This window comes from Pedobacter sp. HDW13 (assembly GCF_011303555.1).
Lineage (GTDB): Bacteria > Bacteroidota > Bacteroidia > Sphingobacteriales > Sphingobacteriaceae > Pedobacter.
In genome coordinates, this window is record NZ_CP049868.1 from 2,249,190 (window position 1) to 2,306,860 (window position 57,671).

45 protein-coding genes and 1 pseudogene (2 of these 46 cut by a window edge) are annotated in these 57,671 nt (G+C 38.8%); 22 read left to right on the forward strand and 24 right to left on the reverse strand.

Features of this window, described 5'->3' with window-relative positions; all coding sequences use genetic code 11:
* The 4 genes from G7074_RS09445 to G7074_RS27905 form a co-directional block, all read right to left on the reverse strand.
* Positions 1-627 carry the 5' portion of a zinc ribbon domain-containing protein gene (locus G7074_RS09445; protein WP_124558966.1) on the reverse strand. The gene continues 117 nt to the left of window position 1, outside the view, so the window shows 627 of its 744 coding nt (coding positions 1-627); the start codon lies at positions 625-627; its stop codon lies off the left edge, out of view.
* On the reverse strand, positions 627-1,724 hold the full coding sequence (locus tag G7074_RS09450) for a Nif3-like dinuclear metal center hexameric protein (protein WP_124558965.1): 1,098 nt from the start codon (positions 1,722-1,724) through the stop codon (positions 627-629). The genes G7074_RS09445 and G7074_RS09450 overlap by 1 nt, the downstream gene beginning before the upstream one ends.
* Positions 1,725-1,801: 77 nt before the next feature.
* Positions 1,802-2,182 carry a TM2 domain-containing protein gene (locus G7074_RS09455; RefSeq protein WP_039474059.1) on the reverse strand — a complete coding sequence of 127 codons (381 nt, stop codon included), beginning with the start codon at positions 2,180-2,182 and terminating at the stop codon, positions 1,802-1,804.
* 5 nt (positions 2,183-2,187) lie between these two features.
* Positions 2,188-2,343 (reverse strand): DUF2752 domain-containing protein, encoded by a 156-nt coding sequence (locus G7074_RS27905; protein ID WP_370526645.1) that lies wholly within the window; start codon positions 2,341-2,343, stop codon positions 2,188-2,190.
* A 376-nt stretch (positions 2,344-2,719) separates the two neighbouring features.
* Between G7074_RS27905 and mfd the strand changes: the two are divergent.
* Together mfd and G7074_RS09470 are read left to right on the forward strand one after the other, a co-directional pair.
* A pseudogene (gene mfd, locus G7074_RS09465) lies at positions 2,720-6,057 on the forward strand (transcription-repair coupling factor).
* Positions 6,058-6,117: 60 nt separating this feature from the next.
* Positions 6,118-6,336, forward strand: a complete 219-nt coding sequence (locus G7074_RS09470) for a DUF3820 family protein (RefSeq protein WP_124558962.1) — start codon at positions 6,118-6,120, stop codon at positions 6,334-6,336.
* A gap of 303 nt (positions 6,337-6,639) precedes the next feature.
* Here G7074_RS09470 and G7074_RS09475 read toward each other — a convergent pair whose 3' ends face one another.
* Together G7074_RS09475 and G7074_RS09480 are read right to left on the reverse strand one after the other, a co-directional pair.
* Entirely contained in the window at positions 6,640-7,356 is a 717-nt protein-coding gene (locus G7074_RS09475) for a DsbA family oxidoreductase (RefSeq protein ID WP_124558961.1), read from the reverse strand.
* 98 nt (positions 7,357-7,454) lie between these two features.
* Positions 7,455-10,136, reverse strand: a complete 2,682-nt coding sequence (locus G7074_RS09480; RefSeq protein WP_124558960.1) for a M14 metallopeptidase family protein — start codon at positions 10,134-10,136, stop codon at positions 7,455-7,457.
* A 199-nt stretch (positions 10,137-10,335) separates the two neighbouring features.
* On the opposite strand from G7074_RS09480, the gene G7074_RS09485 reads away from it, so the two are divergent.
* The gene (locus tag G7074_RS09485; protein ID WP_124558959.1) at positions 10,336-10,722 is read left to right on the forward strand and encodes an acyl-CoA thioesterase; all 387 of its coding nucleotides are present in this window, start codon (positions 10,336-10,338) and stop codon (positions 10,720-10,722) included.
* Between the two features lie 73 nt (positions 10,723-10,795).
* Positions 10,796-11,464 (forward strand): class I SAM-dependent methyltransferase, encoded by a 669-nt coding sequence (locus tag G7074_RS09490; RefSeq protein WP_166208118.1) that lies wholly within the window; start codon positions 10,796-10,798, stop codon positions 11,462-11,464.
* Between the two features lie 55 nt (positions 11,465-11,519).
* On the opposite strand, the gene G7074_RS09495 is transcribed toward G7074_RS09490, so the two are convergent.
* Genes G7074_RS09495 through G7074_RS09505 form a run of 3 tightly spaced genes read right to left on the reverse strand, consistent with a single transcriptional unit; the run spans position 11,520 to position 13,490 of the window.
* Complete coding sequence (locus G7074_RS09495) at positions 11,520-12,329, reverse strand: phosphatidate cytidylyltransferase (protein ID WP_124558957.1); 810 nt, start codon at positions 12,327-12,329, stop codon at positions 11,520-11,522.
* 47 nt (positions 12,330-12,376) lie between these two features.
* Entirely contained in the window at positions 12,377-12,583 is a 207-nt protein-coding gene (locus G7074_RS09500) for a putative signal transducing protein (protein WP_158673996.1), read from the reverse strand.
* Positions 12,564-13,490, reverse strand: a complete 927-nt coding sequence (locus G7074_RS09505) for a CPBP family intramembrane glutamic endopeptidase (RefSeq protein ID WP_124558955.1) — start codon at positions 13,488-13,490, stop codon at positions 12,564-12,566. Before G7074_RS09505 ends, G7074_RS09500 begins: the two co-directional genes overlap by 20 nt.
* 43 nt (positions 13,491-13,533) lie before the next feature.
* On the opposite strand from G7074_RS09505, the gene dusB reads away from it, so the two are divergent.
* A complete protein-coding gene (gene dusB / locus G7074_RS09510) occupies positions 13,534-14,541 on the forward strand; it encodes a tRNA dihydrouridine synthase DusB (protein ID WP_124558954.1) in 1,008 nt (335 codons plus the stop codon).
* A gap of 34 nt (positions 14,542-14,575) precedes the next feature.
* Positions 14,576-14,962: a Co2+/Mg2+ efflux protein ApaG gene (apaG, locus tag G7074_RS09515; protein ID WP_124558953.1), complete on the forward strand. Its 387-nt coding sequence runs from the start codon at positions 14,576-14,578 to the stop codon at positions 14,960-14,962.
* Positions 14,963-15,363: 401 nt separating this feature from the next.
* On the opposite strand, the gene G7074_RS09520 is transcribed toward apaG, so the two are convergent.
* Positions 15,364-16,059, reverse strand: a complete 696-nt coding sequence (locus tag G7074_RS09520) for a zinc metallopeptidase (protein ID WP_124559022.1) — start codon at positions 16,057-16,059, stop codon at positions 15,364-15,366.
* Positions 16,060-16,142: 83 nt separating this feature from the next.
* Here G7074_RS09520 and G7074_RS09525 point away from each other — a divergent pair, with 83 nt between their 5' ends.
* Complete coding sequence (locus G7074_RS09525; RefSeq protein ID WP_166208121.1) at positions 16,143-17,279, forward strand: FAD-binding oxidoreductase; 1,137 nt, start codon at positions 16,143-16,145, stop codon at positions 17,277-17,279.
* Here G7074_RS09525 and G7074_RS09530 read toward each other — a convergent pair.
* Both G7074_RS09530 and purU read right to left on the reverse strand, forming a co-directional pair.
* Complete coding sequence (locus tag G7074_RS09530; protein ID WP_124558951.1) at positions 17,274-18,113, reverse strand: tetratricopeptide repeat protein; 840 nt, start codon at positions 18,111-18,113, stop codon at positions 17,274-17,276. The genes G7074_RS09525 and G7074_RS09530 overlap by 6 nt on opposite strands.
* Before the next feature lie 165 nt (positions 18,114-18,278).
* Positions 18,279-19,118 (reverse strand): formyltetrahydrofolate deformylase, encoded by an 840-nt coding sequence (gene purU, locus G7074_RS09535; protein WP_124558950.1) that lies wholly within the window; start codon positions 19,116-19,118, stop codon positions 18,279-18,281.
* 189 nt (positions 19,119-19,307) lie between these two features.
* On the opposite strand from purU, the gene rmuC reads away from it, so the two are divergent.
* Complete coding sequence (gene rmuC / locus G7074_RS09540) at positions 19,308-20,681, forward strand: DNA recombination protein RmuC (RefSeq protein ID WP_166208124.1); 1,374 nt, start codon at positions 19,308-19,310, stop codon at positions 20,679-20,681.
* 266 nt (positions 20,682-20,947) lie between these two features.
* Here the strand turns inward: rmuC and G7074_RS09545 are convergent, their stop codons facing one another.
* The 4 genes from G7074_RS09545 to nadA all read right to left on the reverse strand — a co-directional run bounded on the left by G7074_RS09545 (position 20,948) and on the right by nadA (position 24,831).
* On the reverse strand, positions 20,948-21,388 hold the full coding sequence (locus tag G7074_RS09545; protein ID WP_124558948.1) for a hypothetical protein: 441 nt from the start codon (positions 21,386-21,388) through the stop codon (positions 20,948-20,950).
* Between the two features lie 21 nt (positions 21,389-21,409).
* Positions 21,410-22,447: a thiamine-phosphate kinase gene (gene thiL / locus G7074_RS09550; RefSeq protein WP_166208127.1), complete on the reverse strand. Its 1,038-nt coding sequence runs from the start codon at positions 22,445-22,447 to the stop codon at positions 21,410-21,412.
* Positions 22,448-22,541: 94 nt separating this feature from the next.
* Entirely contained in the window at positions 22,542-23,780 is a 1,239-nt protein-coding gene (locus tag G7074_RS09555) for a dicarboxylate/amino acid:cation symporter (protein WP_166208130.1), read from the reverse strand.
* A 52-nt stretch (positions 23,781-23,832) separates the two neighbouring features.
* Positions 23,833-24,831: a quinolinate synthase NadA gene (gene nadA / locus G7074_RS09560; RefSeq protein WP_124558945.1), complete on the reverse strand. Its 999-nt coding sequence runs from the start codon at positions 24,829-24,831 to the stop codon at positions 23,833-23,835.
* Positions 24,832-25,281: 450 nt separating this feature from the next.
* On the opposite strand from nadA, the gene nadB reads away from it, so the two are divergent.
* Together nadB and G7074_RS09570 are read left to right on the forward strand one after the other, a co-directional pair.
* Positions 25,282-26,868, forward strand: a complete 1,587-nt coding sequence (gene nadB, locus G7074_RS09565; protein ID WP_124558944.1) for an L-aspartate oxidase — start codon at positions 25,282-25,284, stop codon at positions 26,866-26,868.
* A 59-nt stretch (positions 26,869-26,927) separates the two neighbouring features.
* Entirely contained in the window at positions 26,928-27,440 is a 513-nt protein-coding gene (locus tag G7074_RS09570; RefSeq protein ID WP_124558943.1) for a gamma carbonic anhydrase family protein, read from the forward strand.
* A 106-nt stretch (positions 27,441-27,546) separates the two neighbouring features.
* Here G7074_RS09570 and G7074_RS09575 read toward each other — a convergent pair whose 3' ends face one another.
* From G7074_RS09575 to G7074_RS09595, 5 genes are all read right to left on the reverse strand, one after another.
* The gene (locus tag G7074_RS09575) at positions 27,547-29,193 is read right to left on the reverse strand and encodes an Ig-like domain-containing protein (protein WP_124558942.1); all 1,647 of its coding nucleotides are present in this window, start codon (positions 29,191-29,193) and stop codon (positions 27,547-27,549) included.
* 121 nt (positions 29,194-29,314) lie between these two features.
* Positions 29,315-31,177 carry a tRNA uridine-5-carboxymethylaminomethyl(34) synthesis enzyme MnmG gene (mnmG, locus tag G7074_RS09580; protein WP_166208133.1) on the reverse strand — a complete coding sequence of 621 codons (1,863 nt, stop codon included), beginning with the start codon at positions 31,175-31,177 and terminating at the stop codon, positions 29,315-29,317.
* A 145-nt stretch (positions 31,178-31,322) separates the two neighbouring features.
* Positions 31,323-33,185 (reverse strand): ABC-F family ATP-binding cassette domain-containing protein, encoded by a 1,863-nt coding sequence (locus G7074_RS09585; protein ID WP_124558940.1) that lies wholly within the window; start codon positions 33,183-33,185, stop codon positions 31,323-31,325.
* Between the two features lie 840 nt (positions 33,186-34,025).
* The gene (gene ybeY, locus G7074_RS09590) at positions 34,026-34,463 is read right to left on the reverse strand and encodes an rRNA maturation RNase YbeY (protein WP_166208136.1); all 438 of its coding nucleotides are present in this window, start codon (positions 34,461-34,463) and stop codon (positions 34,026-34,028) included.
* Between the two features lie 153 nt (positions 34,464-34,616).
* Positions 34,617-37,934 carry a DUF4175 family protein gene (locus tag G7074_RS09595; RefSeq protein ID WP_166208139.1) on the reverse strand — a complete coding sequence of 1,106 codons (3,318 nt, stop codon included), beginning with the start codon at positions 37,932-37,934 and terminating at the stop codon, positions 34,617-34,619.
* Positions 37,935-38,206: 272 nt separating this feature from the next.
* On the opposite strand from G7074_RS09595, the gene G7074_RS09600 reads away from it, so the two are divergent.
* From G7074_RS09600 to G7074_RS09640, 10 genes are all read left to right on the forward strand, one after another.
* The gene (locus G7074_RS09600) at positions 38,207-39,712 is read left to right on the forward strand and encodes a family 16 glycosylhydrolase (protein ID WP_124558937.1); all 1,506 of its coding nucleotides are present in this window, start codon (positions 38,207-38,209) and stop codon (positions 39,710-39,712) included.
* A 277-nt stretch (positions 39,713-39,989) separates the two neighbouring features.
* Positions 39,990-42,359: a phosphocholine-specific phospholipase C gene (locus G7074_RS09605; protein WP_166208142.1), complete on the forward strand. Its 2,370-nt coding sequence runs from the start codon at positions 39,990-39,992 to the stop codon at positions 42,357-42,359.
* Positions 42,360-42,466: 107 nt separating this feature from the next.
* Positions 42,467-45,331: a two-component regulator propeller domain-containing protein gene (locus G7074_RS09610; protein WP_166208145.1), complete on the forward strand. Its 2,865-nt coding sequence runs from the start codon at positions 42,467-42,469 to the stop codon at positions 45,329-45,331.
* A 34-nt stretch (positions 45,332-45,365) separates the two neighbouring features.
* The gene (locus G7074_RS27115) at positions 45,366-45,680 is read left to right on the forward strand and encodes a response regulator transcription factor (RefSeq protein WP_240916515.1); all 315 of its coding nucleotides are present in this window, start codon (positions 45,366-45,368) and stop codon (positions 45,678-45,680) included.
* 65 nt (positions 45,681-45,745) lie between these two features.
* Positions 45,746-45,991 (forward strand): response regulator transcription factor, encoded by a 246-nt coding sequence (locus G7074_RS27120; protein WP_240916516.1) that lies wholly within the window; start codon positions 45,746-45,748, stop codon positions 45,989-45,991.
* A gap of 105 nt (positions 45,992-46,096) precedes the next feature.
* Entirely contained in the window at positions 46,097-46,462 is a 366-nt protein-coding gene (locus tag G7074_RS09620) for a VOC family protein (RefSeq protein ID WP_166208148.1), read from the forward strand.
* A 3-nt stretch (positions 46,463-46,465) separates the two neighbouring features.
* On the forward strand, positions 46,466-47,332 hold the full coding sequence (locus G7074_RS09625; RefSeq protein ID WP_124558932.1) for a helix-turn-helix transcriptional regulator: 867 nt from the start codon (positions 46,466-46,468) through the stop codon (positions 47,330-47,332).
* Positions 47,333-47,625: 293 nt separating this feature from the next.
* Positions 47,626-50,802, forward strand: a complete 3,177-nt coding sequence (locus G7074_RS09630) for a SusC/RagA family TonB-linked outer membrane protein (protein ID WP_124558931.1) — start codon at positions 47,626-47,628, stop codon at positions 50,800-50,802.
* Between the two features lie 11 nt (positions 50,803-50,813).
* Positions 50,814-52,322, forward strand: coding sequence for a RagB/SusD family nutrient uptake outer membrane protein (locus tag G7074_RS09635; RefSeq protein ID WP_124558930.1), 1,509 nt, complete (start codon positions 50,814-50,816; stop codon positions 52,320-52,322).
* A gap of 162 nt (positions 52,323-52,484) precedes the next feature.
* A complete protein-coding gene (locus tag G7074_RS09640) occupies positions 52,485-52,943 on the forward strand; it encodes a hypothetical protein (protein ID WP_166208151.1) in 459 nt (152 codons plus the stop codon).
* A gap of 76 nt (positions 52,944-53,019) precedes the next feature.
* Here G7074_RS09640 and G7074_RS09645 read toward each other — a convergent pair whose 3' ends face one another.
* The 3 genes from G7074_RS09645 to G7074_RS09655 all read right to left on the reverse strand — a co-directional run bounded on the left by G7074_RS09645 (position 53,020) and on the right by G7074_RS09655 (position 56,405).
* Positions 53,020-53,583 carry a DUF2911 domain-containing protein gene (locus G7074_RS09645; protein ID WP_124558928.1) on the reverse strand — a complete coding sequence of 188 codons (564 nt, stop codon included), beginning with the start codon at positions 53,581-53,583 and terminating at the stop codon, positions 53,020-53,022.
* A gap of 68 nt (positions 53,584-53,651) precedes the next feature.
* The gene (locus G7074_RS09650; RefSeq protein ID WP_124558927.1) at positions 53,652-53,837 is read right to left on the reverse strand and encodes a hypothetical protein; all 186 of its coding nucleotides are present in this window, start codon (positions 53,835-53,837) and stop codon (positions 53,652-53,654) included.
* Between the two features lie 72 nt (positions 53,838-53,909).
* A complete protein-coding gene (locus tag G7074_RS09655; RefSeq protein ID WP_166208154.1) occupies positions 53,910-56,405 on the reverse strand; it encodes a glycoside hydrolase family 9 protein in 2,496 nt (831 codons plus the stop codon).
* Positions 56,406-56,523: 118 nt separating this feature from the next.
* On the opposite strand from G7074_RS09655, the gene G7074_RS09660 reads away from it, so the two are divergent.
* Entirely contained in the window at positions 56,524-57,153 is a 630-nt protein-coding gene (locus G7074_RS09660; RefSeq protein ID WP_124558925.1) for a TetR/AcrR family transcriptional regulator, read from the forward strand.
* Positions 57,150-57,671, forward strand: the 5' end (the start) of a protein-coding gene (locus tag G7074_RS09665; protein WP_124558924.1) for a TolC family protein. The gene runs 798 nt beyond the window's last position; only the first 522 of its 1,320 coding nucleotides appear in the window; the start codon lies at positions 57,150-57,152; its stop codon lies beyond the right edge, outside the window. The genes G7074_RS09660 and G7074_RS09665 overlap by 4 nt, the downstream gene beginning before the upstream one ends.

Sequence of the window (57,671 nt, forward strand, 5' to 3'; positions counted from 1 at the left end):
GTTGAAACAACCTGAGCAAGAATCGCGATCGATAGTTACTACTGCCAAACCGTTAACCGCATTTTTGCGTAAACGTTTGTATGCAACCAGTAAACGTTCCTCAATTTGAGGCTCTGCTTTATCTGCTTTTTTCTGTAAATCCTGCTCTTCTTTTTCAGTTTCTGCAGTAATTACATCAAGTTCTGCTTTTTTAGTTTCTAAATCTTTCTTTCTGCCATCTAACTCGCCTTTAGCTGCTTCGTAGATTTCAGTTTTAGAGTTAATTTCGAAACCGTGTTCTTTAATTTTCTTTTCAGATACCTGAATATCTAAACCCTGAATCTCAATTTCTTTGGTTAAAGCATCGTATTCACGGTTGTTTTTAACTTCTTTTAATTGAGAATCGTATCTTTTGATTGCAGCTTGTGCATCTTTGATGGTATTTTTACGGGTTACGATCGAATCCTCAAGATCATCAAGTTCGCCTTTAATTTTTGAAATTCTGGTTTCTAATCCTAAAACGTCATCCTCAAGATCTGCAACTTCCATTGGTAATTCGCCACGTACCTGACGGATTTTATCAATTTTTGTGTGGATATTTTGTAATTCGTATAAAGCCTTTAGCTTTTGTTCTACGGTTTGTTCCATTAAAACAAGTAATTTATGGGGTTTGTATTTTGCTCCGTTAAACGGATTGCAAAGTTAGTAAATTTTTTTTGAATAATTTCAAGCAATAAATTTGAGGTAAATTGTTCAGTTTCAAAGTGTCCGATGTCGGCAATGATCAATTTTTCCTCTGCATCAAAAAACTCGTGGTATTTGAAATCTGCAGTAATAAAAGCATCGGCTCCGGTGGCAATTGCTTCTCTTAAAAGGAAGCTACCCGAACCGCCACAAACCGCTACCTTTTTGATCCTTTTGTTGATTACTTCGGTATGCCGAACTACACGTGCCTGCATCCTGTCTTTAACTAGGTGCAGAAAATCGTAACCATCCATATCATATTCCAGCCAGCCCACCATACCTGAACCAACCAGCTGGTGTTTGTTTTCCAACTTATAAATATCGTAGGCGACTTCCTCATACGGATGGTTTTCGAACAAAGCCACCAATATTTTCCGTTCGGCCTGGGCCGGGTAAACCATTTCGATACGTACTTCTGCCTCGCGATGGCGAATGCTTCTTTCGCCTACAAAGGGATCTGATTCCTCATTGCCCTTAAAAGTACCAAAACCATCAGCATTAAAACTGCATTCGCTGTAATTGCCAATATTACCCGCTCCAGCATAAAACAAAGCCGAACGCAATTGCTCTGCCTGTGCTTGCGGGCAATAGGTAACCAGCTTTTTTAACAAGCCGGCTTTGGGCGAAAGCACCTTGGTACCAGTTAAGCCTAAACGCTCACAAATACGGGCGTTTACGCCGGTATGGATACTATCTAAATTGGTGTGAATAGCATAAAGTGCAATATTATTCTTGATGGCCTTAAGTACAACACGCTCTACATAGTTTTTACCATTCAGCTTTTTTAAGCCTTTAAAAACAATTGGATGATGGGTAATAATGAGGTTGCAACCTACAGAAATGGCCTCATCTACAATCTTTTCTACACAATCTAATGCAACTAGGGCAGCTCTGATTTCCATATTCGGATCGCCAACAATTAAGCCCGAATTATCGTAATCTTCCTGATAATTGAGAGGGGCAATGCTTTCTAAATAATTGGTTATTTCGGCTAATTTCATGTGTTAAATATAAAAAAAAATTATAGCCCGGGATTTAAATCCCGGGCTATAATGTAGAAACTAATATCAGATTTTTATTAAACCTTAGGCGCAAATCCGCCACCCATTCTTACCATCTGTAAACTTTCGAAAACCATTTTCTGGTTGTGCTCAAAGGCAAGGGTTTTATGGTTTACCACATCGATTATCGAACCGATGAAACAAAGACCTGCAGTTAAAAGATACAAGATACCCATACCAATCTGACCGATAATGAATCTTTGCAATCCCGGTACAGCGAAGAGTCCGATCAAACAGAAAATTAACATATCTGATGGATTTTTTCTTTTGCTGCTGTAAATCATTAAGAAATTGCGCAACTGTTGCTCGTCTAAACCTGTAGTTGCCTGTTGTAAGTATGAGTATTCATCTGGTGTTATACCTGGTAACGACATCAGAGGTGATTGAAATATATCCATGGTGTTTATCTGTTTGAGGTTAAAATTTTAAATGTTTTTATCTTTTTTGCTAGTATATAAATTCTGTAAAGTATAATTAAAAGTGCCGGAAACCCGAACCAATGTTCAGCAAAGCTTTCAGTAAATTCGCCATGAAAAATATGACTTATCGACCTGCCAATCCCACATCCCGGACACCAGCCCCGTAGCCTAAATTAGCCAGCGGGCAAAGTGTGAAGTGATGTTCGTGGCTATTTGCTGTTGCCAATAACACTAATGCTATTACCCAGAAAACAAGTTCTAATGGAAAGCGCTTAATGTTGCCCATTGTTTCACTTTTTATATAAATTAGAGGCTATACCACTGCCTTTGTTACATCAATTTACCCTTAATCGACGAATGGGGGATATATTTCGACCAAACTTGTGATACTATCTAACAATGCGTAGTTATTTATTTTCAAAATTGATTTTTGTATGCTACCCCGGCCAAAAATAGTTAAAAAAACCTTTACACAAATTACAGGTTAATATTAAAAGATAAGCTTATTTTTGTGCCTTGAACATTCGCGATTTAATAAACAGATACAAAACCGACGATAGGGTAACTCAATTTACCAAAACGTTGAACAGCACCAAATACCCGAAAGTACAATTAAAGGGACTGGTGGGTTCGGCCGATGCTATTGTTGCCCTTTCCTCTTATTTTTTATTACACAAGCCGCTGCTCTTCGTTTTACCCGACAGGGAGGAGGCCGCCTATTTTCAGTCTGACCTTGAAAGTGTGCTGGATAAGCAGGTTTTGCTGTTTCCGTCATCGTACCGCAAATCATTCGATTTTACACAGGTTGACACTGCTAATGTACTTGCGCGCGCCGAGGTTTTAAACGAACTGAACCATGACTCGGAATATGGCAAAATAGTTGTTTCGTATCCCGAGGCCATTGCCGAAAAAGTTATTGACCGCTCTGCGCTTGAAAAAAACACCCTCGAAATTAGCATCGGCGCCAAGCTGGGCATTGATTTTATCAATGAGTTTTTAATTGATTACGATTTCGACAGAGCGGATTTTGTGTATGAACCCGGCCAGTTTTCAATCCGCGGTGGTATTGTAGATATTTTTTCGTTCTCTTCTGATCTGCCTTTCCGGATTGAGTTTTTTGGCGATGAAGTAGAAAGTATCCGCAGTTTCGAAATCGAGAGCCAGCTTTCTGTAGCAGATGTTAAATCGCTAACCATTGTACCCAACGTACAGGCCAAATTCTTAACTGAAAGCAATATCAGTATTCTCGATTACATTGATCAGGATACCCAACTCTGGTTTAAAGATGTAGAATTCACACTCGATATTGTAAAAGCAGGTTTTAAAAAGGCGGTTGAGCTTTGGAAAGCTCTACCTGCAGCCGATAAAAGTCAAAATCCCGAGTGGATTGATCCGAAATTTGCTTTTACTGATGAAAAGCTATTGGGAGATCACCTTCACGATTTTCCGCTGATTGAGTTTGGAAAGCAATTTTTCTACAAAACCGACGATCGTTTTGAGTTCGAAACCAAGCCACAACCTTCATTCAATAAAGATTTTAATCTGCTTATCCATAACCTTAAGGAGAATGAAAAAGCCGGTATTGTTAACTTTATCTTTACCGATTCGCCAAAGCAGATAGAGCGTTTGTATGCCATTTTAGAAGATATTGATAAAACGGCCAAGTTTACGCCAATCAACAGCATGCTGCGCGAGGGCTTTGTAGATCCGCAAATCCAGACTGCTTTTTATACCGATCACCAGATTTTCGATCGTTACTACAAATACAAGCTTAAAAAAGGCTATCAAAAAAGTCAGGCCATTACCCTGAAAGATTTGAGGGAACTTAAATCAGGCGATTATGTTACACACATCGACCACGGTATTGGAAAATACGCCGGATTGGAAAAAGTAGAGGTTAACGGTAAAACCCAGGAGATGATCCGTTTAATTTATGCCGATAACGATCTGCTTTATGTAAACATCAACTCGCTGAACCGCATTGCCAAATACAGCGGCAAAGAAAGCGGTGTACCCAAGATGAACAAACTGGGTACCGATGCCTGGGATAAGCTAAAAAAAACTACTAAAAAAAAAGTTAAAGATATTGCCCGCGACCTGATTAAGCTTTATGCCTTGCGTAAAACACAGGCCGGAACGGCATTTTCTCCCGATAGTTACCTGCAAACTGAACTTGAGGCTTCCTTTATTTACGAAGATACCCCGATCAGCTAAAAGCTACGCAGGATGTGAAAAAGGATATGGAAGCGCCACACCCAATGGATCGCCTGGTTTGTGGCGACGTGGGCTTTGGCAAAACCGAAATTGCAGTTCGTGCAGCATTTAAAGCCGTTGCCGAAGGCAAACAGGCCGCCATTCTGGTACCTACAACCATTTTAGCCTTACAGCATTACAAAACCTTTTCTTCGCGTTTAAAAGATTTTCCGGTTACGGTTGATTACATTAACCGTTTTAAAACCAATAGACAGATAAAAGATACGCTTGCAGAAGCAGCAGCCGGAAAAGTTGATATTTTAATTGGTACACACCGTTTGCTGAGTAAAGATGTCAAATTTAAGGATCTGGGCATCATGATTATTGATGAGGAGCAAAAGTTTGGGGTGAGTGCAAAGGAGCGATTAAAAGCTGTGCGTGTAAATGTTGATACCCTGACTTTAACAGCAACACCTATCCCAAGGACTTTGCACTTCTCGTTAATGGGAGCGCGTGATTTATCGATTATCAGCACACCACCACCTAACCGCCAGCCGGTAAGCACCGAATTGCACGTTTTTAACGATAAGCTGATTCAGGAAGCTGTACAATTCGAATTAGACCGTGGAGGTCAGGTTTTCTTTATTCACAACCGGGTAAACGACCTGATGCAACTGGGTGGACTGATTCAGAAACTGGTGCCTAAAGCACGCATAGGTATTGCCCATGGTCAGTTAGATGGCGATGCATTGGAAGATGTAATGCTCGATTTCATTAACGGCGAAAAAGATGTTCTGGTAGCTACGACTATTATCGAAGCTGGTTTGGATATCCCCAACGCCAATACCATTATCATTAACCACGCCCACATGTTTGGGCTGAGTGATTTACACCAAATGCGTGGTAGGGTAGGTCGAAGCAATAAAAAAGCTTTTTGTTATTTATTGTCACCACCATTATCTACGCTCACTTCTGAAGCCCGGAAGCGTTTAAGTGCCATTGAAGAGTTTTCTGATCTGGGCAGTGGATTTAACGTGGCCATGCGCGATTTGGATATCAGGGGTAGTGGAAACTTACTGGGCGCCGAACAAAGTGGTTTCATTGCTGAAATCGGGTTCGAAATGTACCATAAAATTTTGGATGAAGCCATTCAGGAGCTTAAAGAAGCAGAATTTAAGGGTTTATTTGAGAATGAACCTGAGCGACCTTTTGTTGGTTTTACGCAGGTTGATACCGATTTAGAGCTCTACATTCCGGATGCCTACATCACCAATATAACTGAGCGATACAATTTATACACCGAACTTTCTAAGCTCGATAACGAAAACGATTTGGCCATCTTTGAAAAGCATTTAGCCGATCGCTTTGGCCCAGTTCCACCGCAGGTTAAAACCATGCTTAGCGTAGTACGTTTACAATGGTTCGGCAAAAAACTGGGCTTCGAGAAAATCAGTTTCAAGAAAAACAGTTTAAGGGGCTATTTCTTAAGTGATAAGCAATCGAAGTATTTTGATTCGAATACCTTCACCAAAATTTTAACGTTTGCCCAAAACCACCCGCGAATGTGCAATTTAAAAGAGGTTAAAAATACGCTGCGAATTGCTTTTGATAACATTAGCAATGTTGAAGAAGCAATAGAGGTTTTAGCGCTTATCGATTAAAAAACGTTAATTTGATCAACACATTGACTGAATTAACGTTTTTCCTAATTTTATATTTAAATGTTAGACCCAACCCTTTTACTCGATTTAGTGAAAATGCAGATGCCTTATGGAAAATATAAGGGTTACCTGATCTGCAATATCCCCGAAAGTTATTTGCTATGGTATAAGGATAAAGGATTTCCGAAAGGGAAGCTGGGCGACTTAATGGCTACGATGTTCGAAATACGGGTTAATGGATTGGAATATTTATTAACCCCGTTGAAAAATAAACGGTAACACCAGCCTGGTAGGTCGTCATCCTGAGCATAGTCGAAGGATCTGACTCTCTCAAAGTTACCGTCATTTCGAGCGGAGTGTAAAGCAGTCTAGAACCACGAAGCTGTTTAGGCTCAGATCCTCTCTCACTCTTTTTCACTTAAGTATTTCTAATTTATCTCTTTTTCGATTGAAAACAAACATAGGAGTGCTCAGCGAAGCTAAATCTGTCTCGGGATAGATCTCTCCATCCCACTGCGTTCCAGTCGAGATGACGAGTATGATATTTGTTCCCGCAGACCAGCTTAATCTGAGGGAACAAAGTTATATCTCACAACCGTTTTCATCACAAATGGCGTCGCCGGTTTTATTTAAAGAGGTAAGCTTTGTTTTAGGTTGTGCTTCTTTCCATTCTTTAAAACTTTGTGTCAAAGCCTCGGTAAAAGCCTGTATGGGTTGCGCACCCGAAACTCCATATTTTCTGTCCATTACAAAATAGGGAACTCCACGAATGCCCAGGTTTTGGCTTTCATAAATATCGTAACGCACTGCCTCAGCAAACTGATCACCAGCCAAAACTGCTTCAGCTTCTGCTTTATCTAAACCGATTTCTATTGCAACATCAACCAAAACACTGGTTTCTCCTATATTTTTCGCTTTCACAAAATGTGCTTCAAACAGTTTTTCTTCAGCCAGGTCCTGCAGGTTATGCTTTGCCGCCAAATGAATTAAACGGTGCGCATTAAAGGTATTGGCAGGTATGTTGGTATCAAAATCGATAGTTAAACCTGCATTTGCAGCCATATCAACAACTTGTTTGGTCATTTGCCTGGCTTGCTCAACAGGCATTCCCTTACTACGCGAGAGGTAATCGTAAACCGTTTCGTTGTTGGTATTGTGGTATTCAGGATTAAGCTGATAACTTTTCCAATCTACTTCAATTTCATTTTTAAAAGGCAGCGTTTCGATAGCTTGCTCAAAATGCCTTTTTCCGATATAGCAAAACGGACACATTACATCCGACCAGATTTCTACTTTCATGATACAAAATTAGGGCGATTATATTTGCCCAGGGTAAGCTGAAAGTCAAAAGCCACTATCTTTTAGGATAGTGGCCTTTGAACCGTGTGTAATGATTATTATTGATATAACTGATTAAATATCAATTTAAATGTACCGTGTGTTTGTGCCCTGAATGCAATCTCAGGTCCAAAGGCAAACAGTTTTCCTTTACCCACTTTGGCTTCAAAAGCGGTTACCCCGTCCTGCAGGTAGGCCTGTCCCCAGGCCCAACCACTCCGCAAAGGCGTAGCATTTTCGAACCACATTAAGGGTTTAATTTTTCCTGATGCAATGGCATCGCCGGTTAATTTAAAAACTGGACTATTATCAAAATAAACATCTGCTTCTTTTTCCATTCCCCAGGTACATGGCAAACTGGTGTCAACTGCTACATTTAAAACACTGCCCGGAACATAATATTTTTCGGCAGGTAACCTTTTTTCTTCCCCATTAACAATTTCCATCATCGCATTGCGTACAGGTAATTTTAAATGATAAGCCAGATTGGTGCTACTGCCAATGGTAACGATATTTCCTCCTGCTTCTAAAAATTTTTTCAACTCTGGGATCGATTTATCAGCACTTATCCTGCCTAAGCGGTTTCTATATTCCTGCGGAACTTCTTCCATTTTAGGCGCGAAAGACCGGCCACCACCTTGAACAGAAGGAATGGCACCTCCAACAAAAATAATCGCATCGTATTTAGATTTTAAATTGCCTGCATCAATATCTTGCGGGTAAATTACTGTGGCATTGAAATGGTACTGCTCCATCATCCACCTTACCCACCCCGATGCCATAGAACCGCCGTAGGTGTCCCAAAGGGCAATCCGCGATGCCGAAATTTTAACTTTATCTTTTGGCACTGCTGCCGTTTTTAGTTTAACATTAGCCTTTTCTAAAACCTGTTTCCCAGCCGATGAAACATAGAAATCGCCATTTTCGGTCGAACGAAATACTTCAACCTTGTTTTTTAACAGGTCGTTTACTGCCATGTAAGAATCGTTTTGTGCCGCACTCAATACATAGCCAGCACCATTCGGAAACTTATTTTCGGCCTTTAACAAAGTACCGTAAGGGTTTTTCTCAAATGGTCCTGAAAAATCATCCAGAATGCGATCGAACTTAACATCCATCAAGTAAGCCAAAGTCCATCCAGCTGCATCGTAAGGAGGAATCGGCGCACCGCCTTCATATTTAAAATCGTTAGGGTGATCTTGCGGCTCAAACATATCAAGCACATGCGGGCGAAAAGCCTGATCGGTTTTAACCACATAACTGCCCGCAGGGTAATTTTTACCAGCTACCGTAAATCCTGCCGTTGCCTTTTGTACCACAATGCCCGTTCTGATCAGCGCATTTAAAAATTTTATAGCCGAATTAAAATCAGGCTGATCTGCAGAAACAATATAACCACGCGGGTCGCGGTTTGCAGGTGCTTTCATCACGGTATCGAAAGCTTTAATACTAAGTTGCCTAGAGCCGAAGTCGGCATCACCCGTGGCTGCGCTTTCTTTATCTTTTTTGGCTGCATTATTAATCGCTTCGATTTTCTTTGGCGAAAACGACCAGGTGTCTTTTTTACCCCGTTCAATAGAGTTTCTGCCCATTTGGTAAATATTAAACAACAGCTCATCACGATAACGCTGTGCATAGTTTAAAACCGCATAGTTTAACGATACAGAATAATCGATTGAGTTTTTAAAATACCATTTTCTAGGGGTAACAGGGTTCGGAGAATCGCTATTAGGCAATAAGCGTGATGGAACCAAAGGAATTTCTGATGGAGTAGGGTTGCCCACAATCTCGGTCAGTAAGCCAATCATATTATGAAAATAGGTTGTTGTTCTTAAACCACCGTTGTACCAGGTAGAAAAAACGGAACCACCACGCTGGGTATAACCGGGCTTATTTTCTACGTTCATCCGGGTATGCATGGCTGCGCCTACAGCATCCAAACTGGTTAACAAAGTTGGGTCGAATACATAATTGAAAGGATCGCGGTAGGGTGGGCCTGCAACGACCGTTCCTGCCGGGCCTGCCTGATGGTGGTTGTACATAATTTGCGGAATCCATTCAACAAAAAGCTGTCGACCTATATTTTGGGTTTCTTTTAGGTTTAACATAAAGAAATCGCGATTATTATCGTGCCCTGCGTACTTTTCATACAAAACCGGCAAACCCGAAGTTGTTCTCTTGCTCTGATCCTTTTCACGCATGTACCAGTTACTCATCAGCTCTTGTCCATCTGGGTTGGCATGTGTAAATAAAATGATCACATTATCGAGGATACGTAAGGTTTCCGGATCAGTTCTCGAAGCAAATTCATATGCTGTTTGAATTAACTGATGCGCTCCCACCACTTCATTGGCGTGCAAACCGCCATCAATCCAAACCACAGCTTTTCCTTCGGCGGCTAATGCTTTAGCCTGTTCTGTCGTAATTTCGGCATGTGCCAGCTGTTGCGAAATTTCTTTATAGCGATCTAACTTCTTCAAATTTTCGGGCGAAGAAACAATCAGCATGTACTGGCTTCTTCCTTCTTCGGTTTGGCCAATATCAACCAGTTTAACTCGTTTGGAGGTTTCGGCCAGTTTTTTAAAGTAAGCCGAAGTTTGGGTATAATTGGCCAGCTGGTAATTATCGCCAATATCAAAACCGAAATGCGATTTCGGCGTTGGCACTTCCTGAGCCTGGACAGCACAATAAGCGGTAATTAAAAAAGCTAAACAAATCTTTTTCAGGTAGTTTTTTATCATAATTGAGTTAGTTTGATGGATAATCAAATATAATATAGAAAGTGGAGCGATTTTACATGCGCTAAATTTGTTACAGTGAACGCCTTGTATCAACTTTGAATTTGATCGATGCAATATTTCTTCTTAATTTTTCAAATTATCAAAAATTAAAATTTTTCGGCGCTAATTTCTACATTTGACCATAACTTATACCTAAAAAATGACCTTAGCAGAAAGAATAGAAAACTCTAAAACCAGTATTTTCAAAGCCGTTTTCCCGAATACCACAAACCACTACGATACACTTTTTGGCGGTACCGCTATGCACATGATGGATGAAGTTGCTTTTATAACCGCCACTCGTTTTAGCAGGCAGATTATGGTTACTGTGAGCAGCGACAGGATAGATTTTAAAAAACCAATCCCAGCCGGAACCATTGTAGAGCTAATTGGCAAAGTAAACCATGTAGGTAACACCAGTTTAAAAGTGAATGTCGAAATTTATATCGAACAAATGTATGCCGAAGGCCGTGAACTGGCTGTACATGGCGATTTTACCTTTGTGGCAATAGATGAAAACAAAAAGCCGGTTCAGGTAATCAAATAATCATGTAAAACTCTTTCTAAATGATATAACAGTTGAGGTGGGCAGTCCTTTATTTTTGAAAAAACTTAAACTTATGGAACATCAGCATAGCACAGCAGATTTAGAAAATATTGCCAAACAACTAGCCTGTCCTGAAGGCGCACAGGGTATTAAAACAGGTGAGCTGATGAGCATCAACAATCTTGGGATGACACATGCTGCTATTGATGCCCTCGTTATTGAAAAAGGAGATATCATACTGGAGATTGGTCACGGAAATGGTTCACATATCGAATATCTACTTAAAAAGGCTAATGATATCCGGTACTTCGGCGCAGATATTTCTGAAACGATGATTACCGAGGCCCGCAAAATAAACGCCGCGTTTATAGAAAAAGGTTTGGTTCATTTTCAGCTCACCAATGGTATAGACCTGCTATACGCAGACGAACAATTCGATAACGCTTTTACAGTAAATACCCTTTATTTTTGGCCAGAACCTATTCAATACCTTAAGCAAATTAGGGATGTATTAAAACCAAATGGGTTATTTGCGCTTTGTTTCGCTGATAAAACCTTCATGGAGAAACTGCCCTTTACTCCTTATGGATTTACACTTTACGGCGTAGAAAAAGTACAGCAACTATTGGAAAGTACCGGCTTTACCATAAAAAATACAATTAAAAAATTAGAGCAGGTACAAAGTAGCGGCGGTGAATATGTAGAAAGAGCATACTATGTAGTCGTTGCTTCTGCCAATTAAATTTTAGCATCTATAGTCCTCATAACAAACGAAAGAGGCTCGCCAATGTTATTCTTTAATACAAAATCAGATACAGGTAAGCGTAAACCACAGGGGCTGCCAGTAATAAACCATCAAAGCGGTCTAACAAGCCGCCATGCCCAGGTAATAACCCGCCACTATCTTTGGTATCCAGACTGCGTTTTAACATCGATTCTACCAGATCGCCGAGGGTACCAAAGCTGGCAATTAATAAAGCCATGCCTGCCCAAACCCAAACTGGACTTTCAGTAAATAGAAACGATAGGCCATAGGCAACCAAAACACTGGTAAACATACCCCCAAAAAAGCCTTCCCAGCTCTTTTTAGGCGAGTGGCGCTCAAATAATTTGCGTTTGCCATATTTTACCCCAAAAAGATAAGCACCGGTATCGTTTGCCCATAACATCAGTAAAAATGCCAGCGGGAAATGAAAATTATACTCGTTCCAGTTTTTTAAAAAGCCAAGCGCATGAAAAAAACAAAAAGGAATGGTTACATAAACAAAGCCCACAAAAGTGTAGGATATATTGGCAAAGGGAATTTTATTTTTCTTGTATAACTCGGTAATAAAAACCGAAAAAATAAGCGGTATACAAAGCAACAGGTACTTAACATCGTATTTAAGGTAATGTAAACCTGCAGCCATTAAAAAGACAAGTGCACCTGCAGCCAGGCCAATGTTTCTATGCGGCCTGATACCCGAATTTTTAATCAGTTTATAAAACTCAAGCAGCGATAAAACGCTTAAAACGAGATAGAATGCGGTAAATGTATAAGTACCCAGCAAAATAGAGCCAAGCATTACAATGGTAAAAAAGAAAGCGGTTATTGCCCTGGTTTTCATGCTAAAAAGGTAAAATGTGGGATGTAAAATGGATGAGGTTTGACATGTTATTCGATTTCGTTTTCGACGATATATTCGATGGCCTTATTGAAATCTACTTTATTAACCAGCACATTTATTTCGCCAATATAATAAGCCGAGAGCTGTTTATTCATCGTTACGGCCGGAATTCCAGCTTCTGTTAAGCCCTGTTTTAATACCTCGGCAGCGAAGGCATCGCCGGTAGTATATACTTTAACCCAATTTTCGCTCACGTGCTGCGCTATCTTTAAAAAATTTAAACAAAGCTATGGTAATTATTGCACTAATTAAATAGCCATACCACGGAAATCCGATTGGTTCGTCGGCTTTATCGAGTGGGATATTGTGTTTTTGCATGTAAAAGGCTGCACAAACAGCGTAAGCATTATTTAAAAAGTGCGCAAACATGGCATACCAGATACTGCCACTATAATAATACAGGTAACCAAAACCTGCTCCCAGCAGCATCCGCGGTACGAAACCATAAAACTGTACATGTATGGTACTAAAAATAATGGCCGAGAGCCATATCGCTAAGTGTGGATTGCCAAAAGCCCGCTCCAATGAGCGCTGTACACCGCCTCTAAACATTAGTTCTTCTCCAATGGCTGGTAAAACTGCAATCATTACCAGGTTTACGATAAAATCGAAATTACTCCTTACCGTAATTAGCTGAATGGTCATTTTGGCTGCCAGTTGCTCTTTTTCTTTCATCCAGGCCTCAATCCCCTTTAAAAAGCCTGGCAAAGCCATTTTTTGGTTCCAGATTACTGTCCACTCCATAAAGGGCATACTCACTATCATAATAATTACAACCAGCAAAAGCAATAAAACCTTTGGCTGCCTGAAGCTATAAAACCGGGCAATTTTTGTTCTTTCAGTTAAGGCCAAGGCTAGCGCAGGTAAAATAAATGTACCTATCGAACTTAAAATCTGTATTACCTTCAAACCTGAAATATACCTAGCATCGCCCGATAAAAGCAGGTCGAAATTACTCAACAAACCCATCCCATATATGGCAATACAGATTACAAATGCAATGATGCCGAAAACCAAAGCCCCAGCAACTGCGTAAAATAAAAGTAAAAGTAATTGTAAGAAAGGATTGATTTCCTCGCGTTTAGGTGTTACAAAATTCATTATTTGTACCTTTGTATGTTTTATTAATCGTTGAAGATAGAAAATGTCTGTAAAGATAGGAAATATTGATTTAGGAGAATTCCCGTTATTGCTTGCCCCAATGGAGGATGTGAGCGACCCGCCGTTCCGTTACGTATGCAAACAAAACGGGGCGGATATGATGTACACCGAATTTATTTCTTCGGAAGGATTGATCCGCGATGCAGCAAAAAGCAGACAGAAACTGGATATTTTTGAATATGAAAGACCTATCGGCATACAGATTTTTGGTGGCGATATCGATCACATGCGCGAGGCTTCAGAAATTGCCTCTGCAGCCGGACCGGATTTAGTTGACATTAACTACGGCTGCCCGGTAAAAAACGTAGTTTGCAAAGGCGCTGGCTCCAGCCTCCTTCAGGACATTGATAAAATGGTAAAAATGACAGATGCCGTTGTGAAGGCATCGCACCTGCCTGTTACCGTTAAAACCCGCCTGGGTTGGGATGATAACACCAAAAATGTTCGAGAAGTGGCTGAAAGGTTACAGGATGTTGGCATTCAGGCTTTAACCATTCACGGCAGAACAAGGGCTCAACTATACAAAGGGGAGGCCGACTGGACGCTGATCAGGGAAATTAAACGTAACCCGAGAATTACGATTCCAATTTTTGGCAATGGTGATGTTGATAGCCCCGAAAAAGCAGCAAACTGGCGCATGGAATATGAAGTGGATGGCATTATGATTGGCCGTGCGGCTATTGGTTATCCCTGGATTTTCCGCGAGGTTAAACATTTCTTCGAAACCGGCGAGCACCTTCCCGGACCAACCATTGAAGAGAGAATTAACGTTTGCCGTACACATTTAGATAAATCGCTGGAATGGAAAGGTCCTAAAACCGGAATCTTTGAAATGCGCCGCCATTATGCCAATTATTTTAAAGGGCTTCCTGACTTTAAACCTTACCGCATGCGCCTGGTGGCCGAGCCCGATATCAATAACATTTACAGTATTTTAGCAGAAGTGGCAGAAAAATTTGCACATTACGATGCCACAAAAGTACTGGCTTGATTTTTGAACAGTTTTTTATACATTCGTTATCATCATGGTTACAGCTATTACAGATGGGGTTAAAGTTTCGGTAGAGACGGTTTACCAGCCAGAATATTCAAATCCGGCTAATGAACATTATATGTTCGCTTATCGTGTAGAAATATCTAATCTTTCTGATTATGCTGTACAACTGATGCGCCGCCAGTGGTTTATTTTTGATTCGAACAGTAGCCGGAGAGAGGTGGAAGGAGAGGGTGTTGTTGGTTTACAACCTATCATTCAGCCTGGCGAAACCCATGTGTACGTATCAGGTTGCAATTTAAAAACCGATATGGGCAGTATGAAAGGTACCTACCTTATGAAACGTGCTTTAGATGAGTCGGAATTCGACGTAGACATTCCTGAATTTCAGCTTGTAGCACCTTATAAATTGAATTAATTTTTTTATTGTTAAGTCCTGCCGCAAATCGTCATTTCGATCCGATAGCCATCGTATGAAAGCGTGGCGGAATGCCTGCCCTTAGAGGCGGCTAGAAATCTCTAAATCAAACTATAGATTTCTCCAAAACATTCGAAATGACGACAAATCTATTAGAAAGCAATTTCAGCATTTCATTTTAAGTTTTATGCCTAATGCAACTACAAATAGCAGAACTGCTTGCACCACCTAAACCTGATTGTAACAGACATGAGTGCAACGAGTAAAGTGGAGAGCATGGGTGCATTCGCCGATAATAAAACGAAACCTGCTTTCCAAAAAAGGATCATTATTTCAAAAATATCTTTAAACAAAAATGGCCAGAATAAAATTCTGACCATCATGCATTTAATAAATTATTGCTAATCTCTGCTTCTTCCAAAAAGCATCGAAGCATAGTATAGCAAATTTGCAAGGGCACCAACCGCTGCAACAACATAGGTCATTGCGGCCCACCATAAAGCATCTTTAGCTTGTGTATTTTCTTCCTGCGTTTGCATTACCCCATGATTATTTCTTAACCAGGCCAAAGCTCTGTTGCTCGCATCGAACTCTACAGGCAGGGTAATAATGCTGAATATAGTTATTAAAGCCAGGCCAACCACACCAATTGCCAACACAATCGGGTTACCGGTAAAACTGATTAAAAGCACACCAATTAACAAAACCCATTGTAAAAGGTTAGAAGAAATGCTTACCACCGGAACCATGCTGCTCCGTAACTGCAGCCAGTTATACGATTTGGCTTGCTGCAAAGCATGACCACATTCGTGTGCTGCAACTGCTGCTGCCGCCACACTGCGGCTGTAGTAAACATCTGTACTTAAATTTACAGTTTTATCTGTCGGGTTATAATGATCAGTTAATTGTCCTTCGGTACTCATCACCTTCACATCGTATATCCCGTTATCATGCAGCATCCTTTCTGCCACCTCCTTGCCCGATAAACCTGAGCTCAATTGCATTTCGGCGTATTTGGAAAACTTGTTTCTAAATCGCCATTGTACAAACATGCTCAGTAACAATACCGGGATTATTAATATTAAATAAACTCCCATTTTCTCATGTATGTTTTTCATATCCAGTATATCAAAAAGCGTTCCCATATTATTTGATTGTTAAAAAACAGTACATTTATAGTATGCCAAATGCACTTTCATACTGGGAAAGAGAATCATTTTTTAATTATGATGTAATTATTATTGGCAGTGGCATTGTGGGTTTAAACGCGGCAGTACACCTTAAAAAATCGGCACCATCTTTAAAAATAGCGCTGCTTGAAAGTGGTTTTTTACCCACCGGTGCAAGCACCAAAAATGCCGGTTTTGCATGCTTTGGCAGCATTTCTGAACTCATTGAACAACAAGAAAAGGCTGGTTTGGACGGTTTGGCCGCGCTTATAGAAAAACGCTGGAAAGGCCTGCTTAAGCTCCGCAATTTACTTGGCGATAACACTATTGATTACCAGTGTTTAGGTGGCTATGAAATATTTAGAAAAGGTGACCACTTATTGGCCTCAACATGTGTAGCCAAAATTGAACATTACAACAAGTTAACGCTTAATATCGTTGGGCCTGATGCTTTTAGTGCCAAACCTAAAAAAGCATCTGCTTTTGGTTTCGGACCAACTGAAACATTAATTGAAAACAAATACGAAGCGCAGATCGATACCGGTAAAATGATGTTTGCCCTGATTGGCTATGCCCAACAACTTGGCATTTGCATATTTAACAATTGCACTGTTAATCATATTGCCGAAGAAACACAAGGCCTGAGCTTAGTTACTGCAAACGGTGCTTTTTCCTGCAAAAAAACGATCGTAGCTACTAACGCTTTTATTAAGGATTTAATTCCCGAGGTAGACATCGCTCCCGGAAGAGGGCAGGTTTTAATTACCAAACCCATTAAAGGTTTAAAAATTAAAGGCACTTTTCATTACGATAAAGGCTATTATTATTTCCGAAACATCAACAACCGGATTTTGCTGGGTGGAGGCCGTAATATTGATTTCAAAGCAGAAGAAACCACCACTTTTGGGCAAACAACAACAGTTCGGCAAGCCTTACAAAATTTACTGGATACTTTGATTTTACCCCAAACGCACTATGAAATAGACCAGGAATGGAGCGGCATCATGGCTTTCGGCAAAACACTCGAACCGCTTATTGAAGAAATTAAGCCCAATGTATTTTGCGCAACGCGCTGTAACGGAATGGGGATTGCTATTGGTTCGCAAACCGGAGAAGATGTGGCTGAACTGCTTTTAAAAAATTTATAATTTATCCATTTCAGCTTGCATCATCGTCAATTTTTGCGCAAACTGATCTCCTGTCTTACTGTACTTTTTAACTTCATCTCCCCAATAATTAAACTTCTGTTTGTTTTTTAAGAGATAGTAATGATAAGCTATATTGTGTGCCATTTCACTTTTTGAAGCGCTATCAGAACAATCTTTATCAGCATTTTTATATGTTTCTTCGGCATCTGTTAATTTAATATTCAGTTGAGCATAAACAAGCTCCCTATGTAGCAAACAATTTTTCGGGTTTTCAATAATAGCCTGTTTTAATAAAAAAACTGCCTTATCATATTGCTTTAGTACATTATAGGCAAAAGCAAATTCAAGAATCAATCCATTGTATTTTGGATCGATTGCTTTTACTTTCTCCAAGTATACCAGCGCTCTATCTGCCAAATCCCACTGATTGCAGACATATCCTAGCCGAAAAAGCCTGTGAACGTCTTTGTTATCCGTTTTATATCCTTTTAACCAATCTGGAGTGCCCTGTATCTGAAGATCGGCAAATTTCGAAGTAGGAATAAGGGCAGCCAAAACTCTAGTTGGTGGAATACGATGTTTAACCATCGAATTATTGATCTTTCTCCCTATATATTTTCCATTTTCGTCTATCTTAAATGTTCCTTCAACATTAAGGGTTAAGCCAGCCTGATTATCCAAATAAATGAATCCAAAATTATAAGTGCTGTCTTTGTTCATTGGAAAAGCAACCCACTTATCCTCACAGTTAATTAATGAGTGATTAAATTGAAGTTCGGTTTGAGCTTTTGATCCGATAGACCAAAGTATGAGAAACATTAATATATATTTCATTTTGAGCGTTTATACGTTAATTGAGCATTTGCAGATGCTAAATATAGAAATTTACTAAAACGTTAGCAAAGTATTCGGTTCCCAAAAAATCCTTTTTATAATATTGTTTTATATGATAATTAATCCTTGATATAACGATACGCCAAACGCTTAGCCCAAAACGCCCTACTTAAACACTATCGTTTTATTTCCGCTTACAAAAACCCGGTCTTCGAAAATTAATTCAAGCGCCTCCAACAATACTTTTTTCTCGATTTCCTTTCCGGCACGCACCATTTCCTTAACGCCAAAATTATGGTCAACATGGTTGGTATGCTGGGTAATAATAGGTCCTTCATCCAGGTTATCGGTTACAAAATGAGCCGTTGCACCAATAATCTTTACTCCCCTTTCAAAAGCCTGGCGGTAGGGGTTAGCACCTATAAACGCCGGTAGAAATGAATGGTGGATGTTGATGATCTTACCGGCATAATCTTTCACAAAATCGGCCGATAAAATGCGCATAAATTTGGCCAGCACCAGGTAATCTACATCAAACTGATTAATAATTTCCTTTATTTCCGTTTCAAAAGTGCTTTTATCTTTACCATTATGATCGACATAAAAGAATGGGATACCTAGTTTTTCTGTAAAATCACATAGCGACTCATAGTTGCCAATTACGCACCTTACATTGGCACCCAAAGTTTTAAATTGGTTTTTGATCAGTATTTCGGCCAGGCAATGGTATTCTTTCGTTACCAAAACTGCAATCTGTTTTTCCTGTTGGGTTATTAAATTAACTTCAGCATTTTCAGGAAGTTTTTCGAGCAATTTCTCTTTCAGCTCTTCAGCATTTCCCAGCACTCCGGTACAAGCTATGCGCGTAAAGAATGCCTTGTTTGCTTCATCAACAAATTCGCGCATGGCAATAATGTTAAGCTGATGCGCAGCCAATACACGGGTAATATGTGTTACTAAACCAACCTGGTCAGGGCAGGAAATGAGTACAGTTAATTCGTTCATTTATATACAGAAAACCAATGATAAAAATTTTTTCGGTGATTTTCTGACTTTTTAATATAATAGCTTTCTTTAAATATGCTAAAAGCTTTGGTACAGACCATCTAGTTTTTCACTCAACACCAAAACAGCCGGCGAATTATTTTGGTAAATACACTTATTTTTTTGAATTTTACTAAAATTTTTATCATTATGGAGTACATTGCCGTTGCATTATTAGTTGTTGTTTTAATTGTTTTGATCATTTTGCTGGTGAGAAAGCCACAAACTACGTTAGCTCAATTTTCAGTTGAAGATTTTGAACGCATAAGGATCGAAAACGAATCGCTAAAAATTAACCTGGCCAAAGCCGAAGAGCGGGTGGCTAATTTATCGACAGAGAAAGAACATGTTACCATTTTGCTTAAGCAGGAGCAACAGCGCCTGATAGATGAACTGCAATCGGAGCGCGATCGCCTGGCCGATGCCAACCGCGAACTGGAAAGCACCCGGTCTTTTTACCTGGCCGAAAAAGAAAAACTGGCTGAGCAAAAGATCAGTTTCGAACAGTCACAACAAAAACTTAATAAAGATTTCGAGCTAATTGCCAATAAAATACTGGAAGAAAAATCGACTAAATTTATTGAGCAAAACCGTACTAACCTCGACATTATCTTAAATCCGCTTAAAGAGAACATTAAAGCTTTTGAAGACAAGGTAGAAAAAGTTTACAAAGCCGAATCGGATGAAAGAAATACACTGAAAGGGGTAATTTCTTTATTGATGGACCAAAGCAAGCAGATACAGGAAGATGCCAATAACTTAACAAAGGCTTTAAAAGGCGATAGCAAAAAACAGGGAAACTGGGGTGAGGTAATTTTAGAGAAGGTTTTAGAACGCTCAGGGCTGGTGCGTGATCAGGAATACCGTATACAGGCCACACACACCTCTGCAGATGGCAGCCGCTTTCAACCAGATGTGGTAATCGATTTACCCGACGATAAACATCTTATTGTAGATGCTAAGGTGAGTTTAGTGGCTTACGAGCGTTCTGTGTCAGCCGAAACAGATGAAGAGCGTGAAGGCTATGTAAAACAGCATTTGGCCTCTATTAAGAATCACATCCAGGAGTTATCATCTAAAAATTACCAGGATTTGTATAAAATCAACTCGCCAGATTTCGTTTTGCTTTTTGTTCCAATAGAATCGTCGTTTAGCATTGCGGTTCAAAAAGATGCAGAGTTATTCAATTTTGCGTGGGACAGGCGGGTAGTCATTGTAAGTCCGTCTACTTTACTGGCAACTTTACGCACGATAGCCAGCATGTGGAAACAGGAGCGGCAAAACCGCAATGTAATGGAAATTGCACGTTTAAGTGGCAATATGTACGATAAATTTGTTGGCTTTATTGGCGATATGGAAAATATTGGCCGCTATGTTAAGCAAAGCCAGGATGCTTATGATAAGGCATTGAACAAGCTATCTGAAGGATCGGGCAATCTGGTTAATGCTTCAGAAAAAATTAAAAAACTCGGGGCAAAAGCAACAAAACAAATCGACACCAAATATTTAGATATTACCGATTAAGCTTAGTCGTTTTGCAACAAAGGGGGCGAAGCCACTCGATTTTTTTTTACAATTTTTATAAAAACACAAGCGAAAACCTACTAAGTTAGTTATTTTTATTTAAAGCCTATTGGACGATTTTTTTTTATATTTTTTGTTCTTCAGTATATAGTGCAATTATTTGGTTATCAGTATGAATAAGATTAATCTCCATTAATAAAAAATCGTCATTGCAGGAATTTTTCAGCTGAAAAGCAAATATCAAATAGGATTTAAAACCACATTATTTAATGATTGCTCACTTCTTTCAGTGATGTAGAATCTTTTTTTAACTGACAAATACTTACAAAAAACAAAACAACAATGCTTGCAACCCATAAATAATAACCCGAAGAAAATGAGATAATTTTTCCAGTAGAACCACTTTCAGAAATCAATATTTCTTTCCAACGTAAAAATGAAATAGCTAGAAAATTTGCTATAATAATAAAATAAATTGATCCCTTTTTATTCTTAATCAATAAGAATAAAGCGATAAAATATAAAGGATTGGCAAGCCATACCAGAAACTCTGAAGTACCTCCGCCTAACGTGGCAATACTGCCAATTATAAAATAGAGAAATGATTCGTCAGATTTCAAACCATTACCTGTTTCAATAATTAAAGCGGGTCTGGTTAATGAAAAAACAAAGAGACCAACACTTAAATAAAGTGCCGGTCTCTTCAAAATATAGCTTATTATTATCATTTATTTAAAAGCGTTCCAACCCTGGGCTTTTAATTCGTGTACATTGTTTGATTTAGAAACCATTTTACAACCCGAATTTTTATCGGTTACGTGGCCAATCACTGTGATATCTACATCATGTTTCAGTTTTTTATAATCATCCTGACTAATTGTAAATAGCAATTCGTAATCTTCGCCACCACTTAAAGCACAAACGGTTGGATCTATTCCCAATTCACGTGCAGTTTCGTATGTCATCGGATCTAAAGGAATTTTCTCTTCGTAAATCGTAATGCCTTTATCGCTTTCAGTTGCCAAATGCAAAATTTCTGAAGCCAAACCATCCGAAATATCAATCATCGAAGTAGGTTTAATATCCATTTCTTCTAAAAGCGCTACAATATCCATACGTGCTTCGGGTTTTAACTGACGCTCAATAATGTAATCTTTGCCTTCCAGATCAGGTTGGATTTGAGGATTTTCCAGGTAAATTAATTTTTCACGCTCCAATATCTGAAGGCCCATATAGGCACCGCCTAAATCACCGGAAACACAAAGCAAATCATTTTCCTGCGCACCGTTTCTGTACACCACGTTATCGGCATCGGCATAGCCAATACTGGTAATGCTGATTACCAAGCCCTGTTTACTCGACGAAGTATCGCCACCAATTAGATCGATATTGTATTTATTGCAGGCCAGTTCAATACCCTTATAAATTTCCTCAACAGCCTCCAAAGGAAACTTGCTCGAAACACCAATAGAAACCGTAATCTGACTAGCCTTTCCATTCATTGCATAAATATCGCTCAGGTTTACCTGTACCGCTTTGTAACCCAGGTGGATTAAGGGTACATAAGCCAGATCGAAATGTATACCTTCCAATAAAAGATCGGTTGAAACCAGTATCTGTTTTCCTTTAGAATCCAAAACAGCAGCATCATCGCCAATACCTTTTACCGAATAGCCATTTCTGATTTTAAAATTTGTGGTTAAGTGTTTGATTAAACCAAACTCTCCTAATTGATTAATATCTGTACGTTCTTTATTTTCAAACATATATTTGTTCTTTCTTCAATATTTTTTATCATGCTGAACTTGTGTCAGCATCTCTTTTTATAACTTACAACACTCATCACCTGCATATCCTTCATCACGATGACAATTTTTTATTATCCATCCAGTTCTTTCCTTCTGTAAACCTGGCAATTAACATGGCTGCCACATTATCGCCGGTTGCATTCAGCAATGTTGCCATCGGATCGACTAACGTGCCAATAATCATGGCCGGAGGCAAAGCTTCTGGTGGGAGCTGGTAAGCCGAAATCATCAATAACTCGCCAATATAACCACCATTTGGTATGCCACCTTCAACAATACTAACCAAAACTGTAATGCCTAAAGCCAGAATAATGGTATCTACATGGGCCAGATCTTTTCCAAAAATGGCAAAAACAACTACAATTTTAATGATTGAACTGATACTAGATCCATCTTTGTGCAGTGTAGATCCCAGCGGAATGGTTACGTTGGTTATATATGCCGGAACGCCCATTTTGGTAGTCCCATCTAAATTAGCAGGTATAGTAGCAATGCTGCTGCAGGTACCAATCGCAGTTAAAGAGGGCACAATATTGTTTTTCCAAAATATTTTTATGGCTTTAAATCCACCTGCAATAAAAGCATAAAGGGTAAAAAACACAATAAAATAAAATGCGCCAACCCCATAATATAAACCAAGTGCTTTTGCATAAGTACCAAAAAGTTGCGGTCCGAAAACACCTACCTGATAGGCAAAATAAGCACCCAAACCAATAGGCCCCAGTTTCATGATCAGGATAATCAGTTTTTTCATTACCTCATTTCCCGATACCAAAAACTTTTTAAATTCCGTGCCCGATTCTTCAGCATATAGCGTTGAAAAACCAACCAAAACGGAAAAAATAATCAGCGCCAGCATATTTTTACGACTACCAATTTCATAAAATTCGCTAACCGTAAAAAGCTGAGTCATTTGCTCGCCAACTGACTGAATTTTAGTGGTTTCCTCAGGTAAATTACTGGCCGACAGTTGTTGATGAATAGGGAAGATCCAGCTGGCCACCAACGTTAAAACTGCCGAAATTAAAACCGTTGCCAGAAAAACCAAAACCATAATCGTTAAGAGCTTTCCCAATTTTTTCGAGCGGTCTATATTGGCAATGGCCGATGAAACCGCAAAAAATACCAATGGAATTACAGCCGTAAACAACAGGTTTAAAAATATATCGCCAAGTGGTTTTATACTTTCAACACTTTTCCCAAAAATTAAACCGACTATGCTCCCAACTGTAATACCAGCCAAAAGCCACAATAAACCCGCATAATTTTTAAGGATGTTGTTCTTTTCCATATAGCTTAAATAAACCTATCAGGTTTTAAAAACCTGATAGGTATGTGATGTATTATAAACCCAGTTCTGCTGAAATATCCAGCATTCTTTGGATCGGTTTACGGGCCTGATCAATAATATGCTCAGGTACAGTAACTTCCGGATAACCATTCTTAATACATAAATATAGTTTTTCCAGCGTATTTCTTTTCATATAAGGGCAATCGTTACAGGCACAACTGTTATTTGGCGGGGCCGGAATAAAGGTTTTTGACGGATTTGCCTTTTCCATCTGGTGAATAATGCCACTTTCTGTAGCTACAATAAATTCCGTAGCCGGGTTGCTAATTGTATATTTTAACAAACCAGTAGTAGAACCAACATAATCAGCCATTTTTAAAATCACTTCCTCACATTCCGGGTGTGCAATAAATTTAGCATTCGGATGGCGTTCTTTAAGTTTTGTAATTTTTTCCTGCGAGAAAATTTCGTGTACCATACAGGCACCGTTCCACAATACCAGATCCCTTCCTGTCTTTTTAGCTACATAAGCACCTAAATTCCTGTCGGGGCCAAAAATTATTTTCTGGTCTTTAGGCAAACTCTGCACAATTTGCACCGCATTGGTACTGGTACATACGATATCACTTAAAGCTTTTAATTCGGCAGTACAGTTTACATAAGTGATTACCAGGTGATCTGGATATTTTTCCTTAAATTTCTTAAATAAGTGAGGTGGGCAACTATCTGCTAACGAGCAACCTGCCTTTACATCGGGTAAAAGAACCTTTTTATCAGGCGATAAAATCTTTGCTGTTTCGGCCATAAAATGCACACCAGCAAATACAATTACATCAGCATCTGTTTTTGCAGCTTCTTGCGATAAACCTAAACTATCACCAATATAATCAGCAATATCCTGAATATCAGGCTCTTGATAGTAATGTGCAAGAATAATTGCATTCTTCTCCTTTTTTAATTTCTCAATCTCGGCGAAAAGATCGAGCGTAGGATCAATTTCTTCTTCTGCGAAACCTTTTTTATTGATTTCTTCTAAGACATCTATGTTCATTATTAAATTTTCCTTTTTTGAATTTTGACGTTGGTCAAAGATAAAGCTTTCCACGTCTCAATAATTAATAAGTATTTTTAAATAAATAATTCTTGTTTGTTTATTAGTGTGTTAATAATGTTGGCAAGTTCAGAAAATTCTTTCTTTAAGATAAGTTATTAATCGTTTACTAACATTTAGATTACATTTATCTAATATCATAGGTTTGATTTTCAGGCTAATCGAAAATCGCTTCAATTTTTATCAATACTGGAATGTTAATTGTTTATAAGTGGGGAAAAAGTTAATTACTTGTATAAAGCTGGTTAAAAATTGCTCAAAAGATTGTGGCAAATTGTGTTTTTAGAGTAGCTTTAAACATTCAAATTTATTTGTTAGGATTATTTAGACATAGAGTTAACACTTATTCAATAGTTATTAACACCGTGGATAAAGTAAATGTTTTTATTAATGAGAAAAGTAGATTTTCTGGTAATTGGCTCTGGTATAGCGGGTTTGAGTTTTGCACTTAAAGCTGCAAAATTTGGTAAGGTTTTAATCGTCACTAAATCAAATGAAGACGAATCGAACACAAAATATGCGCAAGGCGGTGTAGCTGTTGTTGTGGATAAAGATGATTCTTTTGAAAAACATATTGATGATACGCTGATTGCGGGTGATGGATTATGCGATCAAAAAATTGTGGAAATCGTTGTAAAAGAGGGGCCTCAGCGAATTCAGGAAATTATAGATTATGGTATAAACTTCGATAAGGATAACTCAGGTTTTTACGATTTGGCGAAGGAGGGAGGGCACTCAGAGCACCGTGTTTTGCACTATAAAGACATTACAGGTTATGAGATTGAACGTGTTTTATTGAAGGAAATTCATGCCAATCCGAACATAGAGATATTAACACATTACTTCGCACTGGAGTTAATTACCCAGCATCACCTGGGTGAGTTTGTGGATAAACGTACTGAAGATATTAACTGTTATGGGATATATGCCTTTAACACAGAGCTTAACGATGTGGAAAAGATTGTGGCAAATGTGACTGTAATGGCTTCGGGTGGTGCAGGCCATGTGTATTCAGCCACTACAAATCCGGTTATTGCCACAGGCGATGGAATGGCGATGGTGTACCGTGCAAAAGGAAAAGTGAGGAATATGGAATTTATTCAGTTCCATCCAACTGCTTTATACCATCCGGGTGAGTATCCTTCTTTCTTAATTTCAGAAGCTGTACGAGGCTTTGGTGGTGTTTTAAGACGTAAGAATGGTGAAGAGTTTATGCACGAGTACGACGAGCGTAAATCGCTTGCACCGCGTGATATTGTAGCCAGGGCGGTTGATAATGAAATGAAGAAATCGGGCGATGACTTTGTGTACCTGGATATTACAATGCGCAAGAAGGCTGATATTTTGAAGCATTTTCCTAATATCTATGCCAAGTGTTTATCTATAGGTATAGATATGACTAAAGATTATATCCCGGTTACGCCAGCTTCTCATTATATGTGTGGTGGTATATTGGTCGATGAATATGGGCGTTCGTCTATCAAAAATTTGTATGCCTGTGGCGAATGTTCTTCAACCGGCTTGCATGGAGCTAACCGTCTGGCTTCCAATTCTTTACTTGAAGCTACTGTGTTTGCACACCGCATTTATCAGGATGCAATAGAAAATTTTAAAGATAATGTTATACCAGAGAATATACCGGAATGGGATTCGAAAGGTGTCACGCAAAGTAATGAAGATGTTTTGGTTACGCACAATTTAAGGGAATTGCAAAAAGTGATGGGCGATTATGTGGGTATTGTGCGTTCTGATTTCCGTTTGGAGAGGGCACATCGCCGCTTATTTTTAATTTACCAGGAAACGGAAGAATTTTACAAAAAGAATAAGGTTTCGGTTAAGCTTTGCGAATTGCGTAATGTAATTCAAACGGCTTACCTGGTCATAAAATCGGCCATGCAACGTAAGGAAAGCAGGGGCTTACATTTTACCACAGATTACCCTGATCATGCGAAAGAATTAACAGACACTATTTTTTAAATGGTCTATACGGGACTTTTATAAACTTACATTTTCCATAATCCAACTTACATTATATTATGCCTTTAATATTACCAGTAAAAGATAAACACCCACAAATTGGAGCAGATAATTTTATTGCAGAAAACGCCACTATAGTAGGCGATGTTGCAATGGGTGATAAATGTTCAGTTTGGTTTAATGCCGTGATTAGGGGCGATGTAAATGCGATTACAATTGGTAACGAAACCAATATCCAGGATGGTGCTGTAATTCATGCCACTTATTTAAAAGCATCTACACATATTGGAAACCGTGTTTCGGTAGGTCATAATGCTATTGTACACGGTTGTACTGTACATGATCATGTTTTAATCGGCATGGGGGCAATTGTAATGGATCATGCTGTAATTGAGGAGTATTGTATCATTGCTGCCGGTGCTGTTGTGCTGGAGAATACAATATGCGAGAGTGGACATTTATACGCTGGTACACCTGCAAAAAAAATAAAGCCCATTACCGAAGAGCAAAGGGCTTTATTAAATAAGTTACCAGATAATTATATCATGTATTCGGGCTGGTTTACCACATAATACACGTCATATTAAGGGAAGCGCAGTAGAGAAATCTATTAACTAAACTAATAGATTTCTCCGCTACGGTCGAAATGACGGGTTCTTCTGGGATGAGAATATACTTTTAAGGCCCTTTGGGTGGTGCAGGTATCACCAAAGGATCTTCGCGTTCCCAGTTGGGTTTTAAATCCATTAATGCCTTTAAATACCATACTTTTTCTGGCTGAAAACCTTCTTTTACGTTTCCGGTATCCCAGATTCCATTCTTATTGTCATCGTAAATTACCCTTATCATGTATTTGCCAGCTGGGTATTTGGAAAAGGTAATTTTCTGATTTTTGGCTATTGGGAATGATTTGATAATATCTTTTTTCTCGTTTAGAAACTGTACAACATAACGTTTACTTGTATCGGGTACGGTAACATTCAGTAACAATGTGGTGTAAGCATCTCCGCTTTCAAGATTAAAGCGCTTGTTTATCTCTTTATTTTTGGCATTAAAAATGGCTGTAAAAGCACTTGCACCTAATTTTAAATCGTAAGTCTTTTTAACCTTCCAGGGGTACTTTATATAGTATTTAAGAAAGTCTACACTGTCTTTTATTACTTCAAAATTATTCCGTTTTACTGAGTCTTCGAGCAAGATTATTTTAGTTGGATCGGCTCCTGTTACCGGAAATGGAAAGGTGAGGGTAAGTTGTTGGTAGGGATTAAGTTTGCCACCTAACAGGTTGTCGCTAATGGTCACATCGCGTGTGTAGGTATCTTTCTTGCCACGGGTAAAATTTAAGGTTTGCAGTAGCTTTCCCTGATCGTTAATAGCCACTTTTACCGAATCAAAGCTCATATCATTGAGCCATATTTTAGTTGTATCGTTTGTTTTGTTAAAGAAAACTTTCTTACCTGCGTCGAGTGCAGCTGGCTCTGTAATGGTAATTTTAGGGCTTTTAAGCTGCTGATTAAAGGTAATAAGTAAACTACCATCATTATTCAGTTTTCGCTCTAAAACGCGAAATTCGGGGGCTAATTCTTTAAAAATCTGTAAATCTATATTTTCCAGGTTTTTATCAATTACTATTGGCTCCTTTGCAAAACCAATTTCATCCGAAATTTGCTGGTATATTTTATCTCCGCCACCACTGTTTTCTTTAAGTGCGTAAACCTTATAGGTACCTTTACGAAGATTATTTAATTTATAGGTTCCCGCACTATCAGTAGTGGTGTAAATAGATGGACGTTTCTTTCCAAAAAGCGTGTCGCGTTCAATAGGGAGAATAAAAACCGTTACATCTTTTTCAGGTTCGTCGCTAAGTGAATTGATCACTTTACCGCTTACTGAAAGCGAATCGATTTCAGGGCCCGTAGAAAAAACGTATGATAAATTTTTAACCACGTTTCCTTCGTTTACATCGGCTACCGATTTTCCAAAATTTAAAGTATAGGTTGTATTTTTCTCTAAAGAATCCTGAAGATTAATTTCTAACCTTTTTCCGCGCTTTTTCAATTCCGGTGCTTTTTCCTGATCGGGAGAAATTGAAAATTCTTTGAACTCATCTTTTAGGTTAAAATATTCGTCGAACTCGATGACGATTTTTTTTGCATTAAAATTTCTCGTCTGATTTTTTGGAGTCATACTTAAAACTTTTGGCGGTGTAGTATCTTTCGGTCCACCCTGAGGTGTTTGTATACTTGCACAACCAAAAAGCAGGAGCAAGGTGGATATAACCGCTAAATTTTTAATGTTAAAATACTGTTCTTTTAAATTTGGCATATTTTAATCGTTCTGACGGATTTTTATACTTTTTGGAGCTGTGACATTAAAAAAAGTTTTTTATCGTTTATATGGCTTTATTTAAAGTCGATTTTATTTTAGTTAAGTTACTGATTGTCAGTTATTTATTAATATAAACCATTAAAACAGAGATATCTGATGGAGAAACCCCTGAAATCCTCGAAGCCTGACCTAAAGTTCTTGGTTTTATTTTAAATAATTTTTCGCGCGCTTCTTTTGAAATAGAAACAATTTTATTGTAGTCGAAATCTGGCTTAATTTCTTTGTCTTCCATTTTTAGCATTTTGGCTACAATTTCATTTTCCTTTTCAAAATAGCTTTCGTATTTAATTTTAATTTCAGCTTGTTCGATGGTTTCATTGTCCAGTGTTTTTGTAGCTTCAGCCAATGGCTTGCTTACCTGAATGATATCTTGTAAACCAACATGCGGTCTTCCAACCAAGCTGTGAATTTTTACATTTTGGTTGAGTGAACTCGAGCCTAAACTTTCGAGCATAGGATTTGCATCGGCCATTTCAATACCCTGGCTTCTGGTGAATTTTACCAACGCTTCGGCATTTGCTACTTTTTCATTTACCTTAGCTAAACGCTCATCTGAAATTAAACCAAGCTCATGACCGATAGGAGATAATCGGATATCGGCATTATCTTGTCTCAATAACAAACGGTGTTCTGCCCTTGAGGTGAACATACGGTAAGGTTCTTCAGTTCCTTTTGTAACTAGGTCGTCGATTAAAACACCAATATAACTTTCTGATCTTTTCATAATCAGTTCGTGTTTGTCAGTGATTTTTTGATGTGCATTTATACCAGCCATGAAGCCTTGACAAGCTGCTTCTTCATATCCGGTAGTTCCGTTTATTTGTCCCGCTAAAAATAAATTGCTGATCAATTTAGTTTCTAAGGTTAAAGATAATTGAGTAGGTGGGAAGAAGTCGTATTCGATGGCATAACCAGGTCTGAACATTTTGGCTTGCTCAAAACCTGGAATTAATCTCAATGCTTTAAATTGTACGTCTTCAGGAAGTGAGGTTGAAAATCCATTTACATAAATTTCGCAGGTGTTCCATCCTTCAGGTTCAACAAAGATCTGGTGTCTGTCTCGCTCTGCAAATCGGTTAATTTTATCTTCTATTGATGGACAATACCTCGGACCTAAACCTTTAATCCTACCTGTAAACATGGGCGATTTTTCGAAACCTTCTTTTAGAGTTTCGTGTACATCGCTATTGGTGTAGGTAATCCAGCAGCAGCGTTGATCGCTTGAAACTTCAGTATCTGTGTAAGAAAACTTGCCTGGATTTTCATCTCCCCACTGCTCTTCCATTTTAGTATAGTCTAAGCTTCTACCATCAACACGGGGTGGGGTACCGGTTTTCATGCGGCCTGCTTCCATACCTAATTCTACCAATTGTTCGGTAATTCCGGTTGAAGATTTCTCAGCTGTTCTGCCTCCTCCAAATTTCTTTTCGCCAATATGGATGGTTCCGTTTAAGAATGTACCATTGGTTAATACTACAGCAGTACTTTCTATTTCGATACCTAATGATGTTTTAACGCCATATACGGTATTATCTTTTACGAGTAAACCAACAACACTATCTTGCCAGATGTCGAGATTTTTTGTTCTTTCCAAAGCTAAACGCCACTCCTCAGCAAAGCGCATTCTATCTATCTGGGCTCTTGGGCTCCACATAGCAGGGCCTTTAGATTTATTGAGCATTCTAAATTGAATGGTTGATTTATCAGATATAATACCTGAATAACCACCCATAGCATCCACCTCACGAACAATCTGTCCTTTGGCAACACCACCCATTGCAGGGTTACAACTCATTTGGGCAATGGTGCCCATGTTCATTGTAATTAATAAAACAGATGATCCTAAGTTGGCAGCAGCAGCGGCAGCTTCGCAGCCTGCATGGCCTGCACCAACAACAATCAAATCGTATTTTGAAAACATTTTATTTGTATTTTATTAATTGTTCCACGTGGAACAATTCTGTTTTTTATCTTAAAAAGGGTTGGAGGTAATTTATCTTGTTCTCCTTTATGCTAATGTTCCACGTGAAACATAACGTGGAAAACTACTTTGAATTACTTCTATTTTATTCTGAAAGCTCAAGCCAGCGCATGGTGTAATCATCGAGCTTAGTTTGTAGGTTTTCAATCTCTGCTGATACTTCCTGTATTTTGGTATAGTCGGTAGTATCAATGCTGTTTAAGATTTGGCTTAGTTCAGCTATCTTACTTTCCGTTTCTTCCATTCCTTTTTCACTTTCTGCTAATTCTTTCTGCTCTTTGAAACTTAGTTTTTTTATAGCTTTAACAGGTATTTGTTCTGCAACCGGGGCAGGAGCTTTTTTAGTTTCTGCTTTTGTTTTAGGTTGTTCTAAACTTAGGCGATACTCTGAATAATTGCCGTTATAAATTTTAACTACTCCTTCGCCTTCCATAATAAAAAGCTGATCGCTCATTTTGTCGAGCAGGTACCTGTCGTGCGAAACCAGCATTAATATGCCTGGAAAATTTTCTAAAAATTCTTCCAGTACATTTAAGGTGTCGATGTCTAAGTCGTTTGTTGGCTCATCCAGAATCAGGAAGTTCGGGTTTTGCATTAATACCTTCATCAGGTTCAAACGTTTCTTTTCACCACCACTTAACTTCTCTACCATGCCATGTTGTTTCTTTGGTGGGAAGAGAAAAAGGGTAAGCAGGGCAGAAGCAGTGATTACTGAACCATCGGCCATTTTAATATATTCGGCATCTGATTTTACAATATCAATTACACGTTCTTTCGGATCGAAAGTTAAACCTCCTTGCTTGTAATATCCGAATACTGTTGTTTCTCCGGTATCAACCTTACCGCCTTCTGGTTTTAAGTTGCTGGTGATTATATTTAAAAGTGTCGATTTACCTGTTCCATTTTTACCTGCTAAACCTATGCGATCGCCTTTTTTAAAGGTATAGCTAAAATCATTGATAATAGGACGACCATCAAAGCTTTGTTTAACATGCTCCAGTTCGATTATCTTGCCGCCCTGGCGCGACATCTTCATTTTTAGGGTAACACTTTGATTGTCAGACTTTTTCTTTGTTTTTTCTTCTAAATCATAAAAAGCATCGATCCTGGCCTGTGATTTTGTTGCACGAGCCTGTGGCATGCGTCTCATCCACTCCAATTCTTTCTTTAATAGCTGTTGGTTCTTATGTAAAACCGTTGCATCTAACGCTTCTCTTTCGGCTTTCTTTTCTAAAAAGTAAGCATAGTTTCCGCTATAATTAAAAATCTTTCCGCGGTCGAGTTCTACAATGGTATTACAAACATTGTCTAAAAAGTACCTGTCGTGCGTAACCAAAAGAATGGTTTTCTGTCCGGTAGTTAAAAGTTTTTCTAACCACTCAATGGTATCGATATCCAAATGGTTGGTTGGCTCATCGAGTACTAAAATTTCAGGGTCTTCAATTAATAGTTTAGCTAAAGCCAAACGTTTCTTTTGTCCGCCCGAAAGGGTAGCTATCTTTTGCTGAAGATGGGTAATGCCCATTCTGTTTAGAATAGTCTTTATCTCATGTTCATATTCCCAGGCATTATGCTCACTCAACTCTTCGTATAAACGGTTAAGTGTTTTTTCGTCTGGATTAGGGTTTTCAATTAATTCCTCATACTCTTTAATGAGTTGTTGTTGCTTATTTTCCAGTGAAAATATATGATCACTAATAGAAAAACCTTCAGTAAACTGAGGTTCCTGGTCTAAGAAGCCAATTTTTACAGCTTTATTTTTTACAATTTTACCTTCAAGCGGAGGAAACCTTTCGGCAAGTAATTTCAATAATGTGCTCTTACCTGCGCCATTAATACCAACCAACGCTACGCGCTGTCCGGAGTTAATACCCAGGGTTAAATTTTTAAATAACCACTCGTCATGATAACCATGTCCTAAGCCTTCTGCCGCAATTAGTGTGCTCAATTTTTTTGTATTTCGGATTTATAAAAGAAAATTAGTGCAAAGGTAAGTATAAATTACTTGCAACGGCATATTCATGTTTCAAAGCTGTTCTGTATCAGTTAAAAATGGCAGAAGATTGATGGATTTATGTGTTGGTAGGATAGTCTTTTTATGCTTATAAAAAGAAAACAGCGGTAGGAATCGCTCCACCGCTGCTTCAATCATTAACTAAAACTAAACTTTATCTTGTTTGATATATAGGAAATTAACCCGAAATATCAGTTATAATCATTTTCTGATGGCATTCATCGGGTTTAAGCCAGTTATTGCCATTTCTATAGATAAGACTGCTGAACAGACAAAAAGTTGCAGAGAGATAGGATGTATTATACGAGTAAAGATTAATTATCGACGAACGGTCGTAACTTTTAGACGAACGCTGATGATAGCAGGGAGTATTATCCTTGCTTAGGAAGAAAAACTGGATAAATGAAAATAGTTATTACCTAAAATGGGAAGGAGTAATATGTATAAGAGATTCTTCGTTGCAATACCATTGAAGTTATTAATAAGTAATAAGCGATTTATTTAATTATGCATTTCCACGTAACAAGGCCATAGCATCATATCTCTGTTCTACTCAAATCCGGCCTAACAAATTTTTCGGGCTCCACTACCCAGCAATCCTACTGGCTTCGAAAGAAAAATTTTCAGCCGGTGGTTTTTGTTTCTTTTTGGCAGCAAAAAGAAAGAGCCCTTCGGCGGCGGCGAGCCGAGGATAAGCAATAGAACAATAAAAAATCAATTAAACGTCAATCATATTGATTTTTATAAAATATATTATACCTCAGAATGACAAGTTTAAATAAGGCCTGCCTCAGCTCTGTAACCTAAATACTCATCCTCTTTTTGGGTCATAAGGGCCTTGGCAGCCTTTCCTTTATCTTTATAGCCCAATAAATGCAGTGTTCCGTGCATCATAATGCGGCAAACCTCATCAAATGCCGAAGTTTTGAAAGTAATGGCATTCTCTTTAACGCGTTCAATGCTGATGAAAATATCACTTACAATCAATTTTTCTTCGTCAGAATTATCGAAAGTGATAATGTCAGTGTAGGTATCGTGGCTTAGGTATTGCTGGTTAATGCCTAGCAAGTATTCATCACTACAGAAAATAAAATTAAGCTCACCCAATTTAAAGCCTTCTTTTTCGATGCTAGCTTTAAGCCATTTCTTGATTTTAAGTTTTTGCGGGAGGTTATAAGTTACTGATTCTGTAAAAAACGATATGGCAGCCATGTTGTAGTGTTTTATGGGGGCAAATTTAATAATATTCTATTAGCCTTTGAAGTAGGTAACAGGTTGTTTTCTTAAGCCCGGTGATGGATTAATTATAAATACAAGCAACAAATTTTAATTATTAATTAAGATACTCTGAAATAGATTCGGTGTTTACCGCACCAAATTCAACGATTTTAAATACTCGGCTATTTTGATTTTATAATAATAATTTAAAGTAGGAGGTAGTTTTTGCAGCATATCGGTTCCATTCTGCTGTTGTTTCTGGTAATCTTTAAGCATTTTCTGGTAAGAAGGTGGAAATTCTTTAGCCGCTTTACTTTCGCGTTTAGAATCTTCTTCCTGGTCGCGTTCGGCCTTTTCTGCTTCCAATAGCTTAGTAAGCAGCTCTTTTTGCCTGTTTAAGGTTTCCTGTTGCAAACGTTTATTAACCAGATCGCTCTCCGTTTGTTTCATTTCCATAATGGCTTCGTTGAGGTTACCCATTTTACCTGTACCATCCTTATTCTCTTCGCGGTTAATTTTTTCCAATGCCTGGCGGATCATTTGCTGCTGCTGTGCCATTTTACCAAACTCCTGGCTCATTGGACTCTTGCCAACAGTACCTTGATTACCGCCTTGTTTCTGCATCTGATCTCGGGCTTTCTGCATGCTTTTATTCAGCTGATCCTGCATTTGCGAAAGCTGTTTCATACCCTGTTTCTGTTTTTTACCACTACCACCTTTGCTGTTTTTCTGCATGTTTTGCAGCTGGTTAAGGGCTTCGCTTAACATCAGGGTAAGGTTATTGATAGAAGTCATGGTAAACTGCTGAAAACGATTAGCCTCGGCTGTTCTTCTATCACCCAGGCTTTCTAAACTCTTATCGAGGTTAAAGTTAATTTTATTCATTTCATCATTAACCGTCGATTCGATTTGCGGAACACGCTTGCTTAAGCTGTAAAGACTATCGGCAATGGTTTTAAGGTTATCTTTAATACTGCGTTGCTTTTGTACATTGCTGGTATAAGCCGGATCAGCAGCAGTCATTTTTTTAAGGGCCAGCATTACTTTTTCCTGATCGAAGGAAGTGGTTAAGAGGTTTTCTAGTAGCCTGCGCAACTCTTTCGCATTCAGGTTATTTTCCATCTCTTCACCCTGTTGTTGCATATCGCTCATTTTTTTCGAGAGCTTTTCCATTTGATCTGCCGCTTTCTGCTGTTTCTGGCTGGCATTTTTCGAATCTTTCTTATCTAAGGCATCCTTACTGTCTTGCTGCTCCTTTTGAATATCTTGTACTTCTTTTTCGGGGTTTTCGAATGGGTTAGGTCTTTCGAGAGATTGGTTTTTTTCTTCCAGCTTTTTCAGATCGTCTTTAAGGTCTTTCATTTCCTTGTTCAAAGCATCCTGTTTCTGCTTTAAGGTCTCGTTATCCTGTTTTTTATTTTGGGTTTGCTGTGCCAGTTCTTTTTGCTCTTTAGCCAGCTCGTTTAAACGGTTAATATCATTTTGAAGCTGCTGCTCAAATTCAAGCTGTTTATAGAGTTCTAAAATTCTATCCAGCTCATTTTTAAGTGTTTTATTATCCAGCTGCATTTTAGAAAGCTCATTTTGAGTCTGATCTTTATTTTTCTCATTCATCAGATTCTGAAGCTTTTGTAAAAGTTCTTTAGTTTTTTCGTCTAAAACATTATCAAACAGGTCTTTAATCTGTTTTTGCTTTTCCATCAGTTCTTCGGTTTGCTTTTGGTCTTCCTGCTGCTGAATGTTTTTCTCGTTTTGTTCTTTAATCTCTTTTACGGCCTCATCAAGCTGTTTTTGTTTATCCAGGAGGGCTTCAATTTGTTTTTTATCTTCGAACGAAATCTGTTTTTTATCAATGAGACTTTCAGCCACTTTCTTACTTTCCTTTTCGATAGTATTGGCTAAACGGATAGCTGACTGCATCTTTTGTTTAAGGGCCTGACTGTTAGCACTAACCTGCTCAGCAGTTTCTTTTTTGGTGGGCTGTTTAAAGGTTTTTCTTTCCGAACGGGTGGTTTTGGCACCATTAACACCGTCGTTGTCAGCTACTTCGAAATAGTATTCAATTTCCTGTCCGGGTTTGGCAGCAACTGTTTTAATATCCCAGAAATAAAAAAAACTATTTTCTGTGGCATTGCTCTTGATTGGGATATTTTTGGTCACCGAGCTTACAATCCGGTTGTTTTCTTTAACACTGTATTTAAAACTGAGGCGGCTAAAGCCATAATCATCACTTACCTGGCCATTGAAATACAGCGCTTTGTTACTTACCGAATCGGGTTGCTCTTGTACATTAATGCCCGGAGCCTGATCTTTAATTACGGTAATCTGGTGCGAAAGTGAATCGCGAAGGGTTACAAATTCGTTTTTAGGTGTAATGCTGTATTTCGAATTATTTTTAATGGTGGCACTAAAGGCAGCAATATCATCATCAATTTTAAGTGTATTTTCGGTTCCGTTTAGCATAAACAGGAGCACACTGCTTTTTTCTGTCCTGAAATTCCAGCTTACTTTCGTGCCTTCTGGCAAAAGGATATCGCCAACATTTGAAATTGTTTCAGCTTTTTTGCCTAGATAGGATGGGAAGGTAAGGGTGGCAGTTGCATTTAACAACTCAGGACGGGGCTTAACTGTAACCGTAAATGTTGAAGAACTAAAACCGCCACCTTTAAAAACCAGTTTTTTATCGGTCTGAATATTTTTAATATGGTAATTGAACCTCGTGGTACCGTCTTTTTCGGCCTTGTAGGTATTTTTTCCATCTTCTACATACACTTCGGCTGGTAACTGGTCGCCGGTTAGTTTAATATTTAGCGTAACATCATCACCTTGTGTAACCGTTAGGTTCTTATTTAAAACGGTAAATGCAAAAGGTGCTTTGGGTGCAATGTATTCATCGTATTTAAAGAAACTGTTCGTTCCTTCGCGTAAAATGGCCGGAGCAATAATACCGATTAAAAGGATAATTGAAAGTGGAACAAACAGGTATTTTAAATATTTACGGTTGTCGTTTATACTTATTGCGGTGTAAAACGGAACGGGTTTGAGTTCTAATATTTTTTGATCGATACTGGCCAGGATTAGCTGGTTATTTTCGGGCGATTTTTCTGAAAGGTGGTGGAGTTGTAAAGTATTGAGCAGTTTATCTTTAATATCAGCAAAATGATCGCCAATAATTACCGATGCTTGATCAAGAGATAAGTGCTTGCCCAGTTTTAGCATCGATAGGATTGGTTTTAGAATTAAAAAACCAATCAGCAGCAAACTGGTAAGCAGGTAGGCAAAGAAAAGGAAGGTTTTAAAACCTGCACCGGGATTTAAATAATACAGGCTTAAAAACACGAGCAGATAGAGCCCTAAAAGTATAGCCGCAACATAGATACTACCGCGTAAAATCTTATTCAAATAAAATTTACGGATAAACTCGTCTATCTTCCTTAATAAGTCGTTGTAGTTATTGCTCACCATATCACTGTAAATGTAAAAATAGTTACAATCAATTGAAAGAAATCTGTAAACAGGATAACGTGTTTATTACAAATTGGTTATCTGTTATTTGAAAAATTAGCTAGTATTGGTGAATTCCATGATTAGGCGCGGTAGAAAAAAAATTATTTACGATTAAAAATACTGATCTGGATGGCTAGGCTTTTGCTTTATTTATAATATAATGGTTACATTAACTTTAATTTGTTGTCGGTGTAAAAATCTACTTTTGAGTTTTTACCAAGAATCAGGATATGAAACGTGTATTTATTTCGGCCATTATGGTTTTCATTTTTACAAGCACTTTTGCCCAAAAGTTTAACTGGAACAAAAACCAGATAATTGCACACAGAGGTGCATGGAAAAAGAATAATTTTCCGCAGAATTCGATTGCGTCGTTAAATGAGGCGGTAAAATTGGGTTGTTATGGCTCTGAATTCGATGTATGGATGACGGCCGATAATGTTTTAGTTGTAAATCACGATCCCGAATTTCAAGGTTTAAATATCGAGAAAGTAAATTATGCAGATTTGCTGACCAAAACCATGAGCAATGGAGAGAAGATCCCCACTTTAGAAGCTTATTTGCTTGCCGGTAAAAAACAAAAAACAACCAAGCTTATTCTGGAGATAAAGCCATCGTTAATAAGCAAAGAACGAGGAATTGAAGTAACGAATAAATGTGTGGAGATGGTGCAAAGGCTGAAGGTGATTGAATGGACAGAATACATCAGTTTTGATTACGATTACTGCAAACGCATTTTGGCGCTGTTACCAAAGGCAAAAGTAGCCTACCTGAAAGGAGATATTAGTGCCGAACAAATGAAAGCCGACAGGTTAACAGGGGTAGATTATCACTACAGCGTGTACCAGAAAGACAACTGGATAGAAAATGCACAAAAACTCGGACTTACTGTAAATGCCTGGACTGTTAATACGGTACCGGAGATGCAATGGCTGCTGGCACACCAGGTTGAATACATAACTACTAACGAACCCGAATTACTCTTCGAAGAAATAAAAAAAACACCCTTAGTTAGTGGCTGGAAATTAAAATGGAGTGATGAATTTAATGATGCAGGCCTAGCCTTAAGCAAGAACTGGAGTTACGATGTTGGCGGTAAAGGATGGGGAAATAATGAATTGCAATATTATACCGATGCAGATAGTACGAATGCAGTAGTTAAAAAAGGCAATCTGAATATCACAGCAGTAAAGGCCGATAAGGAAAACAATCATTACACATCGGCCAGGCTGGTAACCAAAAACAAATTCGATTTTAAATATGGCAGGGTAGAAGTAAGGGCCATGTTGCCGAAGGGACGGGGTTTATGGCCTGCAATTTGGGCGCTACCTACCAACGCGAAATATGGCGGCTGGCCAAAAAGCGGCGAAATCGATATTATGGAACATGTAGGTTATGATCCCGACAGTGTGCATGGTACCGTGCATACTGAGAAGTTTAACCACATCATTAAAACACAGGTTGGTAAAGCTTTAAAAGTAGCCAACCCATACACAGCCTACCATGTTTATGCAATCGAGTGGTTTACCGATAGAATAGACTTTTTTATCGACGATGAAAAATACCTCACCTTTAACAATACTAAAAAAGGCGCGGGCGATTGGCCCTTCGACCAGAATTTCCATATTATTTTGAATGTAGCCGTTGGCGGTGGCTGGGGCGGAAAAAAAGGAGTAGACGATGCTATTTTTCCCGCAACCATGAAGGTTGATTATGTAAGGATTTATCAGAAATAATGTAAGATGTTGTAGGTATGATGGAGGATGGTTTGGTTCATTGGTAACTGCCAGCTGAAAATTGTTCTATTGCCTGGGTTAACTGGTTAATTGTTTAAACTGGTTAACCGAATACTGCCAACTGAAAACTGCGTTGAGATGAGCATCTTACCTGGCTTTGGACTCTGGTTTAAGCCCTTCGGAAAGAAAATTGGTAAACTGAAAATTACAAACTGCTATCTGAAAATTGCCAACTGAAAACGATAACTTGCGATATCTAAGCTATATTGTATAATTTATGGACTCACGTAGAGAATTTTTAAAAAAAGCGGCCTTGTTTGCCGGAGCCACTGGCACGGCCAACACCCTGCCCAGTTCGGTATTAAAAGCCATGGCCATTAACCCCGAGCCTGGCACTACATTTTACGATGCCGAACACATTGTTTTCCTGATGCAGGAGAACAGATCGTTTGATCACATGTTTGGTAAAATGAAAGGTGTACGAGGATTTAACGATCCACACCCGCACATTCAGCCCGATGGCAACAAAGTTTGGCTGCAGAAAGACGGGCAAGGTTACACCTATGCGCCTTTTCATGTCGACATTAACAAAACAAAAATTACCTGGCAAGGTGGTTTGCCACACTCGTGGAATGATCAGGTAGCAGCGCGCAACGGTGGACGTTATGATAAGTGGCTGCCGGTTAAAACGCCGATGACTTTGGCCTATTACGATCGGAACGATATTCCTTTCTATTATGCCATGGCCGATGCTTTTACCATTTGTGATCAGCATTTCTGTTCGTCGTTAACCGGAACCACACCTAACCGGCTGTTCTTTTTTACCGGTACAGTTCGTGGCGAAAAAAGTGCAAACCGGGTTGCTGTAGTTAATAATGATCAGGCTGAATCGCAAAACAATGTGTTTGTAGATTGGCCAACTTTTCAGGAAACCCTGGAAGATAATGGTATCGACTGGCGTATTTACCAGAATGAACTCTGGACTTCTAAGCTACCCGAGGGTGAGATAGATGATTGGTTGGGAAATTATGGTGATAACCCGGTTGAATATATCAGCAGGCATAACGTAAAATTATCGGCTTATTTTAGAAAAAATGGTGATAATACCGTTAAACCGCCTCTAACTGCTAAAGAAGTTCAGGAGAAATATGATAAACTTTCTCAAAAGGAAAAGAACCTGGTAGATAAAGCTTTTACTACCAATATTTCTCAGAAAGATTATCTGGAACTTGAGCCTTTTACTTTTAAAAACGATCAGGGTCAATCTGAAACCATTAACATTCCGAAAGGAGATATTTTCCACGAGTTCAGAAAAGATGTTGATACGGGTAAACTGCCTGCTGTTTCATGGTTGGTGGCGCCACAGCGCTTTTCCGACCATACCAGTTCGCCATTGTATGGTACCTGGTACGTAAGTGAGGCTTTGGATATTTTAACCAAAAACCCAGAGGTTTGGAAAAAAACAATCTTCATTTTAACTTATGATGAAAATGATGGTTATTTTGATCACCAGCCGCCATTTGTTGTACCAACTCCTAACGATCCTTCAACCGGAAAAGTATCAGAAGGCATAAACTATGCAACTGATTTTGAAGCCAGAAAGGGAAGTCCCATTGGTTTGGGGTACCGCGTTCCATTGGTGGTAGCTTCGCCGTGGAGCAAAGGCGGCTTTGTAAATTCGCAGGTTTTCGATCATACCTCGTCGATAATGTTTATGGAAAAATGGCTGGCCAAAAAAACAGGTAAGGCTATAAAAAGCGAGAACATTAGCGATTGGCGCAGAAACATCTGTGGCGATTTAACTTCGGTATTCAGACAATATAACGGCGAAGCAATCTATTCGCCTGATCCTTTAAAAAGGGAGGCTGTAGTAACCAGCATCGGTAATGCCAGAAATAAGCCTGCACAGGTTGGACCAACAGCATTGAATAAAACTGAAGTAGCTAAAATCAATAAATTTGAGTCCTTTTCACGTGAAACATCGAGCCATGCACCACGTCAGGAAAGTGGGGCTAAGCCCGCTTGCGCATTGCCTTACCATTTAATGGTTGATGCAGCGCTAAATAATAACACCTTAGAATTAACTTTTCAATCGGCAAAAACTTTGTTCGGCAATGCTACCGAAACTGTTGGTGCCCCCTTTAACATGAATACCATTGCCAAATTTAAAGGGGTTGCAGGTAAAACCTGGGCCTACGCAGTAAAAGCTGGCAATGTTTTAAAAGACAGCATTGATATCGCTGATTTCGATAACGAAATTTACGATTTGGCTATAAGTGGTCCCAATGGTTTTTACAGGAGCTTTGCTGGTAGCAAGAAGAATCCCGCCATTGCAATAAAGGTAAATCCCGAACAAAATGGCCTGGTAACTAAAAAGCTGAGCGGTAACCTGGTAATTTCTATAGAAAACAAAAGCACTACTGCAATCACCGTTCAAATTACCGATAATAAATACAAATCGGCACCTAAAACTTTAACAATTAAGCCCAAAACTAGCAGTAATGTAGTTTTAAATCAGGCAAAAAGTGCAAATTGGTACGATTACAGCGTTACACAGGCAGGTAATCCGGTGTTTAAACATCGTTATGCCGGAAAAATAGAAACCGGAGAAATTACCCAAACAGATCCTTACATGGGTAACGTATAAAATATCCCCAAAAAGGGGGATCGCTTTTGAAAGAAATTATGCTTATTTTGTATTACATGTACAGTAAACTGTCTATAATCAAGGTAAATTTCATAATTTCTTTCATTTTGCTTTTTAGCTTAAAGCTATCTGCCCAAAGCTATAACTTTACAAATTACAGTCTAAAAGATGGTCTGCCGCAATCGCAGGTGATGGTAATTTATCAGGCAAAAGATAGAACGCTTTGGCTTGGAACTTTTGGTGGCGTAAGTAATTTTGATGGCAAAGAATTTACCTCTTACAGCAAGGCAGAAGGGCTGGGCTCTAATTCAGTAAACAGCATCGTTGAGGATAATCAGGGACAGATGCTTTTTGGTACCGAGAGAGGTATCAATATCTTAAAAAAAGGTAAAATAAGCACTTTATACTCAGGGCAGGTAGTTACCCATTTACTTAAAGATAAAAAAGGAGTAATTTGGGGATTAACCGAGCACCAGCTTTTTAAGATCGAGAAAGGAAGGCTTGTCTTTTATCCGTTCAAAAACCGAAAGGTAAGCACCATAAAAGCAGATCGGCATGGCGATTTATATGCTTTAGTCTCAGGAGATGGCATTTATAAACTCAATGGCGACAAATGGGCTATTAACCAGGCATTGCCATACGAGATGAAGACCTTTGCCATCAGAGAAATCCTTTTTGATAAAAAGATTGATAACAAAATCTATTTGCTAACCTATCAAAAGGGTGTTTACGTACTCGAAAACGGTACGGCCAGACTCTTTTTTCAAAATCCAGATATAGATACTTACTATTCTTTGGAGCAAGATAACAAGGGCAATATGTGGGTTGGTAGTGAGAGAGGAGCTTACCTGATTGGTAAGGATGGTATTATTATTAAATTTAACGGCGAAAACGGCTTAAGCGATAACCAGGTTGATAAAATTTTCAACGATGCAGAAAATAACATCTGGATATCGTGCTTCAGTGATGGGATTTATAAATATGAAGGTGATGCTTTTATTCGCTACAATAAATTTAAGGGGGAGAATGTTGCTTACCCAATAAGTGGCATTGCAGCGGATAAAAACGACCGTTTATGGATTGGAACTTATAACAGGGGCATTTTTAAGTATGACGGAAACCGGGTAGAGCAGATCAATTTGCCTGATTTTATGGGCAAAAAGATATACTTCGTTTATGCTGATAAAGCCAAAAACGTATGGATTTCTGTATACAATAACGGTGTTTGGAAATATAACGGAAAGCAGTTCCTCCAAATATTAAAACCCGATCGTTTTGACAATAGCTCTATTGTTGAAGATCTGGAAGGTGGAATATGGATTAACGGCCCCATGACATCAACCTATTTAAAAGATGGCAAAACGCAGAAAATAACTGGTTTTGATGGATATTCTTCGTGCATTTATCCGCTAAGCAAGGATAGCATATTGCTGGGTACATCGAAAGGGCTTACACTAATCAGAAATAAAAAGGTAGATCCTTCCTTTAAAATTAAGCAGCTTGATAATGTATATGTCCTAAGTATAATTAAGCATGGCGATAATTTAATTTTTGCTACACTTGGCGATGGTATTATAACCTGGAATGTTAAAACAAAAGCGATTAAGCGTTATGTGGTGGCCAACGGCTTAAACTCGAACGACATTTACAGCCTGGCCGTTGATAACCGGAATAAACTTTGGGTGGGAACCGGACGGGGGATTAACAAGCTCACTTTTAACAAAGCCGAAAATGGTTATACGGTTTTTAGAGATCATCCGCTTATTGTAGAATGTAACCAAAATGCCATTCTACATTACAAAAACAGCATATTAGTTGGTACCATTACTGGCCTTGTGCGGTGCAAAGTGCTTGCATCTGCTGAAGAGAAAAAGAATCCCTTTATCCATATTCAGCAGGTAGGCATTTATCATAAAAACGATCGTTCGAAAGATCTTTCTGTTGACCTGAACGGCCAGGGGGATAAATTTTACAAGCTCAACTATAGTCAGAACCACATTTCAATTAGTTTTAAAGGTGTTTACCTTACCAGCCCCGAAAGTGTGCTTTACCGGTATAAGCTAGTTGGTGCCGATAACGATTTTAGCAAGCCGGTACCCAATACCGAAATTGAATATTCGGCCATCAGGCCAGGAAGTTATACTTTTCAGGTATATGCCATTGCAAACGGGCAAAAGTCGAATATAGAGCAATTCAGTTTCACCATTGTGCCGCCATTTTACGATACCATTTGGTTTAAGGTGATTGCATTTTTGGTAATGATATTTTTAATCTGGTTAATTTTTTACCTGATTTTTAAAACCCGTGAGCGCAAAAAGTTTCAACTCGAAAAGCTGAAGTTAAAAGAACAGGAAAAAATAAGAAAGCAAACTGCCGAAGATTTTCACGATGATATTGGCAATAAGCTTACGCGGATTAATGTTTTGTCGGAGATTTTGGACAAAAAAGTAGATGGCGCACAAAAGGAGCAGAAAGAGCTGATAAAAATGATTAGGGAAAATGCAGGTTTGCTTTATACCGGAACAAAGGATATTCTTTGGGCTTTAGATCCGCACAGCGATAACCTGTTCGAAATATTGGTGCATATTAAAAATTTCGGGATAGATCTTTTCCAAAATACTGGTGTAGAATTTAAAATGGAAGGGGTATTAAGCGAATATCAGAAACTGCATTTATCGATGGAGTTTAACCGTAACCTGACTCTTATTTTTAAAGAGATGCTTAATAATGTGTTAAAACATGCTAATGCAAGCCAGGTGTTGATCATGGTAATAGAAACAAATCATAACACGATTAATATCTTAACTACCGATGATGGCGATGGCTTTGATCTCGCATCGGTAGAAAGGGGAAGGGGCCTAAATAATATCCAAACACGCTGTAAACGCATTAAATCTACCTTCGAGATATCATCAATTAAAGGAAAAGGTACTACAACAACAATTTCTACACGAATTCCTGTCACAAAATGAAATAAAAGGCATCTAATCATAAAAACCATCCAAAATGAGCCAAAATTTACGAATCGTTTTAATTGAAGATGACGACATTATAAGAATGGGTTACGAATCTTTATTAACCGATGTGCCTGAATTTTCTGTTGTAAATTCTTACGCCTCTTACGATTTAGCCAAAAAACAACTGGTAGCCGATCAGCCCGATGTGATCTTACTGGATATCCAGATGCCGGGCACAAACGGATTACAGGCGTTGCCATTTATTAAAAAAGCCCTTCCACACACGCACATAATTATCCTTACGGTTTTCGATTCGCCTGAGCTCGTTTTCGAAGCATTAACTATGGGAGCGGGGGCTATCTAACTAAAAACTCGAGTGCAGCAAAAATTATAGATGCAGTTAGGGAAGTAAGTACCGGTGGTGGAGCCATGAGCACCAATGTAGCCAGGATAGTAATGCATTCCTTCCAAAAAAACCTCGATTCGCCCTTAACCAAACGCGAAACAGAGATTTTAGACAGAATTGCTAACGGACAAACCAAATCACAAATTGCCAACGATCTTTTCATTGATCAGGAAACCGTGCGGAGTCATGTTAAAAATATTTATATCAAACTGGATGTAAATTCAAAATCAGACGCGATTAAAACGGCGAAAGAAAAGCGGTTTATTTAATCAATAACACATTTTCGGTAAAAAATAATGCTAAAATCACCCTTTTTGGGTGATCCTTTCGGTCCAATTTCAGTTTAATTTTACATCATACAATTAAACAAGGTAATGGGCCAATCTGCAAAATCTTTTTATGTGCAAGTTAAGCAACTAAACGATGCAGAAAGCTACTATGCCAATTGTTTAGGAATGCTTACCGAGGCCACCATGATTTCTGCAAAGGAAAAAGGGCTGCTGGTAAAAGTCGATCAGGATACCCATCTCTTTCTTTCGGAAGAAAAACACCAAAATCAGACACGTAAAATAGTATTAAGCAGTGATGATTGCCTGGAAGATTATTGCAGGCTAAAATCGCGCGGTGTGGTGTTTAAAAAAGCACCGGCTTATCTGAGCGAAGGTTTAAGTGTCGAGTTTTCTGATCCGTATGGTAACGAATTTACCATTTTGGAGCAACGTAACTACAATGAGGATTAAGCCATGAGATACGTAAAAGAATTAAGCAACAGGAACAAGATTGTAAGTGAAAGCACTTGCGAAGCCTTGTACGAACAGCAAAACGATGCGTACACCATTAAATTTGTTTTTAGCGGTGCCGAAACCTGCGAAATCAATAAACGTAAATTCAATATTTACCCCGATACTTTTGCTGTGGTTAATGCAGGAAGCAATTTTAGCAGCAAAATAGATTCTATTAGTCCGGTAAATACATTTGCCGTTTCTTTTGGTGAAAATTTTATAACGGATTTTCACCGTAGCTTTTCTTGCAGCGATGAAAACCTGTTGGATGGAAAGGATACCAGCCAAATGCCGGAGTTTATGGAGTCTTTATATCCTTTTATGGGCGATATGCGCTTCAATGTACTGCATCTTAAAAGCCAGCTGGATAAAGGTTTAAAAGATGAAATGCTCATTAATGAGTATCTATATCACTGCCTTTTAAATTATTATAAAATTTACGATAAAGAGGTTATCCAAAAATTAGACAAGCTAAGCTTTATTAAAACAAAGACAAGACAAGAGGTTTTAAAAAGGTTAACACTTGCCAAAGAATATATCAGCAGCAATTATAACCAGAACATTACACTGGAGCAAATTGCAGAACAGGCCTGTTTATCAGTTAACCATTTATTGCGCACTTTTAAAGAAGCGTATGAAATTAGCCCATATCAGTTTTTAATGCAGCTGAGGCTAAACCGCGCTAAAAAACTATTACAAACCACTTCTTATTCTCTGAATGAAATTGTGGGTTTGGTTGGGTTCGAATGCCCAAGTTCATTCATCAGGTTATTTAAACATACATTCAATATCACTCCTTTAAAGTATAAAAAGAGTAGGTTGAATTAAAATACAAATAGTGATATCTGCATATTTTGTATATACAGATGAAACTATTTTTGAAGCTCTTGCAGGACAATTTGTAGAAGTTTTTTCCTGTTTAGGTTAATAATGATTAAAAAAGCAAACTGCCAGGATTGGAGTTTGCTTTTTTGCATTTATCACGCTATAAAAAAGGCTAAAATGGTGATTTTCACACATTTTCGGATTCCTCAAGTGCCTACATTGTTCATTGATTTGGTTTCGTGCATCTCTGCCATAAACTGAAGAACTAATTAATTACTAACTATTTATTTCCTAACATGAAACAAAAATTACTATTGATTTTAATGGTGACGGTTTTGTCTTATTTTAATGCCCTTGCGCAAAATAAGACCATAACCGGCAAGGTGGTTGATGCAGACGATGGCTTGCCATTGCCAGGCGTATCGATAAAAATAAAAGGAACGACCCAGGTAACCCAAACCACAGGCCAGGGTACTTTCTCCATGTCTGCGCCGCAAAATGCACAAGCTTTAATTCTAAGCTACGTTGGTTACACCGAACAAGAGGTTAAAATAACAGGCGAAACCTTAACTATTCGCTTGGCCTCATCGAGTAAAAACCTGCAGGATGTAATTGTCGTAGCCTATGGTACAAGTAAAAAGGAAGCCATTACAGGCTCCGTTGCAACTATGAGCGCTAAACAGCTCGACAATCGGATTATCACTAATGTTACCAATGTACTGGCAGGCGTTGCACCAGGTGTGGTAACCACTTCAGGAAACGGACAGCCAGGGAGCAGTTCAGCCATCCGTATTCGTGGTTTTGGTTCCATTTCGGCATCTAATAGTCCGCTTTTTGTATTGGATGGTTCGGTATACGACGGTGAGTTGGGCGACATTAATGCCAACGATATTGAAAGCATTTCATTATTGAAAGATGCATCTTCGTCGGCACTTTACGGTTCGAGGGCTGCCAACGGTGTAGTAATCATTACCACAAAAAAAGGTAAATCGACTACCCCAACATTAAATGCTACCTATAGCCAGGGTTTTTCTAAAAGAGGTATTCCTGAGTATGATAGAATTGGTGCTTTAGACTATTATCCATTAATGTGGCAGGCCCTAAAAAACAGTTTGGTATACCCTTCAAGCGGAACCGGAATAAGTGAATCGGCCGCGGCAACACAAGCTACCAATACCATACAAGGACAATTGGTTTACAATCCTTTTAATGTACCAAACAATCAAATTGTAGGTGTAGACGGAAAGTTAAACCCTAATGCACAGCTGCTTTACAGCGACTTCGACTGGTATAAGCAGGCCTCACGAGTTGGTAAAAGAACCGAATTCAATGTTAACTCAAGCGCTAAAGGAGAAAAAACAGACTATTATTTCTCGATGAATTACTTGAAAGATAATGGTTATTTGATTAAAACAGATTTTGAAAGATTTAATGCACGGATTAACGCAAACACCCAGTTAAGACCGTGGTTAAAAACAGGGATAAATCTTGCCGGTAGTTTATCGAACGGAAACCTTGCACAAGATGCATCAACAGGTAGCGCAACTGCATTTGTTAATGTTTTCAACTTTGCCCGTGGTATTGGGCCTATTTATCCTGTACACGCATATGATGCAAGTGGCAATCCCATTTTAACGACCACTGGAGAACAATGGTACGACTATGGAGGACATCCGGGAGCTGTTAACAGGCCGCAAGGTGCATCAGCTGGCAGGAACGTAATTTATGAAACGATGCTGAATGATGTACTAAGCCGTAGGCTCGCATTAAATGGCAGGGCATACGCTGAAATTAAATTTCTAAAAGATTTTACTTTTAAGCCTACTATCAGTATTGATTTTATTAATGCTTACAGTACCGAGTATAGAAATTCGATTGTTGGAGATGGAAGCACCGTTGGTGGTTCATCTACTAAACGGAGTACACCAACACAGAGTTATACATTCAACCAGGTTTTATCTTACAGCAAAACATTTGGCAAACATAGCGTAAATGCTTTGGTGGGACATGAAAATTATGATTACGACTGGCGCAGATTAAGTGCAACCAAACAGAGCCAAATTTTAGATGGTAATACTGAGTTTCCAAATTTTGTGACCCCAAGCGATGCCGGTGGTTATAAAGATACTTATCGGGTAGAATCTTATTTTGGTAAAGCAGGCTACAGTTATATGGATAAATACTTTGTTGATGCCTCGATCCGTCGCGATGGAACCTCACGTTTATCAAAACAATCAAGGTGGGGAACGTTCTTCTCTGCAGGAGCATCGTGGGCTATCAATAAAGAAGACTTCATGAACGAAGTGAAGTGGATTAACGATTTGCGTTTAAAAGCTTCATACGGCGAAGTAGGTAACGATAATTTAATTGATGCTACCCTTGTTGAACACAACAGCCTTTATTACAATTACCAGGCCTTTTACGAGTTGGGATGGAATAATGGTAGTGAGCCAGGTTTACTATTGGCAACAGCTGCGACACCAGATTTGAAATGGGAATCGGTAAATACATTTAACACAGGTATAGCCTTTAGCTTGTTCAATAATAGATTGAAAGGTGAGATAGAGTATTTTAAACGTGGCTCATCAAACCTACTGTTTGCAGTGCCGCAACCATTATCAGATCCCATTACTTCTATTCGCCGTAATATTGGCTCAATGTACAATACTGGAATCGATTTACAGCTAAGCGGAGATATCTTAAGATCAGAAAATTTCAACTGGAATTTATTGAGTAACTGGTCGTGGTTAAAAAACAAAATAACCAAAATGCCGGCTGAAACGCCTACTGTAACCAGTGGTACAAAAAGGCTTGAGGTGGGAAGAGATATTTATGCTTACTACCTGCGCCAGTGGGCAGGGGTAGACCCTACAGATGGTTCTGCCTTATTTGAACCGAACGCAGGTGTTACAACGGATCTCCGTACCGTTAACGGACGTGTTTTAACAACCAATATCAATAATGCGCGTTCTGATTACTCGGGATCAGCAATTCCTGATTTATATGGATCGGTAACCAACACTTTTAACTATAAAAACTTTGGGCTATCGTTCTTAATCAGTTACCAGATTGGAGGCAAATTCTACGATTCAAATTATCAGTCGTTAATGTCTACCACCTATGGTTCAGCTTTACATACTGATGTGTTAAACTCATGGATGACACCAGGCCAGGTTACCGATATCCCACGTTTGGATATTGGCCGCTCTACCCAGTTTAACGGTACTTCAAGCCGCTGGTTAATAGATGCCTCTTATATTGCTTTCCGTAATGTAAACTTATCATATACTTTGCCGCAACGTTGGATTAAAGGCGCAACATTGAGCAGTGTTAGGGTTTTTGCCGCAGGCGAAAATCTTGGTTTAATATCTAAGCGAAAAGGAATGGATCCAACTGAGTCGTTTACAGGCGTAAATACAACTAATTATGTGCCTTCGCGGATGATTAGCTTCGGAATCAATGTTTCACTTTAATTGTTACTATCATGAAATATAAAAAATATTTACTTTTTGCAGGATTGACTCTGTTAAGCATTACCGCCTGCAAAAAAGACTATCTCGATACAAAACCGACCGATCAGGTTGATAATTCGGCGCTGTTTACCTCTGCTGCAAATGCAAAAAATGCTTTAAACGGTGTTTACAGGTACATGTTTGAGCGTTCTACCACTGTGCCAGATAATGCTCAGCAAAATAAGCCTGGTGTAGGTGGTATTATGTTGTACATGGATTTTATGGGCGAAGATATCGGTATCTCTTCTTCAAACTGGTATACTTCTGATGGGGGATCGTGGATTAGTCCGCGCACCGATAACAGTACCATGTTAACGTATATGTACCGAACATATTACCGTATTATCGGAAATGTGAATTACATCATCGACAATATTGATCAGGCCTCAGGTGCAGCTGTTGATAAAAACACCGTGAAAGCTGAAGCGCTAACTTTAAGAGCCTATGCCTATTTTGGTTTGGTACAGCTATTTGGTAAAAGATATGATGCCAATGCCAAACCAAATAACCAGTTAGGCGTGCCGCTTTTATTGGCCTCAACCGATACCAATAAGCCTCGCGAAAGTGTAGAAACGGTTTATTCAGCTATTGTTAAGGATTTGGAAACAGCCATTTCGCTTAATGCTGTGGCTTCTAATAAAAGCCATGCAGGTGTTACCGTTGCTAAAGGGGTTAGAGCTAGGGTCGCTTTAGTAATGCAAGATTATCCAAATGCAATTAAATATGCTAAAGATATTGTAGATGCCAACCAATATCCGCTATTATCCGTTACTGATTACCAAGCAGGCTTTAATAATGCGACATTAGGTGAGTTTATCTGGGCCTCTATGCCAACATTAGATCAAGGAGATACATTCGGATCGTATTTTGCTCAAATAGCTTATAACGCAAACACAAGCTTTATGCGCGGAAATCCAAAAAGGATTAATTCTGCACTTTACAACCAGATATCGGCAACAGATGTGCGTAAAAAGATGTGGGAACCTGCTCCAACTACGGCGAACTTCCCGCTTCCTGCTACAAACTTTGCCCGCCAACCTTACATGAGTCGTAAATTTTCGGTTAAAGAGGTGGGTGGCCCATCTTTGGGTGATGTTCCATTAATGCGTACCTCTGAAATGTATTTGATCTTAGCCGAGGCTTATGCTAAAACCATGGGAAGTGAGGCTTTGGCCAGAACTGTGCTGTTAAACTTGGTTAAGCAACGCGATCCGGCGGCAGTAATCTCGGCAAATACAGGGCAGGCTCTAGTTGATGAAATCCTTTTCAATCGAAGAGTAGAACTTTGGGGTGAGGGGCACAGGTGGTTAGATTTAAAACGTCTAAATCTTCCTTTAGACCGTACAGTAGTCCCTAATTATGTGTCGGCTTCTGTTGCAGGTACACTATCTATTCCTGCTGGCGATGTTAAATGGCAGTTCTTAATTCCGAGAGCCGAAATGGAAGCCAATTCTGGTTTGGCGGGACAACAAAATCCGTAATGATTTTTAAAAAGGTTATGTTGTATTTTGAAATGATTTGTTCAGGATAAAACATAACCTTTTTTGCTTTTATCACATTTTAGTTACCTGATAATTATGGTGTTATCGGCACATTATTATTCTGCTTTGTAGCCGATCTTTAATAAAAAAACACAGATAGTTATGAAACTAAAAGCTTTGGTGATTCTATTACTAGGTATTACAATCACAAATAATGTTTTAGCAGCAGAAAAACCTACTGCAAGTCATAAATCGGTTATTAATTACTTTATGGATAGCTATATGAATTCTGATTACAAGAAATTGAAAGCTGTTTTAAGTGATGATGCTGTATTTACATCGAACAGGGATGTGAGGGTGATAAAGCACAAAGCAAGTGAGGTTCTGGCTCAAATGAAAAAAGATGAAGGTGTAATACAAAAAGACTGTAACATCAGCTCTACCATCGTTTCTGAAACAGATGCATTAGTTATTGCCCGTGTAGATGTAAATTACGAGCTGTTTGATGGTGCACAACAGAACTTTGTAATAATAGAGAAAAATAAAGAAGGAGAGTGGAAAATTACTCAGGTATACAAAGTTTTCGTTACGAGCGAAAGCCAGGCTAAAAAACTGGTTTAAATTTTGGTTTTATGTTAAATAGAAAAGGCCTGGTGTAAAATATACCGGGCCTTTTTTATTTAAGTTTATGCTGATCTTAAAAGTTTATCGGCAATTCTATTTGTGTTTTATCCCAACCGGCAATCAGAGTTGCACCTTCGGTTGCTGGGATAAATGTTAAAGAGAAATATTCTATTGGTTTAGCCAAAGTTTTAACCGGAACATTTACCCGCACGATATCTTTAGCCTGGTTGTAGCTAAATGCTCCCCATTTATCTGTTTCACTATTAATAATAATGGTCCAGGTATCCTTATTAGGAATTGCAAATAAGCTATAAGTGCCTGCTTTGATTTTCTTTCCGCCTATGTTTACTTTTTTAAAGAAACGGATCTCTGTGCTTTCGTTGGCGCCAAAACGCCAAACTGTTCCGTACTGCTCTAAAACACCAAAAATATCGCGTCCTTTTTTCTGTGGACGGGAATAAACAACCTTAATTACCGGTTTAGTTAAATCGCCGGCTTTTGCCTTTGGTGCATTTAATGGAAAATATACAATATCTGCCGGACTAGAGTCTGCAACAGGGAATTTTACTTCTGTGGCCTGCTGAGCCTTTGAACTAAAGCATATAAGAGCGAAAACAACAATGAATATATGTTTCATCTGCTGTGAATTAAGGCGTAACCTATAAGTGCATCGACACTTTAGGGCTTATACGTAAATAAAATGAATTAGTATTTTCTACCTTTAACGATAGCGTTTAAAAATAAGCCTGCTGTTAACAAACCTAAAACACCACCTAATAAAGCGAAAATGTAGTTATGTGTAATAATTGCCCCAGTTAAAACTCCGAAGAATAAACCTAAAGCATAATATAACCAGTTAAAATTATTGCTGCTGTTCTCTTGTACACTCATGTTTTTTATTATTTGGAGGCAAAGTTAATATTTATTTTAAATTTTAATTTGTGATTAGCACCAATATTCTAATTAATTATCAATTCGGTCTAATTTATAACCCTTGTTTTTTAAATAGCCAATGAGTTCGGGTAAACGGCTGTAAAATTTGTCCGTTCTTCGGGCATCAGTGCCAATGTGTAACAACAAAATAAATCCGTTTAAACCATTTGGCTTTGTCTCGTCAAAAGTGGTTATTGATTGATATATTTCGGTACTGGTTTTATAATTTTTTCCCATTTGCGGGTAGGTGTAGTCGGCGTTCGAGCGCGTTCCGGGCGTAAAATTAACCAGTTGCAAACCCTGCTCATTTGTCCAATTGGAAATGACTTGGTTATACCACTCGTATGGAGGTAAAAAATACGTTGCTGCTTGTTTGGTGATGCCAAAAGCCTCCATAGCAGTATAATTGGCTTTTAGATCGTTTACAAAAGTGGCTTGTGTAACCAGCAAACTATCACGTTTGCCCCAATCGCAGTATAACAGGTGTTTATCTGAATGCGGCCCCAAATAATGACCATCTTTTTTGAGCCCTTTAATTAAAGCGCTGAAATTTTTGTTCCTGTAAAAATTTCCGGTTAAAAAGAATGATGCTTTTACCCCTTCCTGTGCCAGTACTGTCCTGATTTTTTCTCCGCCATCCACAAATTCATCACCGGTAAAAACCAAATGGATTTTCTTTTGCGTAGAATCGCCACGGATAATAGCACCCAGGCTTTTGGTTTTATGATCTGTTAAGGTTGCCTGGGCTTCTTTAGAGGCGAGTAGATAAACCAACGATGCCGTGCCGTCCATTGTTGGTTCGTTCGTGCTGTAATCGCCATAATCATCATGGTAAACTGCCAAATCACTTTGAAAATCAGCGTATTCATCTGCTTCGTTTAATTTAATGCCAATTAGCCCCTTGTATATGTTGGTGTAAACAGGACCGTCAACTAATCCACCGTCAATCGGATATTTTTTCAAATGGGTAAAGGCCGAATGTGGATCGGTTGGCGTATCACCCCATTGCGGCAGGCCGTAAACCATGCTGGTGCCCCAGGGATTGCAGCCAAAAATCCAGTCGAAGTTGGCTTGTGCCAGTTCGGCAAAGGTATCATCGCCACTTAATGCCTCATACCAGTTACATTGCATCGTAAAAGCAAGCGTTAAGTTGTTGCTGCACCAGATAAAAGGAATGCCACGGGAGAACGCATTGTTTTTTGCGCGTTTCCATACCGCCTCTATGCCTGTTTTATAGTAGGCTGTGGTTGTATGCTCGCCCTGTTTAGCCACTTCGTAATGACCCAAATTGATAAAAGGATAGTACTGGTAATGTGCTGCAGTATCTTTCTGCAGCCAGGGTGTAACGGTTTCTCGGTGAGCATATTTTAAGGCAAGTGTAACCTTTTTCTTGTCGGGTTTTTCTTTACCAAAGTTAAATGAAGCTTCGGCGAGCTCCATATCATCAACCCAATTGTCTTCGGCATATATGTAAGGCGATTTTACCGAAACGGTTTGAGTTACACCTGGTTTAAGCAAAGCATAGCGATAGGCACTTTGGGCTTTTTTAGCTAGTGTTTGGGCATATTGCTGATCTACATTTTTAAACAATAGAGCGCCTAGGTTAAAAGCACTGGTAAATTTAGCTGCTGTAGAACTGGTACCGGTGGTGTTGTTCATCAGTTTACCGCGCTGTTGTGGCTCGCCGGTTATAAAATATAGCGGACGTTCAAAACCTTTGCCATACTGATTATCTTCTTTAGGAATACGCATGCTGATATGATCGCGGTCATCGGCCAGCTGATTAAACATGATGTTCTGCTTCGGATGCATTTTTAGGAGCCAGTCCAGTCCCCATTTGGCTTCATCTAAAACATCGGCCTTCCCATTTTTTCCACCCAACCCATTAGCCTGTTGGGTATCACCAAAAACCTGAGGGAAATCACGGTAAGCCATTAAGAGGTGGTAAGTTGCATTTGCTGACGTGGTAGCATATTGCAGATAGTCGCTGGCATCGTGCCAGCCGCCCGAGGCATCGAAATGGATACTGTCTTTAATTCCTGCCTTGTTGCCGTAAAGCACAAAACCATCATGTGTGTGGCAGCTATCCTTTAAATACGGATTAAAGCCACTGCGTTGCTGCCGCATATAGCGTAAACAGAAATCAGCAGTACCTTTGTAAACATTATTATTAATTAACAGCAGTGGCGAAGTAGCTCCACCTGCACGAATATAAAATCTACCATTTCTTTTAAAATCGCTAAAGTTTAACCGGGCAGTTTGTTTGAAAGGCCCGTAGTTGCCAAAACTTTTAATGTTGGTAGAGGAATATACAACAGCTTTGGTTTCTTTTTCTAAGATTTCGAAACGATTGGGTATGTGATCTGTTTTACTTACCCATACAGCTACTTTAATGCTTTCGGTTGTGTAGCCAAGCAAATTTATCCTGATCCAACTTTCTTCATTCTGATGCTTATTCGCATTAAAAGCATATAAAATAAGGCAGGCACTTAATGTCATTATAGTAGCGAGGAGTTTATTTTTCATACTTTAAGGAGGATTATTACATTTAAAATTAGGGTTTTATCAAGATAATGTAAAAGAAGTGCCTAAACATTTGGAAATTAATCAATCGTTTGATTAATTTTGTGTCGTCAAAAAGAAAATGAAAACAGAAAAAGTAGATAAAAGACAAGCCATTTTGGAAGCAGCGGAAAAGCTGTTTTGCGAAACCGGATATGAAGGAACTTCTACCCGCCAGATTGCAAAAGAATCTGGAGCAAATATGGCCATGATAAATTATTATTTCGGTTCGAAAGAGGGCGTTTTTGTAGAGATCATGAACGAGCGCATTGCTGGTTTTGCATCTCAGTTAAAAATCATCAACGAGGATAAGATATCAGCAATTGAAAAACTTCATAAAGTTATTGAAGGTTATGTAAACCGGATCCTGAACAATACTGCATTCCATAAAATGATGCACAGAGAGCTTTCTTTAACGCAAAGACCCGAAATGTACGATAAGATTAAAGATGCCATGAGTCAGAACATGCAGCTAATTGATCGCATTATTACCGATGGGATTGAGGATGGTTCTTTTAATAAGGATGTTGATGTGCGGATGATCATTGCAACCATTATGGGAACGATTTCCAATGTTGTAATCGCACCTAATAAAATTCTATCCTGCTCTAACTTCGATTTAAATAATCCGAAAGATAAAAAAATGATTAAAGAGCGGGCCATAACCCACTTGCAAGACCTTACAACAGTTTATTTAACAACGAAAAGATGATACCCAAACCAATAAAATTAATGCTTGTGGCATCATTAGTTCCTGCCGCTTTATTTGCACAAGGCAGCAAGGAATTAAATATCAATCAGGCAATAGAACTTGGCATAGCCAATAGTAAAAATTTAAAACTCTCGCAGAACAAAATTGATGAGGCGGTTGCACAACTGGCTGTGGTAAAAGATAATGTTTTACCTACAGCTAATGCCAGCTTTATGTACAATCACGCCGAAATCCCAACCACTACTTTTACCTTACCGGGCAGCGAATCTTCGTTTCACCTCCCTAAAAGGGCCGATGCCTTTGTAGGAACTGCAGCCGTACAGGAACTGGTTTATGGTGGTGGTAAATTAAAATACGCCAAAGAATCGACCAAACTCCTAGCCGATGTAGCCCGTTTAGATGCCGATAAAAGCAAAGAGGAAATTACCTACGCCGTAATTAATACTTACTATGCTTTGTATAAAGTTTTGCAGAGCAGAAAAGTAGTCGATCAGAATTTAGAAGCTATTGCAGCCCAG

Excerpts from the sequence above, each read along its gene's own strand:
- dusB (WP_124558954.1), top strand. The coding sequence starts at position 13,534 with ATGTCTGTAAAGATAGGAAATATTGATTTAGGAGAATTCCCGTTATTG.
- rmuC (WP_166208124.1), top strand. The coding sequence starts at position 19,308 with ATGGAGTACATTGCCGTTGCATTATTAGTTGTTGTTTTAATTGTTTTG.
- G7074_RS09530 (WP_124558951.1), bottom strand. The coding sequence starts at position 18,113 with ATGAAATATATATTAATGTTTCTCATACTTTGGTCTATCGGATCAAAA.
- G7074_RS09620 (WP_166208148.1), top strand. The coding sequence starts at position 46,097 with ATGGGCCAATCTGCAAAATCTTTTTATGTGCAAGTTAAGCAACTAAAC.
- G7074_RS09450 (WP_124558965.1), bottom strand. The coding sequence starts at position 1,724 with ATGAAATTAGCCGAAATAACCAATTATTTAGAAAGCATTGCCCCTCTC.
- G7074_RS09575 (WP_124558942.1), bottom strand. The coding sequence starts at position 29,193 with ATGCCAAATTTAAAAGAACAGTATTTTAACATTAAAAATTTAGCGGTT.
- G7074_RS27115 (WP_240916515.1), top strand. The coding sequence starts at position 45,366 with ATGAGCCAAAATTTACGAATCGTTTTAATTGAAGATGACGACATTATA.
- G7074_RS09525 (WP_166208121.1), top strand. The coding sequence starts at position 16,143 with ATGCCAAATGCACTTTCATACTGGGAAAGAGAATCATTTTTTAATTAT.
- ybeY (WP_166208136.1), bottom strand. The coding sequence starts at position 34,463 with ATGGCTGCCATATCGTTTTTTACAGAATCAGTAACTTATAACCTCCCG.
- purU (WP_124558950.1), bottom strand. The coding sequence starts at position 19,118 with ATGAACGAATTAACTGTACTCATTTCCTGCCCTGACCAGGTTGGTTTA.
- nadB (WP_124558944.1), top strand. The coding sequence starts at position 25,282 with ATGAGAAAAGTAGATTTTCTGGTAATTGGCTCTGGTATAGCGGGTTTG.
- thiL (WP_166208127.1), bottom strand. The coding sequence starts at position 22,447 with ATGTTTGAAAATAAAGAACGTACAGATATTAATCAATTAGGAGAGTTT.
- G7074_RS09480 (WP_124558960.1), bottom strand. The coding sequence starts at position 10,136 with ATGATAAAAAACTACCTGAAAAAGATTTGTTTAGCTTTTTTAATTACC.
- G7074_RS09455 (WP_039474059.1), bottom strand. The coding sequence starts at position 2,182 with ATGGATATATTTCAATCACCTCTGATGTCGTTACCAGGTATAACACCA.
- G7074_RS09660 (WP_124558925.1), top strand. The coding sequence starts at position 56,524 with ATGAAAACAGAAAAAGTAGATAAAAGACAAGCCATTTTGGAAGCAGCG.
- G7074_RS09640 (WP_166208151.1), top strand. The coding sequence starts at position 52,485 with ATGAAACTAAAAGCTTTGGTGATTCTATTACTAGGTATTACAATCACA.
- G7074_RS09605 (WP_166208142.1), top strand. The coding sequence starts at position 39,990 with ATGGACTCACGTAGAGAATTTTTAAAAAAAGCGGCCTTGTTTGCCGGA.
- G7074_RS09495 (WP_124558957.1), bottom strand. The coding sequence starts at position 12,329 with ATGAAAACCAGGGCAATAACCGCTTTCTTTTTTACCATTGTAATGCTT.
- G7074_RS09600 (WP_124558937.1), top strand. The coding sequence starts at position 38,207 with ATGAAACGTGTATTTATTTCGGCCATTATGGTTTTCATTTTTACAAGC.
- mnmG (WP_166208133.1), bottom strand. The coding sequence starts at position 31,177 with ATGTTTTCAAAATACGATTTGATTGTTGTTGGTGCAGGCCATGCAGGC.
- G7074_RS27120 (WP_240916516.1), top strand. The coding sequence starts at position 45,746 with ATGAGCACCAATGTAGCCAGGATAGTAATGCATTCCTTCCAAAAAAAC.
- G7074_RS09475 (WP_124558961.1), bottom strand. The coding sequence starts at position 7,356 with ATGAAAGTAGAAATCTGGTCGGATGTAATGTGTCCGTTTTGCTATATC.
- G7074_RS09630 (WP_124558931.1), top strand. The coding sequence starts at position 47,626 with ATGAAACAAAAATTACTATTGATTTTAATGGTGACGGTTTTGTCTTAT.
- G7074_RS09635 (WP_124558930.1), top strand. The coding sequence starts at position 50,814 with ATGAAATATAAAAAATATTTACTTTTTGCAGGATTGACTCTGTTAAGC.
- G7074_RS09485 (WP_124558959.1), top strand. The coding sequence starts at position 10,336 with ATGACCTTAGCAGAAAGAATAGAAAACTCTAAAACCAGTATTTTCAAA.
- G7074_RS09625 (WP_124558932.1), top strand. The coding sequence starts at position 46,466 with ATGAGATACGTAAAAGAATTAAGCAACAGGAACAAGATTGTAAGTGAA.
- G7074_RS09520 (WP_124559022.1), bottom strand. The coding sequence starts at position 16,059 with ATGGGAGTTTATTTAATATTAATAATCCCGGTATTGTTACTGAGCATG.
- G7074_RS09570 (WP_124558943.1), top strand. The coding sequence starts at position 26,928 with ATGCCTTTAATATTACCAGTAAAAGATAAACACCCACAAATTGGAGCA.
- G7074_RS09490 (WP_166208118.1), top strand. The coding sequence starts at position 10,796 with ATGGAACATCAGCATAGCACAGCAGATTTAGAAAATATTGCCAAACAA.
- G7074_RS09650 (WP_124558927.1), bottom strand. The coding sequence starts at position 53,837 with ATGAGTGTACAAGAGAACAGCAGCAATAATTTTAACTGGTTATATTAT.
- G7074_RS09655 (WP_166208154.1), bottom strand. The coding sequence starts at position 56,405 with ATGAAAAATAAACTCCTCGCTACTATAATGACATTAAGTGCCTGCCTT.
- nadA (WP_124558945.1), bottom strand. The coding sequence starts at position 24,831 with ATGAACATAGATGTCTTAGAAGAAATCAATAAAAAAGGTTTCGCAGAA.
- G7074_RS09505 (WP_124558955.1), bottom strand. The coding sequence starts at position 13,490 with ATGAATTTTGTAACACCTAAACGCGAGGAAATCAATCCTTTCTTACAA.
- G7074_RS09470 (WP_124558962.1), top strand. The coding sequence starts at position 6,118 with ATGTTAGACCCAACCCTTTTACTCGATTTAGTGAAAATGCAGATGCCT.
- G7074_RS09595 (WP_166208139.1), bottom strand. The coding sequence starts at position 37,934 with ATGGTGAGCAATAACTACAACGACTTATTAAGGAAGATAGACGAGTTT.
- G7074_RS09555 (WP_166208130.1), bottom strand. The coding sequence starts at position 23,780 with ATGGAAAAGAACAACATCCTTAAAAATTATGCGGGTTTATTGTGGCTT.
- apaG (WP_124558953.1), top strand. The coding sequence starts at position 14,576 with ATGGTTACAGCTATTACAGATGGGGTTAAAGTTTCGGTAGAGACGGTT.
- G7074_RS09645 (WP_124558928.1), bottom strand. The coding sequence starts at position 53,583 with ATGAAACATATATTCATTGTTGTTTTCGCTCTTATATGCTTTAGTTCA.